Below are 42,938 nucleotides of genomic sequence, written 5' to 3'. Positions count from 1 at the left end.
ATCCCTGTACTGGGCGTACCGGGATGATCCCGACAACGCGGCGAGAGTGCGTGCCAGGCGTCGCGGAGCAGGCGGGATTTTGACGACAGGGCCTAAGGGGTGAGAGGGGTGAGCCGTACCGGCAGGGTCTGCGTGCTGTTGCCGATGAAGCTCGGCAGCGGCGCCAGCTCCGCGTCCGGGACGGCCTGCGTCAGCGCGGGGTAGCGGGCGAAGAGCCGGTCGAGGGCGATGGCGGCCTCCAGCCGTGCCAGCGGCGCGCCCAGGCAGAAGTGCGGGCCGTGGCCGAAGGAGAGGTGGCGGCCCGCGAGGCGGGTCACGTCGAAGCGGTCCGCGTCCGGCCCGTGCGTACGCGGGTCGCGCCCGGCGGCGGAGTAGGAGGCGAGTACGGGCGTGCCCTCGGGGATGACCGCGCCGCCGACCTCCAGGTCGGTGGTGGGGTAGCGGAACGGGAAGTGGCTGACGGGGCTGTCGTAGCGGAGGGTCTCCTCGACGACGGCGGACCAGGACGCCGCCCCGGTCCGTACGAGCTCCAGTTGGTCGGGGTGCGCGCACAGCGCCCGTACCGCGTTGTTGATCAGGTTCAGGGTCGTCTCGTGACCCGCGATGATCATCAGCAACAGGGTGCCGATCAGCTCCCGCTCGCTGAGCCGGTCGCCGTCCTCCTCGCGGGCCGCGATCAGCGCGCTGGTCAGGTCGTCGCCCGGAGCGGCGCGGCGGACCTCGGCGACATGGGTGAGGATCGCGACGATCTCGCGGTTGGCGGACAGTACCTGGGCGGGCTCGACGACGGTGCTGACGACCAGGTTGGACAGGGCGTGCAGCCGGTCGTGCAGCTCGGCGTCCACGCCGAGGAGTTCGCAGATGACGCCCATCGGCAGCGGATAGGCGAAGTGCCGCCGCAGGTCCACCACGCCGTCCGCGTCCGCCGCGCCGGGCAGCCGGTCGAGGAGGTCCTCGGTCAGCTTCTCGATCCGGGGGCGCAGCGCCTCGACGCGGCGCGCCGTGAACGCCTTGGTGACCAGGGAGCGCAGCCGCCGGTGGTCGGCCCCGTCGGCGGTGGTCATCCCGTCGACGGTGGCGAAGGTGGCGAGCGGCCAGCCCGGCGGTATCTCGCCCGCCCGCATCGCCGCGAAGTGGCAGGCGTTCTTGGCGACGTCGGGGTGGCCGAGGAACTCCTTCAGTTCCTCGTGGCCGGTGACGGCGAAGGCGGTCACGTCGCCGGGGAGCGTCACGGGCACCGCCGTGCCATGGGCGCGCAGCCGTTCGTTGACGGTGTGCTGGCCCGCTTCGGTGTCGAGGAGGTGCGGAGCGGGTGCGGCGGGAGGAACAGTCATGTCGGGTCTCCAAGGGCCGTGGCGGCGAGGGCGGGCCGGCTGAACCGTACGGGCAGGGCCGCCAGTTCCTTCGTCCAGGGTGACGCGGCCCAGGTCAACGCGGACTCTTCGACGGCGAGTTCGAGGTCGGGCAGCCGGTGCCGCAGGGTGTCCACGGCGGTACGGGCGATCAGCCGGGCCGGGTCCTGGGCCGGGCAGGTGTGCGGGCCCGCGCCGAAGGCGAGGTGCGAGCGGTTGCCGACGACGGGCCGGCCGTCGGCGGGCAGCACCTCGGGGTCGGCGTTGGCGCCCGCGAGCCCGAGAACGAGCATGTCGCCGGCGCGCACGTCCTGGCCGCCGAAGGACAGGTCGCGGGTGGCGTAGCGGGCCGGGAAATTCTGGGTGGGCGGGAACCGCCACAGCACCAGGTCGAGCGCGTCGTCGACGGTGAGGTGGCCGCGGGAGAGGGAGGAGCGGAAGGCCGGGTCGGTGAGGAGGATCAGCAGGGTGGTGGCGATCCAGTTCCCGGTGGTCCGGTTGCCCGCGACGATGGTCACCACGATGTTGTGCAGCAGCTCCTCGTCGTCGAGCCCGGCGTCGTGCCCGAGCAGCCAGGAGACCAGGTCGTCGCCGGGCGCGCGGCGCTTCTCCTCGATCAGGTCGCGCAGCATGGCGGACATCCGGCCGCTGGCCTCGGCGGATTCGGCGGTGGCGGCGACGGTGGTGGTGATCGCCTCGACCAGCGGCGGCCCGGCCTCCGCGCCGATGCCCAGCAGCCCGGTGACCACGTGCAGCGGCAGCGCGCGGGCGTACTGGCCGACCAGTTCGGCTTCCGTGCCGTGCGCGGCGAACTCCCCGATCAGCCGCTCGGCGGTGGCCCGTACGGAGCGGATCAGCTCGTGCCCGTTGACGCGGGCCAGCGCGTCGGCGACGGCCCCGCGCATCCGCCGGTGCTGCTGCCCGTCCGCGTACAGCAGGGCGGGCCGCCAGCCGACCATCGGCAGTACGGGCGAGTCGCGCGGCACCCGGCCCTCGCGCAGCGGGGTCCAGCGGCGCGGGTCGTGCGAGAAGTACTGCTCGTCGCGGGTGAGATGAAGCAGCTCGCGGTGGCCGAGCACCAGCCAGGCGTCCAGCCCGGGGGCGAGGGAGACGGGCACGACCGGGCCGTGCTCCGCGCGCATCCGCTCGTACAGGGCCGCCGCGTCGCCGTCCATCGTCGGCCCGTACAGCGGTATGCGGACGGTGCTGGTCATGACGGCTCCGGGGCGAGCGGCGCCGCGGTCGCGGCGGGGGCGGTGTTGAGCGCGATGAGGTGCGTGACCAGCGAGATCAGGGCCTTGAGCGAGGACTTGTGCTCGCGGGCGTCGCAGATCACCAGCGGGGTGCGGGGGAGCAGGTCGAGGGCGGTGCGCAGCTCGCCCTCGTCGTGCAGGGCGCTGTCCGGGAAGGCGTTGACGGCGACCGTGAAGGGCACGTCGAGGTCCTCCAGATGGCCGATGGCGTCGAAGGAGGCCGACAGGTCGCGGGTGTCGACGAGGGCGAGCGCGCCGAGCGCGCCGCGCGCCAGGTCCTTCCAGGCGGGCAGGAAGCGGTGCTGTCCGGGCGTGCCGAAGAGGTAGAGCACCAGCTCGCCGCCGAGGGTGATGCGGCCGAAGTCGAGGGCGACGGTCGTGGTGGTCTTGGCGGAGGGCGGCGCGGTGTCCACGCGGGCGCCCGCCTGGGTCATGGTGGCCTCGGTGGAGAGCGGTTTGATCTCCGAGACGGTGCTGATGAGCGTGGTCTTGCCGACGCCCATCGGGCCGACGACCAGGATCTTGGCGGCGCCGGAGACGCTGGGGCTGACGTAGACGTCGGAGTCGCCGACCGCGTCCGGCTGCGTGCCGTCGGCCGCCGCGTCGCTGCTCACTGCCGCCCCGCCTGTCGTCTCGCCTGCCGCCCCGCCAGCCGTTACGCCTGTCGTCCCGTCTGTCGTCCCGCCTGCCGTTACGCCTGTCGTCCCATCTGTCGTCTCGCCGGCCATCTCGCCTGTCGTTCCGCATGCCGACACGTCCGCCGCCCCTGCCGCCACAGCCGTCGTCCCTGCCGCCACACCCATCGTCCCTGCCGTACCGCCCGTCGTCCCTGCCGTCACACCTGCCACGCTCACCACGTCAGAGTTTCGCTTCGAGCCCATCAAGCACCTTTCTCAGCAGGTCCATATCGGCGCGCTCGGCGACCGGTACGGGCGGCCTCGCCCTGATATGGCCCCAGTCGATGAGGTCCGCGAGCAACACCCGCACCACGGCCGGGGACTGGCCCAGATGGGCGGCGACCTCCGCCACCGACAGCAGCCCCTGGCAGCGTTCCACGATCCGCCGGTACTCGGGTTGGAGCGACGGATCGGGGGCGCTCCCCGAGGCCCGTACGAGCGTCTCCAGCGCCAGCTCCTCCCGCGAGGAACCCACCCGTCCGCCCGTGATCACATAGGGCCGCACCGCGTCCGTGGTCCGCTCCTCCCCGGGCCCCGTCATGACTCGGGGTTCACCGGTTCCCGTGGCTGGCTGCTCAGGTGCGCCCCGATCCTGGCCACCAGCAGCTGCATCTGCTGGGCGACCAGACCGACGTCGGCGTCCGCCTCGGTGGCCACCCCGAGGGACGCGCTCACCCCGGCCGAGGTGAAGAGGATGAACCCGCTCTCCGACTCGACCATCAACTGCCGTACGCCCGCGCTCTCCCCGAACAGCAGGGCCGCCGCGCTCCGGCTGGTCACCGTCATCGCCGCACAGGCGGCGGCCAGCGACTCGGCCTCGTCCAGCCCCAGCCGCGGCACGTCGCCGGAGAGCCCCTCGGCCGATTCGTGGCCCATCCGCAGGCCGTCCTCGGAGACGACGACGGCGTGCCGCACGCCCGGTATCCGCGTCAACGGGCGGAGCATCCAGCCCACATCGGGGAGTTTGGAAATGGTGCCGGCCATCAGCGGCCTCCTTCTTCCTCGTCGGTGGGGGAGCCGGCGCCGGGTGGAGCGGCGTCGGCCTCGCCGAGCTGTGCGCGGCCGAGCCGGGTGCCCTGGACCACGCTGGCCACGGACGCGCCGGCCGCCTCGGGGGTCCACGGCCGTTCGCCGGCCGGCGGTGCGGGCGGCGCCGGTGGGGCGGCCGGGACGGGGGCCGAGCCGGGGGGCCGGCGGCGGCTGCGGCGCTGTGGCAGGGCGCCCGGCGCCGGTTGGGGAGCGGCGCCGCCGCCGGACGGCGCCCCGGCCTCGTTCCGTACGGGCTGTTCGTCCCGTACGGCCCCGTCTCGTACGGTCTGTTCGCGTCCGGCCGCCCCCTCTCGTACGGGCGCCTCCTCGCGTACGGGCGCCTCCGCTCGTACGGGCGCCTCCTCGCGTACGGGGGCCGGGGCCTGGGCCGGGATCATCGCGGGGCGCGGCGGGGCGACGACCGGAATCGGCTCGTCCAGCGTGGGTTCGGTCAGCAGCCGGTGCGGTACGAACACGACCACGCGCGTCCCGCCGTACGCGGAAGCCGTCGACAGCTCCACCCCGAACCCCAGCTCCCGCGACCAGCGGCCCACGCACGCGAGCCCCAGCCGCGGCACCGCGCCGAGCTGCGCGAGGTCGAGTTCGTCGCGGAGCTGGGCGGTGGCCTGGCGCAGCACGTCCGGCGGCATGCCGAGCCCCGCGTCGTCGATCTCGATGACGGCCCCGGCGGCGACCTCCCGCACGGAGACGGCGACCTGGGTGCGGGAGGGCGAGAAGACCGTGGCGTTCTCCAGGAGTTCGGCCACGGCGTGCATCAGCCCCTCGACGGCGGGCGCCATCGCGTACAGCGACTGCCCGCCGTGCACGTCCACCCGCCCGAACTCCACGATCCGCGACTGCGCGCCGCGCACGCAGTCGAAGAGCGTCACGGGCCGGGTCTCGCGCCGGGCCGGCCAGATCCCGCACATCACGAGGAGCGTCTGGGCCTTGCGGGTCATCTGGGCGGCGGCGTGGTCGGCGGCCATGACCTGGGCCATCAGCGGGGCCTCGGAGACCTCGCGGCCGAGCCCGTCCAGGACCTGCTGCTGGACCGTCGCCATCGCGTGCACGTTCCTGGCCACCGACTCGAACGACGCCTGGACCGAGTCGCGCAGCGAACGCTCCCTGCGGGCCGCCTCGTCGAAGTCGGCCCGTACGGCCGCGAGCCGGGCGGCCTCGGCGGCGTGCCCGGCCGCCAGCTCCGTCAGCCGCTCGACGTCGGCGGTGAGGTGCGCGGAGTCCGCTGCCAGGCGCGCGGTGTCGGAGGTCAGGCGCGCGGCGTCGGCGCGGGCCGCCCGGAGCGCACCGCGCAGCCGCAGCGCCCAGACCGCCAGGAACGCCGCGCAGACCAGCAGCAGGGCCGCGACGGCGACGACGGTCACGGCGGCGGCGCCGGTTACCGAGAACGCTTGGGTCATGGGTTTCCTCGAACGGTGTACGGCAGAGGCAGCCAGGAACCCGTGGGGCGCGACCGGGATCAGGGGATGAGAGGGATCAAGGCCGGCAAAATACTACTGATCAAGTGGGCGAAATCGAGGGGCTGTCGGACATTCATCGGTGAAAACCAGCCATAAATCTTCCACTTGGCATCGGCTCGCGTCGGCTCGGCGTCGGCTCGGCGGCGGCGCGGCGGCAGCGCGGCGGGCGAGGCCGGTGTCGGGGCCGATCGGTCCGGGGGGCGGGACTGCTCGATATTGATCGGTATTGACTTATATCGACCGGTATCAGAGCCAACGTCGCATTCGACGGCGGCCCGTACGATCACGCCGGTGATCCATGACATATCCGTGACAACGCTGCTCCTGCTCTGCCTGGCCGCCGCGGCGGCCGGCTGGATCGACGCCGTCGTGGGCGGCGGGGGCCTCCTCCAACTCCCGGCGCTGCTCGTGGGCCTCCCGCACGTCGCCCCCGCCTACGTACTGGGCACCAACAAGGCCGTGGCGATCGTCGGCACCTCCGCCGCCGCCATCACCTACACCCGCAAGGCCCCGCTGGACGTACGGACGGCGGTGCGCATCGGGCTCGCCGCGGCGGGCGGCTCACTGGCCGGGGCCTTCTTCGCGGCCGGCATCGACAGCGCGGTGCTGCGGCCGCTGATCATGGTCATCCTGCTGGCCGTCCTCGCGTTCGTCCTGCTGCGGCCGGCCTTCGGCACGGCGGCGCCGACGGGCCCGGTGACCCGCCGCCGGGCGGTGGCCGCCGTCCTCGTCGCGGGCCTGGGCATCGGCTTCTACGACGGGCTGATCGGCCCCGGCACCGGCACCTTCCTGGTCCTGGCGCTCGTCGCGATCCTGCACATGGATCTGGTCACGGCCTCCGCGACCTCCAAGGTCGTCAACGTCTGCACCAATATGGGCGCGTTGGTCACCTTCTCCGTGCAGGGCACGGTGCTCTGGCAGCTCGCCGCGCCCATGGCCCTGTTCAACCTCATCGGCGGCGCGACGGGCGCGCGGATGGCGCTGAAGCGGGGGAGCGGGTTCGTCCGAGTGGTGCTGGTCGTGGTCGTCGTCGGGCTGGTCGCCAAGCTCGGCTACGACCAGTGGGGCGGGTGAGGCCCCGGGAGCCCGCGCGGGAGGACTGTTCCGCAGTCGTTCGCCGATTGTTGGGACGCAATCCGCCGGACGGGGCATGTACGAAAAGACGGTGAGGAAATCGTTTTGGTACGGGAGTGAACCAGGTGCGTACGGCTAGCCTGTCGGTGACCTTCCAGAAGCGGCGGGGGTGTACGTGCGTCTTTCCCGATGGAGCCGGGCCCGGTGGGGCCGGGCCGTGCTCGCGGGACTCTATGTCGTCACACTCGCCGCGGCCGTGCCCCGACCGGACGGCGACGACCGGGACGCCGACTGGACGAGCGCGAAGGCCCAGCGGTTCTGGGGGCCCTCGCGGATGTCGGCCGCCACGCCGCCGCAGGAGGAGCCGGACGACGCCAAGAGCGACAGCGGCGCGAACGCCGACAGAGCCGCGAAGGCCGACGACCAAGGGGCCGACGACCCGGCCCAGCGCATCACGGGCAGCGCCCGGCACTTCGACGGGATCCCCACGGTCGGCGTCCTCTTCTATGTCGGCGACGACATGAAGAACCACCACTGCACGGCCAGCGTCGTGCACAGCCCCAAGGGCAACCTGCTGGTCACCGCCGGACACTGCTCGCTGGGCGACCAGGCCGCGTTCGCACCCGACTACCAGAAGGGCGCGGAGCGCCAGCCGTACGGGGTGTGGGCCGTGGACCGCACGTTCACCGACCCGCGCCGGGACGACTACGGCGACGGCTCCGACCTCGACTTCGCCTTCGCCACCGTCAAGCGCAACGCCGACGGCAAGCAGATCGAGTCCGTCACCGGCGCCAACGTCCTCTCCCGCACGCCCGGCTACGACAACCGCGTCACCGTCATCGGCTACCCCGACTCCGACGACGACCCGGCCGACCGAGCCATCCGCTGCACCGCCATGACCAGCCGCCTCAAGGACTACCGGCAGCTCCGCATGGAGTGCGACGGCTTCTATTCGGGGACCTCGGGCAGCCCGTGGCTGGCACACTTCAACGAGAAGACGAAGACCGGCGAGCTGATCGGCGTGCTCGGCGGCCTCAACGGCGGCGGCCCGGACGGCGACGACGCCTCCAAGGTCTCCTACAGCCCGATCGACGACGACGAGATCTTCAAGCTCTACGACGACGCGGTGCACGACCGCGACCCCGACCGGGAGAGCGACTGATGGTGTCCGACTTCGACCGCGACCATGCCCCCGGCCATGGACCCGCCCCCGTACCCGGCGACCGGTTCCTGGCCGTCCTGACCACCACCGACAGCGAGGCCGCGGCGCAGTCCCTGGCCCGCGGCGCCGTCGAGGCCAGGCTCGCGGCCTGCGCGCAGATCAGCTCGCCCATCGCCTCCGTGTACCGCTGGGAGGGCCGGGTCGAGACCGCCCGCGAATGGCAGGTCCTGCTGAAGACGACGGCCGCGCGGTACGAGGCCCTCGCGGCCCACATCCGCACCGCGCACGGCTACGACACCCCGGAGATCATCGCGACGCCGATCACGCACGGCGACGAGGAGTACCTGGCGTGGGTGGCGGCCGAGGTGGAGCCGTCCGGGGAGCCGGGGGCTTAACCCCGGGGGCCGGGCGGCGGCGGGGCTCTGGTTACCCTGAGGGATTCCCCTCAGCAGCGGCGGCTGACCGCACGCTGCCGCGCAGACCAGCAGAACAGGTGTGATCCTCCCCGTGCCCCCGATACCCAAAGCAGAGCTGCACCTCCACATCGAGGGCACGCTGGAACCGGAACTGGCCTTCGCGCTGGCCGCGCGCAACGGCGTCGAGCTGCCCTACCTCTCCGAGGACGAGCTGCGCGCCGCGTACTCCTTCAGCGACCTCCAGTCCTTCCTAGACCTCTATTACGCGCTGATGGCCGTGCTCCGCACCGAGGACGACTTCGCGGACCTCGCCGACGCCTATCTGGCCCGCGCCAGTGCGCAGGGCGTCCGGCACGCGGAGATCTTCTTCGACCCGCAGGCGCACACCGCGCGCGGCCTGGAGATCGGCGCCGTCATCGAGGGCCTGGCCCGCGCGCTCGACGCCGCCGAGGCGAAGCACGGCGTCTCCACCCGCCTGATCATGTGCTTCCTGCGCGACGAGAGCGCCGAGTCGGCGCTGGCGACGTTCGAGGCCGCCCGCCCGTATCTGCACCGGATAGCCGCCGTCGGCCTCGACTCCGCCGAGGTCGGCAACCCGCCCTCGAAGTTCCGAGAGGTGTACGCGCGCGCCCGCGAGGCCGGCCTCAAGTGCGTCGCGCACGCGGGGGAGGAGGGCCCGCCCGCGTACGTATGGGAGGCCCTGGACGTTCTCGGCGTGGACCGCGTCGACCACGGGGTGCGCTGCATGGAGGACGACGCGCTCGTCGCCCGGCTCGCCGCCGACCAGACGCCGCTGACGCTGTGCCCGCTGTCGAACGTACGGCTGCGCGTCATCGACAAGCTGGCCGACCACCCGCTGCCCGCGATGCTCGACGCCGGGCTGCTGGTCACGGTCAACTCCGACGACCCCGCCTATTTCGGGGGCTACGCCGACGACAACTTCACCGGCGTACGGGACGCGCTCGGCCTCGACGACGAGACGCTGCGCACCCTGGCGCGCAACTCCTTCCGCGCGTCGTTCCTGGACGAGGAGACCCGCGCCAAGTACTTGGCGGAGGTCGACGCGCACTGAGGGGCCGGGCGGTACGGGCTGAGGCGGCGCGGGGGTGCGGTGCGGGGGCCGTACGTACCGGGGTGCGGGGCGGCGGCTCGGGCGCACCGTCCGCCCGTGGCGGCCACCGGCACCGGCCGTCCGCCGCCTGTGGCCGCTGTCCGCTGCCCGTGGCCGTCGTCCGTCGTCCGTGGCCGCCGTCCGCCCGCGCCCCGGCGACCGGCGGGGACGGAATCCGGTCGTCATCGCCGCGCCGCCGGACCGCGGCGCGGGGAGGACGGCCCGGTGACGGCCCGGTGGCGGACCGGTCCCCGGCGCCGGGAGGCGCACCGGCACCGCCGTGAACCGGACACCGCGCCGTGCACGCCGTCGCTCGTGTCACAGGGGGCGGTTACCGTCGGGGGTATGAACGGCACAGCGCGTACCGCGTCCGAGAATCCCGGAATCGGCGGATACGAACCGTCGGACCTGGAGCGGCGGGCCGCCGAGCCCGACAAGCGGCCGGGCCGCACGGCGTTCCAGCGGGACCGCGCGCGTGTGCTGCACTCCGCCGCGCTGCGCCGCCTCGCCGGGAAGACCCAGGTGGTCACGCCCGGCATCAGCGACCAGGTGTGGGACGCCAGCCCGCGGACGCGTTTGACGCACTCCCTGGAGTGCGCCCAGGTGGGCCGCGAACTGGGCGCGGCCCTCGGCTGCGACCCCGACCTGGTGGAGGTGGCCTGCCTCGCGCACGACCTCGGCCACCCGCCGTTCGGCCACAACGGGGAGCAGGCGCTCAACGAGGTCGCGGAGGGCTGCGGCGGCTTCGAGGGCAACGCGCAGTCGCTGCGGTTGCTGGCCCGCCTCGAACCGAAACGATTCACCACCGACCCGGAGAGCGGCGAGCCGGTCAGCGTCGGCCTCAACCTCACCCGCGCCGCCCTGGACGCCGCGACCAAGTACCCCTGGGCGCGCGGGGGCCACCCCTCGGACCCGGCGTCGCCGAAGTTCGGGGTCTACGCCGACGACGTGCCGGTGTTCGAGTGGCTGCGCGAGGGCGCGCCCAAGAACGGCAAGAGCTTCGAGGCGCACGTCATGGACTGGTCCGACGATGTCGCGTACTCCGTGCACGACGTCGAGGACGGCCTGCACGCCGGCCATATCGACCCCAACTGCCTGCTCGCCGAGCCCGAGCGGCGCGAGATCTTCGCCGTCGCCGCCGCCCGGTACGCGCCCGGCGCCGACCCCGAGGAACTGGCCGCCGCCCTCGACCGCCTCCTCGGCCAGGAGTGGTGGCCGCACGGCTACGACGGGACGGCCGTCGCCCAGGCCCGCCTCAAGGACGCCGCCAGCCAGCTCATCGGCCGCTTCTGCCTCGCCGCCGAGGGCGCGACCCGCGCCGCGTACGGGCCCGGCCGCCTCACCCGCTACCGCGCCGAGCTGGTCGTACCGCACGGGACCCGCCTCGAATGCGCCGTGCTGAAGGCCGTCGCCGACCGGTACGTCATGCAGCGCCCCGCCCAGCAGAAGCTCCGCGCCGACCAGCGCGTCGTCATCGCCGAACTCGCCGAGGCGCTGATCGCCCGCGCCCCCGACGGCCTCGACCCGCAGTTCCACTCCCTGTTCACGGCCGCGCCCGACGACACGGCCCGGCTGCGCGCCGTCATCGACCAGATCGCGGCCCTCACCGACTCCTCCGCCCGCTCCCTGCGCACCCGCCTCACGGGTTCCACCCGCTCCACGCCACGGCGCTGAGCCCTGTCGGTCAGTCCCGCGGTCAGTCCCTCAGTCAGTCCCGCGGTCAGTCCCGCGGTCACATTTCCCCGGCGCGCTCCGTCAGCCTCACGGCACCGGCACCGGCATCGGCATCGGCACCGGCACCGGCACCGGAAACGACGTGACGAGGAGGGCGACGCCCGATGGACCCGCACACCCCCAGTACCGATGTCCAACCGCTGCTGCGGCCGATGAGCATCGGCGGTCTCCGGCTCCCCAACCGGGTGGTCATGGCACCCCTCACCCGCGCCCGCGTGACCAACACGGACCTGGCGCCGACGGACCTGCACGCCGCGTACTACGGCCAGCGGGCCACCGCCGGGCTGATCGTCAGCGAGGGCGTCTGGGTCGGCGAGCAGGCCATCGGCTTCGGCGGCGTCCCCGGCCTGTACACCGAAGGGCAGGCCGCCGCGTGGAGCCGCGTCACCGGCCTCGTCCACGCCCTCGGCGGCCGCATCGTGGCGCAGCTCTGGCATACGGGCGCCGTCTCGCACCCCGCCCACCTAGGCGGCGCGCTGCCCGCGGGGCCCTCGGCGGTCAATCCGTACGAGACGGTCCACACGCCGTACGGGCGCGAGGAGACCGCCACCCCCAGGGCGATGACCTCCGCGGACATCGACCGCACGATCGCGGCGTACGGGGCCGCGGCCGGGCACGCGCGCCGCGCCGGGTTCGACGGCGTGGAGATCGCGGCCAACGGGGTCTATCTGATCGCGCAGTTCCTCAACCGGCGGCTGAACCGCCGCACCGACGGCTACGGCACGGACCCCGGCCGCCTGCTGCTCGACATCACCGACGCGGTGAGCGCCGCGTGGAGCGCGCACCGCGTCGGCGTGCGGCTGTCCCCGTACTGGACCGCCGCCGACCGGCCGCCCTCCGCCCCCTCGCACGGCGCGTACCCCTACACCGCGGACGCCCGCACCCTCGCCGACTACGACGCCGTCGTGGCCGGACTCAGCCGGCGCCGGGTGGGCTACCTCCACCTGCGCGGCCGCGCGCCGGACGGCCCGGGAGCCCGCCCCGACGCCTCCGCGTTCGCCGAGTTCGCCCGCTACCAGCGGCTCTTCGACGGGCCGCTGATCGCCAACCACGGCTTCGACCGGGAGAGCGGCAACGCGATCGTCGAGGCGGGCGCCGCCGACGCCGTCTCCTTCGGCCGCCCCTTCATCGCCAACCCCGACCTGGTCAGCCGGTTCGCCCTGGGCCTCGGACTCGCCGCCGGGGACCGCTCCACCCACTACAGCGGTGCGGAGCGCGGCTACGTGGACTATCCGATCTGGGCGGGAGCAGGAGCGGGAGGAGGAGCGGGAGCAGGAGCAGGAGTAGGAGGAGGAGCGGGAGGAGGGGCAGGGGCGGGGGCAGAGGGGGCGCGATCCACCTGTTACCGCCGTTCAGGCGGGCCGGGCGCTCCGCTGTCACAGGGACCTGACACCCTGTAACCAGCAAGGGCCGGCGCATCGCCGTCCACCGTGTGTCATCGCTCTGAGCCGTCCGGCGCAGTCCCTCTTCCGGCATCACGCTCCGTGCGGGACGCTCGGCTTTGGCGATTGGGACCGGGGGGCGGAAAGCGCAGACGTACTGCGCGAGCTAGGAGGCACGAAGTGGTGGATGCACACCGGACGTTCGTCATCGTCGGAGGGGGCCTGGCCGGGGCCAAGGCCGCCGAAACCCTCCGATCGGAGGGTTTCACCGGCCGGGTGATACTGATCTGCGACGAACGCGAGCACCCTTATGAGCGCCCGCCGCTCTCCAAGGGCTACCTCATCGGCAACGAGGAGCGCGACAGCGTCTTCGTCCACGAGCCGTCCTGGTACGCGCAGGCCGATATCGAACTCCACCTCGGCCAGCCCGCAGTCCACCTCGACCGCGCCGCCAAGTCCGTACGGCTCGGCGACGGCACCAGCGTCCACTACGACCGGCTGCTGCTGGCCACCGGCGCCGAGCCCCGCCGCCTCGACGTCCCCGGCACCGACCTGGCCGGCGTCCACCACCTGCGCCGCCTCGCCCACGCCGAGCGGCTGCGCGGCGTGCTCGCCTCCCTCGGCCGCGACAACGGCCACCTCGTCATCGCCGGCGCCGGCTGGATCGGGCTCGAAGTCGCCGCGGCCGCCCGCTCGTACGGCGCCGAGGTGACCGTCGTCGAGTCCGAGCCGACGCCGCTGCACACCGTCCTCGGCCCCGAGCTCGGCGCGCTCTTCACCGACCTGCACCGCGAGCACGGGGTGCGCTTCCACTTCGGTTCCCGGCTCACCGAGATCGTCGGCCAGGACGGACTGGTGCTCGCCGTCCGCACCGACGACGGCGAGGAGCACCCCGCCCACGACGTCCTCGCCGCCATCGGCGCCGCCCCGCGCACCGCCCTCGCCGAGGCCGCGGGCCTGGAGCTGGCCGACCGCACGGGCGGCGGCGGCATCGCCGTGGACGCCGCGCTGCGCACCAGCGACCCGGACATCTTCGCCGCGGGCGACGTCGCCGCCGCCGAGCACCCGCTGATCGACTCCCGGTTCCGCGTCGAGCACTGGGCCAACGCGCTCAACGGCGGCCCCGCCGCCGCCCGCGCCATGCTCGGCCAGGAAGTCTCGTACGACCGGGTGCCGTATTTCTTCTCCGACCAGTACGACGTCGGCCTGGAGTACTCCGGCTACGCGCCGCCCGGCTCGTACGACCAGGTGGTCTGCCGCGGCGACGTCTCCAAGCGCGAGTTCATCGCCTTCTGGCTCAAGGAAGGCCGGCTGCTCGCCGGTATGAACGTCAACGTCTGGGACGTCACCGACCCCATCCAGCAGCTCATCCGCGCGGGCGCCCGCCCCGACCCGGAGGCCCTCGCCGACCCGGGGGTCCCGCTGACCTCGCTGCTGGAATAGCTTGGGGCGCATGACCATCCGTACAGCAGTGGTGCCGGTCGCGGAGATCTTCGAGCTGCGCCGGTCGGTGCTGCGGCCGGGGCTGCCGCCCGAGGCCGCCGTCTTCCCCGAGGACGGCGACCCGGACGGCCGCACCTTTCATGTCGCCGCGTACGACGAGGATGGCGCGGTGCGGGGCTGCGCCACGTTCTTCGCGGAGCCGCTGCCGGACGCGGCCGGTCCCGCCCACGCGACGGAAGGCCCCGTCCACGCGACCGACGGGACCGCCCCCGCGGCCGACGGGGCCGGGCGTGCGTACCGCTTCCGCGGCATGGCCAGCGATCCGGCCGTCCGCGGCCTCGGCTACGGCGTCGCCGTGCTGCGGGCGGGCCTCGACGAGGCCGCGGCCCGCGGCGCGCGGACCGTGTGGTGCAACGGCCGCACCTCGGCCCGCGGCTTCTACGAGCACCATGGCTTCACCGCAGTCGGAGAGGAATTCGTCATCGAGTCCGTCGGCCCGCACCGCGTGTTCACGATCAAGGTCGGGTGAACCGGGCTGGGCCGGGCCGGGGCGGGGCGGAGGGACCAGGCGGAGGGTCCGGTGGAGGGACCCGGCAGAGCGGCCCGGCGGAGGGCCCGGCAGAGCGGCCCGGCGGAGGGTCCGGCGGAGCGGCCCGGCGGAGGGGCCGGCGGTTCGGGAGTGTCGGACCCCGGCCGTAGACTTCACACGTGGCAGGCAGGATCAACGATGACGATGTGAAGGCGGTCCGGGACGCGGTCCCGATCGACGCCGTGGTCTCCGAGTACCTCCAGCTGCGCAACGCGGGCGGCGGCAATCTGAAGGGCCTCTGCCCCTTCCACGACGAGAAGTCGCCGTCGTTCCAGGTCAGCCCGTCCAAGGGGCTCTTCTACTGCTTCGGCTGCCAGGAGGGCGGGGACACTGTCGACTTCGTCATGAAGATCGACCACCTCTCCTTCGCCGAGACCATCGAGCGGCTCGCCGGCCTGGCCGGCATCACCCTGCGCTACGAGGAGGGCGGCTACACCCCCGGCCGCCAGCAGGGCGAGCGCATCCGCCTGGTCGAGGCGCACCGGGCGGCGGCCCTCTACTACGTCGAGCAGCTCGACAGCCCCGAGGCCGAGATCGGCCGCAAGTTCCTCGCGAGCCGCGGCTTCGACCAGGCCGCCGCCCAGCACTTCGGCGTCGGCTACAGCCCCGCCGGCTGGGACCACCTCACGCGCTTCCTGCGCGGCAAGGGCTTCAGCGACAAGGAGCTGATCCTCTCCGGGCTCGCCCAGGAGAGCCGCGGCGGCCGCCCCATCGACCGCTTCCGCGGCCGGCTGATGTGGCCCATCCGCGACATCACCGGCGAGTGCATCGGCTTCGGCGCCCGCAAGCTCCGCGACGACGACAACGGCCCCAAGTACCTCAACACCCCCGAGACCCCTCTCTACAAGAAGTCGCATGTGCTCTACGGCATCGACCTCGCCAAGAAGGAGATCGCCAAGACCAGCCGCGCCGTCGTCGTCGAGGGCTATACGGACGTCATGGCCTGCCACCTCGCGGGCGTCACCACCGCCATCGCCACCTGCGGCACCGCCTTCGCGGGCGACCACATCAAGATCCTCCGCCGGCTTCTGATGGACAACGCGTCGGCCGAGGTCGTCTTCACCTTCGACGGCGACGCGGCCGGGCAGAAGGCCGCCCTGCGGGCCTTCGAGGACGACCAGAAGTTCGCCGCCGAGACGTCCATCGCCATCACGCCGGGCGGCATGGACCCCTGCGAGCTGCGCCTCGCCGAGGGCGACGAATCCGTGCAGCGGCTGGTGGAGTCCCGTACGCCGCTCTTCGCCTTCGCGATCCGGCAGGTCGTCGGCCGCCACAACCTCGATACCGCCGAGGGCCGGGCCGCCGCCCTCGAAGCAGCCGCGCCCATCGTCGCGGGCATCAAGAACAGTTCCATCCAGCACGAGTACGCGGTGGCTCTCGCCGGCATGCTCGGCATCCTCGACACCCAGTTCGTGGTCCGCCGGGTCGGCCAGCTCGCCCGCTGGGCCCGCGAGCGCGGCCAGCGCCCCGGCGCCGACCAGGGCCGCCGTACGCACCGCGGCGCCCCGCCCGCACCGCAGGCCGCCTCCGCACCGTCGGCCCAGCCCACCCAGCGCGGCCCGGCCCTGAACCTGCGCAGCCCCGCCCACCGCACCGAGCGCGAGCTGCTCAAGCTGGCCCTCCAGCGCCCCGAACTGGTCGCCCCCGCCTTCGACGCGTACGGCGAGGACGAGTTCACCGCCGATCCGTACGTGGCCGTGCGCCGCACCATCGAGGAGGCCGGGGGAGTGACCCAGGCCGCCGACGACTACCTCGCGCGGGTGCGCGACGCGGCCCCCGACAACACCGTGCGCGCCATGGTCACCGAACTGGCCGTCGAGGCGATCCACAGCCGCACCGTCGACGAGGCGTACGCGGGCGTCCAACTGGTCCAGGTCCGGCTGCGGGCCGTGGAGCGCCGCGTCGCGGACGTGACGGCGAGCATGGTGCGCCTCGGCGCCCAGGCCGCCCCGGACCACCTAGCCGCCGTGCAGAACGAGCTGTGGGTCCTCCAGCAGTACGGCCAGGCACTGCGAGAGCGCGGCGCGGACGCGCTCTAGGGTCGACGCTGTCGGCCGTTCCCCTGTCGGCGGGGCGTAATCGAGCGCGACGGCGAGGGACGGCGCTGGTTCGCGTCCTACGCGACCAATCCCGGCAAGCCCGGACCGCCCGAGGAGCTGTGCCGCCCGGACCGCCCGAGGAGCTGTACCGCCCGGACCGCCCTGAGACGCGGCTCACCCGCGTCCACCGCGACCGCCTGCGCGAATTCGTCGCCAAGGACCGCTACCCCGGCCTCGCCCCGGCACTCGACGGCTCCATGTCCGTAGACTTCGCGGGCCGTTTCCGCCTCGGCGTCGAACAGATCATCCGCTCCGCGGCGACCATGGCAGCCCCCGAGGACTGACATCCGCACGGCGTGCTCAGAGCTCATTCAGATCCACGGCGGAAGCCACAGCATGGGCCCCGGCCTCATTGGGATGCAGCCCGTCCCGAAACACGAAGCCGGGCCGCGGCAGAGCAGAGTCATGAGCATCCGCGAGGGCACGGGCGGCATCGAGCACGGAGTCGTACGCGCCACTGGTACGAATCCAATGGTTGACGGCGTCGCGGACCTTCTCGCCCTGCTCGCTGTAGAGGGGGAAGAGGGCGCCCTTCATCGGCAGGATGGTCGCGCCGACGGCCTTCACGCCCCGGGCGTGGGCGGCACGGATCAGCTTCTTGTGCGCCTCGATGATCTGCCGCGCGCTCACGCGGGGCGCGGCGCCCATGCAGGGGTCGCCCATCTCGGGCGCGCCGATGTCGTTGGCCCCCAGGTGAATGACTACTGAACGCACGCCGGGTCGATCGAGTACGTCCCGCCGGAAGCGATCGCCGGCCTTGTCCCCGTAGCAGGGCGAACCACTCAGGATCCGGTTCCCGGCGATGCCGGCGTTGACGACATCCAGCGGCCGCCGATCGGCGATGAGGCGCTCGGCGAGCTTGTCCGTGAAACGGCCGTCGGCCCCGACCGCGGCCCCGGTCCCGTCCACGAGCGAGTCTCCGAACACGACCACGGTGCCCCGCCGCGTGGAGGTCCCGCCGCTCGCTTCCACACCGCTCAGGAAGTACCAGGCATTCGTGGACTCCTTGAAAGCGCCGGCGTCGGAGTCGTCCAGGTGACGCCCCGAGGCGCGGTACGAGGTGGTGGTCGTGTACCGGTGAAAGGTGGCGGGCCCCGTACGGTCGGCGAAGTAGAGAGTGATGGTCAGCTTCTCCAGCGGGGACGTACTGAGAGCCACAGCGTCACTGACCATGTCACGCCCGGCTGCGACCGTTGCCCCTGCTCTGCCCCCGAAGCTCAAAGGCCGAACCGTCCCGGGCCACACCTGCGCCTCCCCGGCGGACCGCCCGACGCTGGCGCCGGTGATCCGCAGCGGCCCGGCACCGTAGGCGTTGGACAGCCGAATCCGCACCCGAGATCCGCCCCCGGCGACCCGCACCACCTGCCGCACGGACTGATCGGCGAACCCTTCCCGCGACCAGTTGTCGCCCCAGTCCTCGTTCCCCCCGACGGGCCGCTGCACAGCGGTCTCCCGCACCCCGGTCCCCCTCGCGCCCCTATCAACCGCCCCCTCGTCCCCCACAGCCCCCGCCGCCCCAGCACAACCGACAAGCACCGCCCCAACCCCGAAAAACACACCCAGCCTCGCCTTCACCGAACGCACCGGGGACCCCCTTCATCTCCTCCACAAACCCGACGAGAAGATCCCACCGCCTCCACCGCCCGACCTCAGCAGAGCTGCCCCCCGAATCACCTTTCGGCTTTCCCCTACCAAGGGCCGCTCACTGGGACTCGAACACCCACCGGAAGGCAAGCGGGGGAGGACTCTTCCGCCCTCAGGCCGCCCTCATGGCCACTGGGCGGCCCCCGCTGTGACGTTCATGCAGGTCAGAACGTTTCTGTACCGCGTACGAACGGTGGGGCGGGTGGGACTCGAACCCACGGCCCACGGATTATGAGCCCCTTTCGGATCTTCCGATCCGTCCCGGCTCTTACCTCGTCTTTCCTATAACCGCAGGTCAGAGACGCTTTCGTCCAGGCCCTGGAGGACCCGGGCCAGGGCCGAGCGTACCCAGTGCTCCCCGGCCGGCGGGATCGTGTTCGCCAGGTGCACGACCGGCACGAAATCGATCATCACGTCGAGTTGGTCCAGCTCCGTGCCGTCCGTCCGGACCCGGAACGCGGCGCTGCTCGTACTCGTGCTCGTCAGGCCAGGCGCCGACCGGATCCCACGGTGGAGTCCTTTCGCTGCTGGCCGGCGGCTTCCGCCTCCTGGGGTAGTCGCGGCGAGTGCGGCCGGGGTGGTCGTGCTGGGCTTCCTGCGCGTGATGTCCATCCTCAATTGGTCACAGGCCAACCCCTTCGCAGGCAGGGAAATGACTGGGGTCGAGGAACATTCAGATTCGACCGTTTCGCCGATCAGAGCGTCCGGAACCTCTGACATTTCGCCTGCCGGGGCGGGCGCGTCGGTGAACGTGGCGGGCACCGGGGAGCGGGACGCGACCAGCGCGTCGACTGCATCGGACATCTCGGACATGGAACACCTCCTGACCCACGCCCCACCCCATAAACCGTAAAGATCGCGCACATTCACCGTATAAAGACCGTACGAATGGGTGGGTGTTCTTTCGGGGGACGTCCGGCCGACCCTCAAAAGCGCCGAGCTGGTCAACGGCCCATGACGCCCGGACTCAGACGGCTCGGCATCAGCCGAGAGCGTCAGCCGAGACCATCGGACGCGGCCGAGCAGAATCCTTGGTTGACCTTCACCTTGGGGGAGGCCACAGCATCGGTTGGGCCGGGCGACTGCTCGGCATGAGGAGGAGCGAGCATGGGGTTGCTGACTATCGGGGCGTTCGCGAAGGCGTCCCGGCTGTCGCCGAAGGCGCTGCGTCTTTACGACGAGCTCGGCCTGCTGCCCCCCGCACGCGTCGACCCGGTGACCGGCTACCGCCTCTACGCACCGGAACAACTGGACCAAGCCCGCCTGGTCGCCTGGCTCCGGCGCCTGGGGATGCCCCTGACCCGCATCCAGCACGTCTGCGCGCTGGATGCAGACGCGGCAGCCCAGGAGATCCGCGCGTTCTGGGCCCAGGTCGAAGCCGACGCCGCCGCACGGCGGGACCTGGCCGCCTTCCTCATCGACCACCTGTCACGCAAGGACCCTGTCATGTCCCCGACCGTCAAGCCCTTGGGCATCCACGCCGCTCTTTCCGATATCGGCCTCATCCGCGAGAGCAACCAGGACACCGCCTACGCCGGGTCCCGCCTGCTCGCCGTCGCCGACGGCTACGGCAGTCAAGGAGCCTCCGCAAGCAGCGCCGCCGTCGACGCGCTCAAGCACCTCGAAACCGACAGCATCCCGGCGGGCAATCTCCTCAATGTCCTCGAAGACGCGGTCGAACAGGCCAAACAAGCCGTGAACGGCCTCGCCGGGACCGGCTCTTCCTCCGAAGAGGCCGGGACCACACTGACCGCGATGCTCTGGACCGGATCGCAACTCGCCCTCGTCCACATCGGCGACTCCCGCGTCTACCTCCTGCGTGACGGAGAGCTGTTTCAGATCACCCACGACCACACCATGGTCCAGTCGATGGTCGACGAAGGACGCCTCAGCCCGGAAGAAGCCGCCTCCCACCCCCAGCGGTCACTGCTGGCCCGGGCCCTGGGCCAAGGCACCGATACCACCCCGGACATGCGCCTGCACGACGCCCGGCGGGGAGACCGGTATCTGCTCTGCCCCGACGACCTGCCGACCGTCGTGCCGACCGAAGAGATCCACCGGGTGCTCTCCGAGATCAGTGAGCCCGAGCAGGCGGTCCGCGCACTCATCACCCTCGCCAACGGCTCCGGCGACCCCGACAACGTCAGCTGCGTGGTCGCCGACGTCTTGGAACTCCAGCAGTAGGAGCGAGGGCATGCACTTCGAGTGGCACCAGATCCGCTCTCATGAGCTCATCCGCGAGGCGGACGCATACCGACTCGCCCAACAAGCCAAGAGAGCCGAACCGGCCCCCCGGCGCCTGCCGGCCAGCACATCGCGACCGACTCCACGACGCCTGCTGGCCTGGCTCCGCGGCTGAAACACCACGCTGCCTACGGTTGGAAGCCCCTCGATGACTGCGATCTGTGAACCGACCGCAGGACCTCAAGCATCACCCTGGGGCGGGCCGTCCCACGGCAGCGGCTTGCGGGGGCGCTGGCCGGAGCTGACCGACCGGTGATGTGCTCCGGCTACAACGGATTACCCGTACGCGTAAGGACCGGAGACCCACGATCCGCGGTTGCGCGCCGCCGGCAGCGGGTCACCCGTACGCGCGTGGAACGAAGGTCTGCGACCTTCGGCCGCCTTGAGGTCTCCGGCGACGGCGCGGTGGAAGGTCCGCAGGACCGACGCGAGGGCTTCCACCTCCCATGCGGGCAGCGACAGCAGATACATCGAAGACGCTGAGGCCTCGCGCATGCCCGCGATGAGACGGCCGATGGCACCGGCCGCTATCTCGTAGGTGACGGATACCAGCACGTACCGATCGCCGCCGGCCCGCGCGGCATCGACCCGCGCGGCGTCATACGACACTCTCAGGTCCGCATGAGCCCCCGGTGAGCACCCACAACTGCCATACGCCGGCGGACCGGCACTCGTACCGCTGCACGTTCCCGCCGTTCGCGAGATACCACTGGCCGCGCGCCTGGCAGGCGCCCAGATCACCGAAGTCCCCCACGTGCGCCGCAGCTGCCGCACTCCCTCCGACCACCACTCCTGACACTGCACACTGCCAACACCGCGCCCGCCATCGCGGTGGCCATGAGCATGGCCCCTCGTTCAGGACAGCCACCAGCTCGCCGTCCACGACCAGGTCCTCCTGCGGCGCGGCGGCGGCCTTGGCCAGGTCCGGGAAGGCGCCGGTCACATCCGCGCCCCGGCGAGACTGCACCCGGACCAGGTCGGCGCGGGCGAAGAGGACCGCCCGGAAGCCGTCGTACTTTCTGCTTGGCGACGATCCCGCCCGGCAGCGCGGTCTCGGGCGGCAGCCGGCGCCGCGACTCGGCGAGCATGGGCGCGAAGGGAGGACGCAGGACCATACCGCCACCCCTACGCCGGTGCCGTCCGGCCCGAGCTGGAGCGGTTCTTCTTCCTGGACGACGTTGACCGCGACCTGATCGCGCTGCGGCGCTCTGCGCACCACCAGCTCGGCTTCGCGGAGATCCCCGAGACGGCCTGGCAGGGCGACATCGCCGTCTTCTTCGCCCACGGCGCACGGCAGCCGGACGGTACCTGGCTCGCCGGAGCCCAGATCCAACCGGGCTCCGGCCTCCTCGGCATTATCGCTCTCGCCGCCCGCGGCCAGGACGACGCCGCCAACGGAACTGTGAAGTGGATACGCGACTACTGCACCTCGCACGACCTGGAGCTGGTCCAGGTCGAGAACTTCAACGATCAGTACCCGGAGGAACAGCGGATGGACTTCTCGCTCACGCGCTTCACCATCGCCCGCTCCGAGTCTCCGGACCTGGGCGGTTGGACGCTGCCGCGGGGCCTGCCACCGGCAACGGGGAGGTCCGCCCGCCGAAGCTCGCACAGGCGTCGGAAGGAGGCGTGAGGGCCTCTCCGCCCCCTGGATCGCCCCCGTGTCCCCTGTGTGTCCCCTGGATCTTGGTTTGAGGCAGAAGGAAGGGCCGCCACGGTTTCCGTGGCGGCCCTCGCTGTGACGTTTCCGCAGGTCAGAACGTTTCTGCACCGCGTACGAACGGTGGGGCGGGTGGGACTCGAACCCACGGCCGACGGATTATGAGTCCGCTGCTCTAACCGGCTGAGCTACCGCCCCGTAACGGCGCGTCGCGTACATCTGTGCGCGCCGTCTGCCGCAGCATAGCCGGTCATACGATCTGCTGCCCCTGAGGGTCCGCATCGCGTGACCAGCCTGTCCTTGAGGATGCCGATCAGCCCCGCGGCGGTTCCACGGCACACGAAAAAGGACCCCTGAGGGGTCCTCTTCGCTCTGCTCCCCCGACTGGACTCGAACCAGTAACCCTCCGGTTAACAGCCGAATGCTCTGCCAATTGAGCTACAGGGGACCGCGCTCCCCCGACTGGACTCGAACCAGTAACCTGCCGGTTAACAGCCGGCTGCTCTGCCAATTGAGCTACAGGGGATTGCGCTGTGTGCCTCGAATGCACCCGGCTCCGGGGTCCCGGACGGCGTGCGCTCGCTGCGACACATACATTAGCGCAAGCAGGGGGGTGCTCCGCCAATCGGTATCCCGTGAGTGACCTACGGGTGCGACGGGTAGGCGCGCAGCACCGCCGACGCGGGTCGTCGTGGTCCGGAACATGCGACGAGGCGTACGGGAAGAGCCCGGAGCGGGGTCCCGGACATGATCGAATGCGGTTCGACGCGAAGAACGCGAAGAAGGGTGGAGCGATGCGCTACCGGCTGACGTTCATCACCGGAGCAATCGTCGGGTACGTGCTCGGCACGCGGGCCGGACGCGAACGGTACGAGCAGCTGCGCAAGGCCGCGCAGCGGGTCGCGCAGAACCCGGCGGTGCGCAATACCGCCGAGTCCGCCGCGCAGAACGGCAGGGCCGCCGCCTCCAAGGCGTTCGGCGCGGTCGGCGCGAAGGTCGGCGACCGGCTGCCGGGCTCGGTGACCGAGCGGGTGCGCTCGCTGCGGGAGCAGCGGACCCCGGCGGACGACGACTGGGGCACCAGCAACACGTGACGCTCGCGCCATAGGGCAAAATCGTGCCCCATGGGCATAGTCGCCGGATTGGACAGTTCTTCCGAGAGCACGCGCATCGTCGTCTGCGATACGGACACGGGCGCCGTGCTGAAGCAGGGGTACGCGCCGCATCCCGCCGACTCCGACGGGGACCCGCAGGCGTGGCTGATGTCACTGGGCGAGGCCGCCGCCGGCGGCCTGCTGGAGGGCGTGCAGGCCATCGGGGTCTCCGCGCAGCAGCACGGGCTGCTCGCGCTGGACGCCGGCGGGGTGCTCGTACGCCCTGCCATGCTCGGCAACGACAAGCGGGTGCAGTCGGCCGCCGCCGACCTGACCGACGCGCTCGGCGGGCGCGCGGCGTGGGCGCAGGCCGTCGGGTCGGTGCCGCAGGCCGGGCAGCCGGTCGCCAAGCTGCGCTGGCTGGCGCGCAACGAGCCGGAGGCCGCGAAGCGCGCCGCGATGCTGCTGCAGCCGCACGACTGGCTGGTGTGGCAGTTGCTGGGGCGGCCCGTGCGGCGGACCACGGACCGGGGCGCCGCCTCCGGCACCGGCTACTGGTCCGCGGCGTCCGGGCAGTGGCGGCCGGACCTGGTGGAGCTGGCGCTCGGGCACTCCGCGGCCCTCCCGGAGGTACTCGGCCCCTGCGAGCCCGCCGGGCACACGCCCGAGGGGCTGCTGATCTCCGCGGGCACCGGCGAGACCATGGCCGCCGCCTTCGGGCTCGGCGTCGGGCCCGGCGACGCGGTGATCTCGCTGGGCGCCTCCGGCTCGGTCTTCTCCGTGCACCACGAGGCCCTGGTGGACTCCACCGGCACCATCACCTCCTTCGCCGACGCGACCGGCATGCACCTGCCCGTGGTGCACACGCTCAACGCCGTACGGGCGCTGCGCGGCACCGCCGAACTGCTCGGCACCGACCTCGACGGGCTCTCCGAACTGGCCCTCACCTCCACCCCCGGCTCGTCCGGCCTCGTCCTGCTCCCCTACCTCGAAGGTGAGCGCACGCCCCATCTGCCGCACACCGCGGGCACGTTGGCGGGGTTGCGGCGCGAGAGCATGAAGCGGGAGCACCTGGCGCGGGCCGCCTTCGAGGGGATGCTGTGCGGGCTGACGGACGCGCTGGACGTACTGCGCGACCGGGGCGTCGAGGTGCGGCGGGTGTTCCTGCTGGGCGCGGCGGCCGGGCTGCCGGCCGTACGGGCCATAGCTCCCGCGCTCTTCGGCGCGCAGGTCGTCGTCCCGCAGCCGGCGGACTACACGGCGATCGGCGCGGCCCGGCAGGCGGCGTGGGCGCTGGGCGCGCAGCAGGGCACGCTCTCGCCGCACGAGCCGCCGCGCTGGCCGGCCGCCGCCAGTGAAGTCTTCGAGCCTGGGGAGGAGCTGGCGGTGGGGCAGGCCGTGCACCAGCAGTACGCGGCGGTCCGCGAGCAGATCCATCCGGGCGCGTTCGGGGACGGTCAGCAGACCGCGGCCGGCCCGGCGTAGTCTCCACACGCCTCACACCTCGCGTTCGCACGTCCCGTACATCTCAAGGTGGACGGCGGCCCGCCGTCCTCCACCTCAGACGGACCCGATGACCAGCACAGGGAGGGATTCGCCCGCCCCCGCGCGCCGATAACTTCTTGATCGTCAATCGCGGCGACCAGGAAGACGGGCCCTATGTACGGCAAGGCGTTCGCCCCCGAGTACCAAGGAGCCCTCGGCTCCCGACTGTCCGTCAACTCCTCCTACGAGGAGGTGCTCGCCCTCGCCGACGAGGAGCTGCGGCGGGCCGGGACCGATCTCGAACGGGCGCGGGCCCGCCTCGCGGCGGCCGAGGCCAACCGGCGGCTGGGGCGGGTCGAGGACGCCGGACGCGCCTGGCGGGAGAGCTACCGCCGGGCGCGCGGCGCCGAGGACCCGGCGGCGATGGCGTGGGCGCTGTGGAGCGGCGGGACGCTGGCCCGGCAGTGCGGCTCGCTCCGGCTCGCCCGCCGGCTGCTGGCCGCCTCCGCCGAGCTCGCCGCCCGGGGCGGGGACCGCACCGCGCGCGGCTACGCGCTCGCCGGGCTCGCGGAGACCGGCCGCATACAGGGCGACTACGCGGCCGTCACGGAGCTGCACGAGCGGTTACTGGCCGAGGCGCGTGCGCACGGCGAGGCGCGGCACACGGTGTGGGCCCTGGAGGGCATCGCGCAGATGAACCGCAACACCGGCGCGTACGACACGGCGCTCGCCCAGTTCGAGGAGGCGGCGCTGATAGCCGAGGCCGCGCACGACGCGCGCGGCCACGCCTGGGCGCTGCGCGGTGTCGCGGACGTGCTGTCGGTGCGCGGCGAGACCCGGCGCGCGCTCGCGCTGCTGTCGCGGGCCGCGGGGATCTGCGCGGAGCTGGATCTGGCGGGCGCGCTCGCCTACAACATCAAGATGCGCGGGAACGTGCTCTTCCGCGCCGGGCGGTACGCCGAGGCCGAGGAGGCGTACGCGGACGCCGGGCGCCGCTTCCACGCCATGCGCGAGCCGCGCGGCGAGTCGCTGGCCCGGCTGGGGCTGGTCAAGTCGCGGTCCCGGCTGGGGCGTCGCGCGGAGCTGACCCGGCGGGACCTCGACGAGCTGCACCGGACGTTCGACCGTATCGGGCTGCATCACGCTCGGGAGATGGTGGAGAAGTTCCGGGCCGAGGTGTCGAGCGGCGAAGGTCACGATGACCACGAAGGCCACGATGACCACGAAGGCCACGAAGGTCTCGTGACCGTGCGGAGCGTTCATGGCATCGCAGGCGGTACGGCCGGTGGCGGGGTCGTCGACGGGCCCGTCGCAGTGGGCTGGCCGGCGGTCAGTCCAGATAGCCGCGGAGCTGGTCCGCGAAAGCGTGGTCGCGGAGTTTGTTGAGGGTCTTGGACTCGATCTGGCGGATGCGCTCGCGCGTGACGCCGAAGATCCGGCCGATCTCCTCCAGCGTGCGCGGGCGGCCGTCCGCCAGTCCGTAGCGGAGCTGCACAACCTTGCGCTCGCGCTCGCCGAGCGTGGAGAGGACCGCTTCGAGGTGCTCGCGCAGCAGCAGGAACGCCGCCGACTCGACGGGGGACGCGGCGTCGCCGTCCTCTATGAGGTCGCCGAGCGCGACGTCGTCCTCCTCGCCCACGGGCGCGTGCAGCGATACGGGCTCCTGGGCGAGGCGCAGCACCTCACTGACCCGCTCCTCGGTGAGGTCCAGGTGGGCGGCGACCTCGTCGGGCGAGGGTTCGTAGCCGCGCTCCTGGAGCATGCGGCGCTGGACGCGCACGACGCGGTTGATCAGCTCGACGACATGGACCGGGACCCGGATCGTACGGGCCTGGTCGGCCAGCGCGCGGGACATGGCCTGGCGGATCCACCAGGTCGCGTAGGTCGAGAACTTGTAGCCGCGCGCGTAGTCGAACTTCTCGACGGCGCGGATCAGGCCGAGGTTGCCCTCCTGCACCAGGTCGAGCATGGTCAGCCCGCGGCCGACGTAGCGCTTGGCGACGGAGACGACGAGGCGGAGGTTGGCCTCGATGAGGCGGCGCTTCGCCATCCGGCCCAGGACCACCAACTTGTCGAGATCCAGGGCGAGTTGGGAGTCCAGGTCGGGCGCCGTGCTCAGCCGCTCCTCGGCGAACAGCCCCGCCTCGACGCGGCGGGCCAGCTCCACCTCCTCGGCGGCGGTGAGCAGGGTGATGCGGCCGATCTCGCGGAGGTACTGGCGGAACAGATCGGAGGAGGGTCCGCTGGTGTCGGGCCGTGCGGGCGGGTCGGGGAGCACTTCCTCACCGAACATCTCGGACGCGGGCGGGTCGGCCTGTCGCACGACGGCCGGTGCCGCGTCGGTCAGGGTCTGGGTCTGCACGGGGGCGACCTCCAGGGTGATCGCTGCACGGGCGGCAGAAGGATCGGGCACGGTTGCGGCCGAGCCGCCGTCCGTCCCGGACATCAAGAGCGGCTCCGCGGGGGACTCCGGATTCGATTGACCGGACCCGCGCTCCGAGGACTCAGGCACCACAAGCCAGTGTGGGGCACGACACACCGCCGCCACGAGGGGCGTGCGCGCACTTTCTGGGGCCGTTCCGTGACCGGTCGGCTACAGCGCGGGGGCGATCCTCCCGCTGAGCGGAACAGGACGCGGACGGCGACGTCGAAGCGGGGCGCCGGACCCGTTGCGCTGCCCCCGTCGCCCTGCCCCGTCGCCTTGCCCCCGTTGCCCTGCCCCCGTTGCCCTGCCCCGCTGTCAGCGGAGCAGGGCAGCCTCCCTGCCCGCCCATCCGTCCGCGAGCGTGTCAGGGTCACCGCGCGGGGCGCCCCGTCCGTTCCGGCCGGTGATCAGGTGACGCTTTTCTGGGCGGGGCGTTGCGGGAGCGTCACCGTGGGGGCGGCCGGCGGGAGGCGCCGGGCGGTGGTGACTAGGGTGAGCAGGACGATGGCGGCGCCGCAGGCTGTGATGATCCAGTAGGCGGGGCGTACCGCCTGCACGTATCCGGCGCCGCGGTGGTGCAGGCCGGTGGTGAGCACGGCGCCCAGTACGGCTACGCCCAGCGCCTGCCCGAACTGGCGGCCGGTGGAGATGATCGCGGCGGCAACCCCCGCGCGTTCCTTGGGAATCCCGGCCATCGCGGCGTTGGTGACGGGGGTGTTGGCGAGGCCCACTCCGGCCCCGATCAAGCAGTAGGCGGGGAACAGCAATCCGTTGCTGGTCTCGGCGTCCGCCACCGCGAACAGCGCCCCGCCCAGGGTGGTGGCGGCCCCCGCGAGCAGCAGCGGCAGCCTCGGCCCGAGATTGGCGGTCAGGCGACCGGAGAGCTGGGAGGTGACGATGTTCAGGATGGCCATGGGGAGCAGATACAGGCCGGCGTCCAGTGCTCCGAGCCCGCGTTCGTTCTGCAGGTACAGGGTGTTGAGGAAGAGGAAGCCGCCCAGTACGAAGAAGGAGAGCACGGCCATGGCCCCGGCGCCGCTGAACCCCGCGTCGCGGAAGACCTCCAGGTCCACCAGCGGTTCGGTGCGCTGCCGCTCGTACCGGATCAGGGCGACCAGTGCGACCGGTGCGGCCACCAGGCAGCCGAGGGTGAGGGGGGACGTCCAGCCGGTGCTGGGCCCCTCGATGACGGCATAGGTCAACGTTCCCAGCAGCGCGATGACGAGGAGCTGTCCGACCGGGTCGGCCCGCCGGGGGTGCGGGGCGCGGGACTCCGGGATGAAACGGGCGGCGCAGATCAGGGCCGCCACCCCGATCGGCAGGTTGAGCCAGAAGATCGAGCGCCAGCCGGCGGCCTGCACCAGCACTCCGCCCACCAAGGGCCCCACCGCCATGGCCACGCCCATCACCGCGCCCCAGACGCCGATCGCCCGGGCGCGTTCGCGCGGTTCGGTGAAGGTGTTGGTGATGATGGACATGGCCACCGGATTGAGCATCGACGCACCCACCGCCTGGAGGACGCGGCAGGCGATCAGCCAGCTGAGCCCGGGGGCCAGCCCGCACAGCAGCGAGCCGAGCGTGAAGAGCGCCAGGCCCGTCTGGAAGACCCGGCGGCGCCCCAGCCGGTCGCCGGCGGACCCGGCCAGCATCAGCAGCGCGGCCAGCGCGATGAGGTAGGCGTCGGTGGTCCATTGCAGACCGGAGAGCGGACTGTGCAGGTCCCGCTGCATGGCCGGGAGCGCCACGTTGAGCACGGTGTTGTTGAGGTTGCCGAGGAAGACGCTCGTGCAGCAGACCGCGAGGACGAGCCTCGCTCCCCGCTTCGTAGCCGAGGGCTCGGGCACCCGCCCCGCAACCGTCACCGTGTTCTCCACTCGCCATGTCATCGACCGGTATCCGCGCTCAGCCTCGGGTGCGGGCCGCCTCTCAGGGAGCCTCTGTCTGGGGGGCCCTGCCAGGGCCTCCCAGACGGTGACCGGCTCCCCGCATACTGCACAGGTGGGAAGCGTGACGGAGTTGGGGGAGTTCCTGCGGAGCCGGCGCAGCCGGATCACGCCGCAGCAGGTCGGCCTGCCCCCGTCCGCAGGACATCGCCGTACAGCGGGACTGCGCCGTGAGGAGGTCGCCATCCTGGCGGGGGTCAGCGTCGAGTACTACCGGCGTCTGGAGCAGGGGAAGCAGTGCAGGCCGAGCCCGTCGGTGCTGGACGCCATCGCCACGGTGCTCAAGCTGACCGACGACGAGCACCGCCACCTGACCGAGCTGTCCCAGGACTCCACGCCGCCGCTGTCCGGCCAGAATCCGCCCCGCCGCGCCTCGCGTCAGGTGCGGCCCGAGGTGCGCCGGGTCCTGGACATGGTGTTCCCGTACCCCGCCTGTGTGCTCAGCCGCTCCAGCGACCTCCTGGCGGCCAATGTCCCCGGGCTGAGGCTGCTGCCGGGAATCGAGGACTGGCCGGAGGAACAGCGCAACACGGCTCGTTACACGTTTCTGCACCCCGCGGCCCCACTCCTGTACGCGGACTGGGACGGGGTGGCCCGCGGGGTGGTCGCGCATCTGCGCGCCGCGGACGCCGTCCACCCGGAGGCTCCGGAACTGCGCGAGCTCATCGAGGAACTCGCGCGGCACAGCGACGCGTTCGTGGATCTCTGGCAGCACTATGACGTGCGTACCCGCACCAACGGCCGCAAGGTCTACCGGCACCCGGACGCCGGCCGGCTGGAGCTGACCTACGAGGCATTCGACGTAGCCCGCAGCGAAGGGCAGCGGCTGGTGGTTTATCAGGCCCCGCCCGGCAGCCCGCACCACGACGCCCTGCTCCGCCTGGCGACCCCGCCGGCGACTGAACCGGCGCCGGTGCGTGAATCGGCCTCGGTGTTTGAAGCGGCGCCGGCGACTGAACCGGCCTCGGCGCGTGAACCGGACCCGGCGCCGCACTCGGCTCCGGCGAGGTCCGCGGAGCGCCACGTCACGTCTCGTTAGACGTCGCCCGGCCCCGTCGCGCACGGCCGACCATGCGGCACGCTCCCGTTTACGGCCCGCAGCACTCTTGATGCTGCCCTTCCCCGGGCGCAAGCGGATGTCCTGATTTCTGGTTCGAGCTATTTCGACAGCCCTGCGAATGGGCTTCGTCGGCCAGGTGGAAAATTATTCGACATAACGGCCTTAGGCTGTTCTGTGAATTCTTGTGTCCGATAAGTGGATTCAATGGAAAAGCCGGATTTCCGGTATGTTTCGGTGGCGGCCGAGTGTACCGAACGGATCGATCGTAGGGTACTGGGTACCGCTCTGACCTGCGTCAATTATTATTGATGCCTAAACCGAACTGCTCTGGATCGAGTTTTACCTATCCGTTTATTGCGATAATTTTACTATGCTCTACGTCACTGTGGACCTCGTGTGTTGCCGGTGGTAAATTCATTCGCATGGCGTATACAGTTGCTAAATCTGCAGAACGCTTCAGTAAATTCGCGGAATTCTACGACCGGGTGCGCCCCCGGCCTCCCGAGGAATTGGCGGAACTGCTCAGGCAATGGGTGGGAAAGGCAGAGCCGGCCGTAGTGGACCTCGGCTGCGGCACCGGACTGTCCGCCATGCTCTGGGAAGACGTGATCGGGGTGGAGCCCTCGGCGGAGATGCGCGCGGTCGCCGCCCGCCGCGGCATCCGGGTGGTTGAGGGCACCGGGGAGGAGACGGGGCTGCCCGACGGGTGCGCGGACATCGTCACGGTGAGCCATGCGCTGCACTGGTTCGACGCCACCCGCGCCTTTCCGGAGATCGTCCGCATCCTGCGGCCAGGAGGCGTCCTCGCCGCGTTCGACTTCGACTGGCCTCCGGCCGTCGACCCCGAGGTCGACGCGGCCTACCGCGAGTTCGAGTCGGCGCACACCGCGCTGGAGGCCGAGCGCGGCCTCCGCCCTGCTTTCGCCCGCAAGGAGGGGCACCTGGGGCGCTTGCGGGACAGCGGCCTGTTCCGGCACGTCAACGAGGTGTGCCTGCATATGAAGGAGACGGGGGCCGCCGACCGGTTCGTGGACTTCGCGGCGAGCCAAGGGGGGATTCCGGCGCTGCGGGAACAGGGAGTCAGCGAGGACGCCCTCGGCCTGACCAGGCTGCGGGAGGTCGCCGCGGCCCGCATGGACGAGCGGACCACGTGGTGGTGGACCTGCCGGATCCGGCTCGCCGTTCGCTGACCGGATCGCTCGGCGGCCAGTAGGGGGAGGAAAGCTTGTCAGGGGGACGCATTGTCATGCCCGATTTCCGGGGCTACCCGGGGCTGTGCGGGATCGTCCGCGGGTGCCCCGGCGGCACGGCGGTGCGACTCGGCACCGAGCCGTGCACGAACTCCGTACAGCTCGCCGAGCGCATCCGCGGTGCCGACACGGTGCTGCAGTTCTTCGCGGCACCACCGCTGGACACCGGCGCGCTGCTCGCGGAACGGCCCCGCCGGGTCGTGGTGGCCGGGCCGCTCGGCGCCGCCGCGGACCCGGCCGCCTTGGGCCGGGCCGGGATCGAGGTGTATGACACCCCGGGCCTCGCGGCCGATTCGGTGGCCGAGTTCACCCTGACCCTGCTGCTCATGCTCTCCCGCCGCGTACCCGCCGCGGTCGGCGCCGCCCTGGACTGGCGGCCGTCGGCCGGGCGGGAGACAGCCGGAAAGCTCCTGGGACTCGTCGGGTGGGGGCGCATCGGTAGCAGGGTGGCCGCGCTGGCCCGCGGTATCGGCATGCGGGTAGCTGCCTGGTCACCGCACCTGGACGAGGAGGCGGCGCACGCCGCGGGCGTCCGTGCGATGCCGCTGGACGCACTGCTGGCCGAAGCGGACGTGGTCAGCCTGCACCTGCGTGCCGTTCCCGGGACCGCGCCGGTTCTCGACGCCCGGCGGCTCGCCCTGCTCGGCCCGCACACCCTCCTGATCAACACCGCGCGGGCTGCCCTGATCGACATGGGGGAGCTGCGCCGGCGGCTCGCCGCGGACCTGCTGGGCGGGGTGGCCCTCGATGTCCTCGACGCCGAACCGCTGCCCGCGGCGGATCCGTTGCGTCACCACCCGCGTGCGCTGGTGACCCCGCACATGGCCTGGATGACCGACGAAGCCGTCACCCGGTTCGTCTCGGACGCCCTCGCCTTCGCCACGGCTCCCAAGACCGCGGCCGGCCTCGTCAGGCGGATCGCCTGAGGCCGGCGGCCGCTCCACGGTGACGCGGGCGGGGCCACGGCCACAACACACCGCGCCGGTACCCGCCCATCCCAGCACGTCAACAGAGCACCGCGCGGGAGCATCGCGGCCCCCGTGCGGCATACCGCACCGTAGTAAAGGGGAATACGGATGCTCTTTCCCACCGGCGTGTCTGCCGCGCCGCAGGACCGTCGCGCCCGGGGTTTCGCGGGGCGCGTTCTCGAAGCTCTGGCACGACAGCGCGAACTGTGCAACGACCCCGGGCCGACCAGCGCCCGCGTCCTCCGGGACCTGCTGGACCAGGCGCGGCCCACATCGTTCGGGAGCGGCCACCGGCTCGGCTCCGTCGGCACTCTCGAGGAGTGGAAGCGAGCGGTGCCGATCCGCTGCTACGAGGAGTTGCGCCCCTACGTGGAGCGGCAGTTGTCCGGCGAACCCCGGGTGCTGACCCGCAGCGCACCGTACGCCTTCCTGAAGACTTCCGGATCCAGCGGCCGCCCGAAGTACATCCCCACCACCCGGCACTGGCGGGACCACTACCGGGGGCGGGGCCTCTACGCGCAGTGGGGCCTCTACGCCGAGCAGATCGGCGCGGAATACCTCACCGCCGGAAACCTGCTGGACCTCTCCTGGGAGCGCACGCCCGCCTCGCGGAACCTGCACGGATTCCCCGTCTACAGCATCTCCCGACGCCCCGCCGCCGTCGGCGCCGAGGACTGGGTACCGCCCTGGTACGACGCCCCCTGGCTGAACGGGGACGACGACGAGGAGTACGCGGACAGCCTCTACCGCAAGCTGCGGCTGCTCGCCGGCTGCGACGTCCGGATGATAGTGACCCTCAACCCGTCCAAGATCGTGGGGCTGGCGGAACAACTCGCTCTGCGCGCCGGTGAGTTGGTGGACGAAGTGGGCCGCGGGACGCTCTGCGGGGCTCCGGCCGACGGCATGGCGCCGGACCCGCGGCTCGCCCGGTCGCTGAGCCGCCGCTTGGAGCGCGCATCCGGCTCACCCCGGCTGACCGGCCTGTGGCCGCAGCTCTCCCTGGTGGTCTGCTGGAACTCCGCGTCCGCCGGGCTCTACCGGGACTGGCTGGAGGAGGTCACCCCGGGGATCCGCAAGCTGCCCTTCAGCACCACCGGTACCGAAGGGATCGTCACCATCCCGGTGGACGGGCACCCTTCGGCCGGCCCGCTCGCTCCCGACCAGGGCATCTTCGAGTTCGTGCCCTGCGCGGAGGACGACGACGGCGGTCCGCTGGCCGCCGATGCCGAGACCCTGGCGCCGCACGAGGTGGAGACCGGGCGCAGCTACCGGCTGGTCATGAGCCAGGCCAACGGGCTCTACCGGTACGACGTCTCGGACGTGTACACCGTGCTGGGGCGGGTCGGCGGCTCGCCTCGGCTGGAGTTCGCCGGCCGCGCCGGATTCGGCAGTTCCTTCACGGGCGAGAAGCTGACCGAGAGCCAGGTGTACCAGGCGGTCAAGGAGTCCTACGACGACGCGTGGGGCAGCCTGCCCATGTTCACCTGCATCCCTTCCTGGGGCACCCCGCCGGGTTACGCGCTGGCCGTCGAGTGGCGTCCGGGCCTCGGTCCGGCGGCGAGCGAGCACTTCGCGGCCGCCACGGAGTCCGCCCTGCAACAGTGCAACCCGGAGTACGCGGAGAAACGGCGCTCCGACCGACTGCGCCCGCTCCGGGTGCTCCCACTCGCGCCGGGCGGCTTCCTGGCCCTCGCCGAGGCACAGCGGCGGAACGGCGCGGCTGCCATGCAGATCAAACATCACTGGCTCCAGCGTGACGACACGCTGCTGGGCCTCATCGACGAACTCAGCCTTCTGCTGCCCGGCTGACGCGCCACCCCATACCCCCCACCGTGTCGAAAGGCCAGAACCATCGTGATCACCGAAGCACAATCCGCCCTGCACCGTACCGAAACGCACCTGGCGGCGGACGGTGTGCCGCTCGTACTACACCAGTGGATCCCGGAGCAGCCGCGCGCCGCCGTCGTCTACGTGCACGGGCTGCAGAGCCACGGCGGCTGGCTCTTCGAGAGCGGCCCGGAACTGGCCGGCCGAGGAGTCGCGGTGTTCGCACCGGACCGTCGTGGAGCGGGCGCCAGCGGCGGCCCCCGCGGCCATCTGCCCTCCGCGGCGACCGTGCTGGACGACTACGCGGCCCAGTTCGCGGCCGTCCGGGCCCGGCTCCCGGAGGCCGTTCCGATCACCGCGGTGGGCCAGAGCTTCGGCGGCAGCGTGCTGGCCGCTCTGCTCGCCACCGGCCGGACGACACCGGACGCCGTCGTGTTCTGCGCCCCCGCGCTGGGCCAGCAGCACGCCAGGCACGGTCGGGACGGGGTGGCCGCACTGCGCGCTCTGCACGGCCAGCGCCGTTCGCCGGTCACCCTGCGGGACGAGGACTACACCGGGGACCAGCGCTACCTCTCCTTCATGGCCAATGACCATGCCATGCTGCGGCAGATCACCGACGGTTTCCGTTCCGTCATGGCCGAGTTGGAGCTGCTCTACACCGAGGGGCCGGAGCTCTGGCAGCGGGGCACGCCACCGTTCCCGGTGCACTTGGCACGGCCCGAGCGGGACGCCGTCATCGATCTGGACACCGCGCAGTCGGAGCTCGTCCGACACTGCCCCGACACCGTGACGGCGCACTTCGACGCCGACTCCCACTACCTGGAGTTCTCGCCGGCGCGGCGGCAGGTATGGAACTGGCTCGCGGATATCGCGGTCCACCGGGCGCCCGTCGCCCAGCGTTCCGGAGGTACGCGGGGTGCTTGAGATCCTGCGGGTGCACATCGCGCGCGTGCCGATGGAGCGCCCCTTCGCGCACACCGCGCACGCACGGGCCCGTACGGAGTCGGTCCTGCTCTCCCTGAGATGGCAGGGCTTCGAGGGATGGGGAGAAGGCGCCCCCCGGCCCTATGTGACGGACGAGACGGCCGAGAGCGCCGTCGCCGCACTCCAGGCCCTGGACACCGCGCTGCTCGAACCGCTCCTGGCCGCAGACGGCTTCAGCGGGGCGGTCGCCGCGCTCGCCTCTCTCGACCTGCCCAGGCTCCTCGGCGGGCTGCACCGGGCTCCGGCCGCGGCAGCGGCATTGGAGACGGCGCTGCTGGACGCGGTCTGCCGACGCCATCGCCGCCCGCTCGCCGACGTGCTGGACGCCTGCCCCTGGGCGGCCGACGCGCTGGCGGCGCCGGGCGGAGCGCCGCCGGTCAGCCAGGTCGTGGATCTCAGCCGCACGCCGGAGGAGCTGTTGGGCGCGATGCCGGACGCGGTACGGGCGCGGCTGACCCACGTGAAACTCAAGGCGCTGCCCTCGCCGGAGGAGACGGCCGAGCGGGCCCGCAGTGCGCGTGCCCTGCTGGGGCCCGGCGTGCGGCTCTCGGTCGACGCGAACTGCGGCTGGGAGCCCGAACACGCCGAGGCGGGTGCGCGGCTGCTTCGCGAGGCGGCCGCCGTGGACTGGATCGAGGAGCCTACGACGCCGCGTCAGTGGACGGTGCTGCACCGCATCCAGCAAGCCGGAATGCCGGTCATGCTGGACGAGTCGGCGGTGGACCCCGCAGACGTGACGTGGGCGGCCGCGGCGGGGGCGGCCGCCCTGGTCAACATCCGGGTCTCGAAGTGCGGCGGACTGTTGCCGGCACTGCGCACCGCGGTGCGTGCCCGGGAGTGCGGCATGCGGGTTCAACTGGGCGTTCAGGTGGGCGAGATAGGGCCGCTCTGGTCGGCCGGACGCACCTTGGCCGCGCGGCTGGCCGATCTCGCCGCCGTCGAGTGCGGCAGGCAGGACGAATGGTTTCCCGAACCGCTCACCGTTCCTCCGTACCGCGCCGACCGCGAGCGGCACGCCGCGCCCCCGCCGCCCGGCATGGGACACGGGCTGCGGCCCTCACCGGCGCTGGCCCCGCACCTCACCGTCCGATCCGCCCCCGGCGCCGACATCGGCCGCCCTGCCCGGCAACCGGCGTCCAGTGAGACGAACGCCAGTGAGACGCACGAAGGAGACCTGTGGACATCGCACGGCTCATGACCGTAGAGGGACCGCGCTACGGGATCGTCGACCGGGACGCGGGCACGGTGACGCTGCTGGCGGACCGCGCCCACCTGCCGTCGCTGCCCCTGGTACCGGACCTCGGGGACGAGACCGTTCCGCTGGCGGAGGCCGAGCTGCTGGCGCCGGTGGACCCGGGCAAGATCGTGGTCATCGGGCGCAACTACGGGGGGAGCCCCGACGACCCGGGCACCCTGATGATCCACCTCAAGCCGCCCACCGCGGTGATCGGGCCGGGGGAGTCGATCGTGCTTCCCGGCCAGTCGCAGGACGTGCGGTACGAAGGCGAGCTGGCCGTCGTCATCGGCCGCACCTGCCGCTCGGTGGACTCCGAGAGCGCCGCCGCCCACGTCCTCGGCTACACCTGTGCGAACGACCTCACCGCCTGGGACATCGGCACCGACGGCGGCCAGTGGACCAAGGCCAAGGGCATGGACACGTTCTGCCCCCTCGGCCCGTGGATCAGCACCGGCATCGATCCCGCGGCGGCTCGCATCACCACCCGGATAAACGGCGAAGTGCGACAGGACGGCAGCACCGCGCGACTCACCCGCAGTACGGCCGTCCTGGTCTCCGAGGTGAGCCGGCTGATGACGCTGCTGCCCGGCGATGTGCTGCTGACCGGTACCCCCGAGGGCGGCGCGGCGTTGGCTCCGGGGGATCGCGTGGAGATCGGGATCGACGGCATCGGCACCCTGGTCAACCCTGTCGTCGCGTCCGGTGCCGAGCCGGACCGGGACGAGGAGACGCGTCGACGCCGGTAGCGCCGGTAGGGGCCGCGGCAGAGGGAAGTTTCGGCCGGGGGTCAGTCCTCGGGGGCTGCCATGATGGCTGCGGAGCGGATGATCTGCTCGACGCCGAAGCGGAAGCGGGCCGCGAAGTCTACGGACATGAAGTCGTCGAGTGCCGGGGCGAGGCCGGGGTAGCGGTCCTTGTCGACGAATTCGCGCAGGCGGTCGCGGTCCTGGATGAGGGCGGCCTGTTCTTCTTGGACGAGGCCGAGGGTGAAGTAGAAGACGTTCCAGGCTGTCCAGGCGGCCGTTCGGGGGGTGGGGCAGCCCTGGCGTAGGGCGCCGACCATGCGGTCGGTGAAGGTGATGGTCCCCGACGCCATGGGGAACGTGCCCGCGACGAGTGAGGCGCCGTCGCGGTGGCCGAGCATCGCCTGCCGCAGCCGCTCCAGGAGTTCGATCACCTGGTCGTCCCAGGGCTCGGGCAGATCCTCCAGGTCGATCCCCGCGAGTACGGCGTCGGCCATCGCGTCCAGGAGCCGGTCCTTGGTGCGGATGTGCCACATGACGGTGTTCATGCTGACCCCCAGCTCGCCCGCGATCGCGCGGGTGGAGAGCTTGGCGAGGCCGCTCTTGGCGAGTACGTCGAACGCCGCGCCGATCACGTCGTCGAGGGTGATCCCGACCTTGGCGCGGTCGGCGCCGGCTTGCTTCTTGGTCACTGAACAAGTATACCTGCGTCATGACCTTCTTGGTCAGCGATAGAGAAGCAGGGTGGGTGCGGACGACTGCCTGTTGGGCCGGGACCGATGCGGTTGGGGCCTATGCGGCTGGGGGCGATGCGGCCAGGGCCTATGCGGCCGGGGCCTATGCGGCCAGGGCCGATGTGGCCAGGGGCGGGGCACGCACCATCGCGGCCGTCCACGACCCACGGTTCAAACAGTTCGAAAGGCACCACGCATGACCATGACCATCAACCCCGTCGGTCGGGCATTCGCCCCCGCCGGTCGTCTCGCCTGGTCCGGCGGCGGGTCTCGGCTCGGCCGACCCGGTGGCGGGCAGCCGCTCGATGAAGGACAGCGGCTCGGGCCGTCCGTCAGCGGCTGGGCGCTCGTACGGGCCGGCAGCGGGCCGGTGCCCGTCGGGTCGGGCGGCAACGGCCGGACGCTCGTAGGGCCGGGCAACGACGGCCGGACGCTCGTCGGGTCGGGCGATGACGGCCGGACCCTCGTAGGGCCGGGCGGCAACAGCCGGGCGCTCGTACGGGCCGGAATAGGGCAGGAGGTCGTCCGATGACCGGCACCCGGGGTCGTACGGTCCGGCCCGGACTCGCGCTGTTCGCGCTCACGCTCGCGGTCTCGGCCGTGCTGCTGGGCAGCACCATCCTCAACGTGGCGCTCCCGACGATGCAGCGCGAACTCGGCGCCGGCAACACCGAGCAGCAGTGGTTCCTTAACTCCTACACCCTCACCTTCGCCGGCTTCCTGCTCGTCGGAGGCAGCGCGGGCGACCGGTTCGGGCTGCGGCGCCTGCTGGTCTGGGGGACGACGGCCTTCACCGTCACGACGGCGGTGACCGGATTCCTCGACTCGCCCGTCGCGATCATCATCGTCCGCGCGCTCATGGGCGTGGCCGCCGCCATGATCATGCCCACCACCCTCGCGGTGATCCTGCGGATCTTCCCGGCGGGCAAGCGCGCCCAGGCCATCGCCACATGGGCGGCCGCCTCCGGGCTGTCCATCTCGCTCGGCCCCCTGCTCGGCGGCGCACTGCTCAGCGGGGGCATGTGGTGGGGTTCCGTGCTGGAACTCGTCGCCCTGTTCGCCCTCGTCGCCCTCGCCGCCACACTGGCCTGGGTCCCCGCGATCCCCGCCAGCGGGGCCGGGGAACTGCGCATGATGCCCGTAGCCGGGTCCCTCGGCGGCATCGGCCTGCTCGTCTTCGGCGTCGTGCACGCCACCGACAAGGGCTGGACCTACCTGGGCACCTGGCTGCCCGCCCTGATCGGCCTGCTCATACTCGCCGGGCTCGTCCTGGTCGAAGCGCGGCACCGCGAACCGCTCGTGGACGTCGGCCTCTTCAAACACGCCTCGTTCACCGTCGCCGCGGTGGCGCTGACGCTCGGCTCGTTCGTCGTCTTCGGCTACCTGTACTTCATCACCTTCTACCTGCAAATCCTGCGCGGCTACACGCCGTTGCAGACCGGACTGCTGCTCATCCCGCTGTCGGTCGGGCTCGTCGTCGGAGCGCCGCTGTCGCGCGTGGCGAGCGAACGGTTCGGGCCGCGCGCCACGATCGCCGCCGGTATCGCGCTCATGACCGTCGGGTTCGTCTGCGTGGTGTGGTTGGGAGCCCGTACGGGTGTCGCCTGGTTCGTGGCGGACGCGTTCGTGCTGCAGCTCGGCTTCGCGCTCGTCCTCGCCCCCGGCATGACGCTGGCCTCCTCCTCGGTGCCCACCGAGCGGGCCGGCGCCGGATCGGCGCTGCTCAACACCTTGCGCCAGCTCGGCAGCGCGCTCGGCGTCGCCGTGCTCGGGTCGGTCCTCTGGTCGCGGTACTCGGGCCTCGTATCCGACCGGCTCGCCGGGGCCCCGGACGGCGTCCGCCGTGCCGCCTCGGAATCGCTCGCCTCGGCGCTGGCCACGGGCGACTCCGCGGCGATCAAGGCCGCCGGGCCCGCGTTCCTCAGCTCGATGCATACAGCCGCGCTGGTCGCGGCGGGGGTGAGCGGGGTCGCCCTGCTCATCACGCTGGTTGTGCGTACGTCCGGGCGCTCGTCCGGGGAGACGTCCGGGCGTTCGTCCTCGCGTCTGTCCTCGCGTGCGTCTCGGGGGAGTGGGGTTGTTGCTTCTGCTGCCGATTCTGGGTCTGGGTCTGGGGCTGGCTCCGGCTCCGGCTCTGGAGTGTCGGCTTCGGTTGTGCGGTCTCGCTGATCGCCGCTGTTTGCGGCGGTTCGGGGGCGGCGGTTCGCGACCGTTCGCGACTGGGCTCGGCTGGGTGCTCTGCGGCACCCGGTCGAGCCGTCGTCGGTTCAGCTCTTCGGCTGCGCGAAGCGGGGGAAGAGGGCTTCGGCGTTGCCGCGGTTGATCGCCTCCGCCTGGCCGGGAGCGAAGTCCGGGTACGTCTCCAGGAAGCGGTTGTAGTACGTGCCCGCCTCCTGCGGCGCGAAGGGCCAGTCGCTCCCGTACAGGACGTGGCCCGGTTCGGCGAACGCCAGGAGGGAGGGGAGGGAACTGGGGCTCGCCGCCAGCGCGGTGTCGAAGTAGAAGCGCTTGAGGTCGCCGATGACGTCTTCGGCCGTGCGTCCGGTGTCGAGCGCGGTGGAGGTCAGGCCGGAGAAGCGGTAGGCCGCGTACGGCAGGAAGCCGCCGCCGTGCGACAGGATCACCTTCACCTTGCGGTACCGGCTCAGTACGCCGTTGAGCGCCATGTCCACGGCGGTACGGGTGGTGTCGAAGACGTAGTCGGCGAGGGGGGCCGGGGTGCCGCGGAGCAGCGGCATCGGGGGCTGCGCCGGGTGTACGAACACGACTGCCGCGCGCCGGTCCAGCTCGGCCCACAGCGGTTCGTACGCGGGGTCGCCGAGGTAGCGGCCGCCGGTGTTGGAGATCAGCACGACTCCGTCGGCGCCGAGGGTGTCCAGCGCGTAGGCGGCCTCTTCCAGGGCGGCGTCGACGTCGGGGAGGGGGAGGGAGGCGAAGGAGCCGAAGCGGGCAGGGTGGTCCTTGGCCGTTTCCGCGCCGAATTCATTGACGGCGCGGGCCAGGGCCTGGGCTCGGGAGGCGGCGTTGCGGCTCCCGTCGGCGTCGAGGCGGACGCCGGGGGATGTGACCGACAGGACGCCGGTGGCGATGCCCTGTTCGTCCATCATCGCGATGGCGTCGGCCGCGCTCCAGGCCGGGATCGCCCAGCCGCCGGAGTCGAGGCCGAGGTCGTCCAGGGCCTTGGCCCATACCGGCGGAACGATGTGCTGGTGGACGTCGATGCGCCGTGCGGCGTTCATTTGCTTGCCCTCCTAAAGGTTAGCTTGCTAACTGATTCATTTAGTAAGCTAACAGGTGTGGAGGGTGCAGGCGACGGCGGAGGGTGTGTGATGTCCGACTCGGCGGCGGGTGGGGATGGGGATAAGGGTGAGGGCGCGGATGCGGATGCGGGGGCGGGTGGCGGTTTGGGTGACGGCCTGGATGGCGGGTCGAGTGTGGAAGAGCTGGCGCAGGCCGCCGACGCGCTCTTCTACGCGATGCGTCGCGCCCGCTCGGTCGCCGGGCAGCAGGGCTCCGGCCTGACCCTCGCCCAGTTGGCGCTGCTCAACCCGTTGGCGGGTGAGCGGGAGCTGCCGGTTGGGCGGTTGGCCGCTGCGGCGGACGTCAGCGTTCCCACCGCCACGCGGATGCTTCAGCAGTTGGAAGGTAAAGGCAGCGTGGCGCGGCGGCGCTCGCCCGCCGACGAGCGCCGGGTTCTGGTCAGCCTCACCGCGAAGGGCGTCGAGCAACTCGCGGCCGTACGGGCTCAGCTCCGCGAACAGCAGGCGCGCCTCGCGCGGTTCCCGCCGGCTGAGCGTGCCCAACTTGCTGGTCAGTTGCGTCGGTTGACTGAAATGATCGCTGAGGGGGCTGACTGAACGTTGGTGGCGGGGCGGGTGCGCCCGGGGGCGGGGGTATCTTCGGGCGCTTAAGATCCGAGCTGAAGTTGAGAGTCGCAAGTTGAGAGTTGAGGGGGACATTGGGTATGCCGATCACGCTGAACCACACCATCGTTCCGGCCGTCGATCATGAAGCGGCGGCGCGGTTCTTCGCTTCTGTCATGGGGCTGGAGTACGGGGGGTTGGACCGACATTTCGCACCGGTGCGGGTCAACGACTCGCTGACGCTGGACTTCATGCGGGTCGAGAACCCTGTCGGCCACCACCTGGCGTTCGACGTCGACTCTTCGACCTTCGACGGGATTCTCGCTCGAATCCGTGCCGCCGGTGTGCCGTACGGCAGCGACCCCAATGAGCCGGACAACGGGCGGATCGACCACCCGCTATGCCCGCGCGGGCTGTACTTCGTCGATGACGCCCGCAATCTCTACGAGGTCATGTCGTCTGGGTGACGTGCTCCTTGGGGGAGACGTGTCCTCGGTGGGGGAGACGGCTTGACGGGTGGGTGCGGGGTCCGTGGTGGTTGCTGCCGGGTGGGGCGGTATTGGGGGTGGGCTGGTGCGGGTCATGGGCCGCTGCCGGGTGGGGCGGTATTCGGCGTGGGTGGGTGCGGGTTTCGTCTCGGACCCTGCGGGTCCAGGACGCCGGCAGCGGCAGGGAGGGGGGCGGGCCGGGGTTGGTTTGTTGTCTGCGGCGTGGGGTGTGGCTGGGGTGAGAGAGGGCTCGCTGCGCTTTGCCGCTGGCCGCTGCCGCGAAGTGGTCGCGGTGGGGGCTTTGGGCGCGGGGGTCGGTGTGGTTACGGCCCAAGGATTCAAGGACGGCGAGGTGGGGGCTGAGGCCGGTTCGTTGCCGGTCGGCCGGTTCGCCGCTGGGGTCAGGGAGAGCTCGCTGCGCTTTGCCGCTGGTCGCTGCCGCGAAGTAGTTGAGGCGGGGGCTTCGGGTGCGGGCCGGGGTGGGTCTCGG

Annotated in this window: 40 protein-coding genes and 3 tRNA genes; 26 read left to right on the top strand and 17 right to left on the bottom strand. The window is 71.9% G+C overall.

The genetic code is table 11. The features are described from left to right. Window positions 1–92: 92 nt before the first annotated feature. From AB0I49_RS26890 to AB0I49_RS26865, 6 genes are all read right to left on the bottom strand, one after another. Window positions 93–1,334 carry a cytochrome P450 gene (locus AB0I49_RS26890; protein ID WP_363229660.1) on the bottom strand — a complete coding sequence of 414 codons (1,242 nt, stop codon included), beginning with the start codon at window positions 1,332–1,334 and terminating at the stop codon, window positions 93–95. Further along, entirely contained in the window at window positions 1,331–2,566 is a 1,236-nt protein-coding gene (locus AB0I49_RS26885; RefSeq protein WP_363229659.1) for a cytochrome P450, read from the bottom strand. Before AB0I49_RS26885 ends, AB0I49_RS26890 begins: the two co-directional genes overlap by 4 nt. Next, complete coding sequence (locus AB0I49_RS26880; RefSeq protein WP_363229658.1) at window positions 2,563–3,219, bottom strand: ATP/GTP-binding protein; 657 nt, start codon at window positions 3,217–3,219, stop codon at window positions 2,563–2,565. The genes AB0I49_RS26885 and AB0I49_RS26880 overlap by 4 nt, the downstream gene beginning before the upstream one ends. Window positions 3,220–3,463: 244 nt before the next feature. After that, complete coding sequence (locus AB0I49_RS26875) at window positions 3,464–3,823, bottom strand: DUF742 domain-containing protein (RefSeq protein ID WP_363229657.1); 360 nt, start codon at window positions 3,821–3,823, stop codon at window positions 3,464–3,466. Continuing rightward, window positions 3,820–4,266 carry a roadblock/LC7 domain-containing protein gene (locus AB0I49_RS26870; RefSeq protein ID WP_362163007.1) on the bottom strand — a complete coding sequence of 149 codons (447 nt, stop codon included), beginning with the start codon at window positions 4,264–4,266 and terminating at the stop codon, window positions 3,820–3,822. The genes AB0I49_RS26875 and AB0I49_RS26870 overlap by 4 nt, the downstream gene beginning before the upstream one ends. Further along, entirely contained in the window at window positions 4,266–5,729 is a 1,464-nt protein-coding gene (locus AB0I49_RS26865; protein WP_363229656.1) for an ATP-binding protein, read from the bottom strand. The genes AB0I49_RS26870 and AB0I49_RS26865 overlap by 1 nt, the downstream gene beginning before the upstream one ends. Window positions 5,730–6,080: 351 nt before the next feature. On the opposite strand from AB0I49_RS26865, the gene AB0I49_RS26860 reads away from it, so the two are divergent. The 10 genes from AB0I49_RS26860 to AB0I49_RS26815 all read left to right on the top strand — a co-directional run bounded on the left by AB0I49_RS26860 (window position 6,081) and on the right by AB0I49_RS26815 (window position 17,083). Further along, window positions 6,081–6,863 (top strand): TSUP family transporter, encoded by a 783-nt coding sequence (locus AB0I49_RS26860; protein WP_363229655.1) that lies wholly within the window; start codon window positions 6,081–6,083, stop codon window positions 6,861–6,863. Window positions 6,864–7,080: 217 nt separating this feature from the next. Continuing rightward, entirely contained in the window at window positions 7,081–8,025 is a 945-nt protein-coding gene (locus AB0I49_RS26855; protein ID WP_363229654.1) for a hypothetical protein, read from the top strand. Continuing rightward, window positions 8,025–8,420, top strand: a complete 396-nt coding sequence (gene cutA / locus AB0I49_RS26850) for a divalent-cation tolerance protein CutA (protein WP_363229653.1) — start codon at window positions 8,025–8,027, stop codon at window positions 8,418–8,420. Before AB0I49_RS26855 ends, cutA begins: the two co-directional genes overlap by 1 nt. Before the next feature lie 112 nt (window positions 8,421–8,532). Further along, window positions 8,533–9,513 carry an adenosine deaminase gene (locus AB0I49_RS26845; RefSeq protein WP_363229652.1) on the top strand — a complete coding sequence of 327 codons (981 nt, stop codon included), beginning with the start codon at window positions 8,533–8,535 and terminating at the stop codon, window positions 9,511–9,513. 384 nt (window positions 9,514–9,897) lie between these two features. Beyond that, window positions 9,898–11,226 carry a deoxyguanosinetriphosphate triphosphohydrolase gene (locus AB0I49_RS26840; RefSeq protein ID WP_363229651.1) on the top strand — a complete coding sequence of 443 codons (1,329 nt, stop codon included), beginning with the start codon at window positions 9,898–9,900 and terminating at the stop codon, window positions 11,224–11,226. A gap of 164 nt (window positions 11,227–11,390) precedes the next feature. Continuing rightward, window positions 11,391–12,686 (top strand): alkene reductase, encoded by a 1,296-nt coding sequence (locus AB0I49_RS26835; protein ID WP_363229650.1) that lies wholly within the window; start codon window positions 11,391–11,393, stop codon window positions 12,684–12,686. Between the two features lie 162 nt (window positions 12,687–12,848). After that, the gene (locus AB0I49_RS26830; RefSeq protein ID WP_363229649.1) at window positions 12,849–14,111 is read left to right on the top strand and encodes an FAD-dependent oxidoreductase; all 1,263 of its coding nucleotides are present in this window, start codon (window positions 12,849–12,851) and stop codon (window positions 14,109–14,111) included. A gap of 10 nt (window positions 14,112–14,121) precedes the next feature. Further along, window positions 14,122–14,640, top strand: a complete 519-nt coding sequence (locus AB0I49_RS26825) for a GNAT family N-acetyltransferase (protein ID WP_363229648.1) — start codon at window positions 14,122–14,124, stop codon at window positions 14,638–14,640. Window positions 14,641–14,819: 179 nt separating this feature from the next. Further along, on the top strand, window positions 14,820–16,739 hold the full coding sequence (gene dnaG / locus AB0I49_RS26820) for a DNA primase (protein ID WP_363229647.1): 1,920 nt from the start codon (window positions 14,820–14,822) through the stop codon (window positions 16,737–16,739). A 119-nt stretch (window positions 16,740–16,858) separates the two neighbouring features. Beyond that, the gene (locus tag AB0I49_RS26815) at window positions 16,859–17,083 is read left to right on the top strand and encodes a hypothetical protein (RefSeq protein WP_363229646.1); all 225 of its coding nucleotides are present in this window, start codon (window positions 16,859–16,861) and stop codon (window positions 17,081–17,083) included. Between the two features lie 16 nt (window positions 17,084–17,099). Here the strand turns inward: AB0I49_RS26815 and AB0I49_RS26810 are convergent, their stop codons facing one another. After that, the gene (locus AB0I49_RS26810; protein WP_363229645.1) at window positions 17,100–18,161 is read right to left on the bottom strand and encodes a GDSL-type esterase/lipase family protein; all 1,062 of its coding nucleotides are present in this window, start codon (window positions 18,159–18,161) and stop codon (window positions 17,100–17,102) included. A 564-nt stretch (window positions 18,162–18,725) separates the two neighbouring features. Continuing rightward, the gene (locus AB0I49_RS26805; RefSeq protein WP_363229644.1) at window positions 18,726–19,256 is read right to left on the bottom strand and encodes a hypothetical protein; all 531 of its coding nucleotides are present in this window, start codon (window positions 19,254–19,256) and stop codon (window positions 18,726–18,728) included. A 294-nt stretch (window positions 19,257–19,550) separates the two neighbouring features. Here AB0I49_RS26805 and AB0I49_RS26800 point away from each other — a divergent pair, with 294 nt between their 5' ends. Then, window positions 19,551–20,627: a MerR family transcriptional regulator gene (locus AB0I49_RS26800; protein ID WP_363229643.1), complete on the top strand. Its 1,077-nt coding sequence runs from the start codon at window positions 19,551–19,553 to the stop codon at window positions 20,625–20,627. A 336-nt stretch (window positions 20,628–20,963) separates the two neighbouring features. Here the strand turns inward: AB0I49_RS26800 and AB0I49_RS26795 are convergent, their stop codons facing one another. Beyond that, window positions 20,964–21,296 (bottom strand): hypothetical protein, encoded by a 333-nt coding sequence (locus tag AB0I49_RS26795; RefSeq protein ID WP_363229642.1) that lies wholly within the window; start codon window positions 21,294–21,296, stop codon window positions 20,964–20,966. Continuing rightward, window positions 21,286–21,654, bottom strand: coding sequence for a hypothetical protein (locus AB0I49_RS26790; protein ID WP_363229671.1), 369 nt, complete (start codon window positions 21,652–21,654; stop codon window positions 21,286–21,288). Before AB0I49_RS26790 ends, AB0I49_RS26795 begins: the two co-directional genes overlap by 11 nt. 435 nt (window positions 21,655–22,089) lie before the next feature. Here AB0I49_RS26790 and AB0I49_RS26785 point away from each other — a divergent pair, with 435 nt between their 5' ends. Continuing rightward, a complete protein-coding gene (locus AB0I49_RS26785; RefSeq protein ID WP_363229641.1) occupies window positions 22,090–22,320 on the top strand; it encodes a hypothetical protein in 231 nt (76 codons plus the stop codon). Between the two features lie 151 nt (window positions 22,321–22,471). Here AB0I49_RS26785 and AB0I49_RS26780 read toward each other — a convergent pair. The 3 genes from AB0I49_RS26780 to AB0I49_RS26770 form a co-directional block, all read right to left on the bottom strand. Continuing rightward, window positions 22,472–22,545, bottom strand: a tRNA-Ile gene (locus AB0I49_RS26780). A 177-nt stretch (window positions 22,546–22,722) separates the two neighbouring features. Next, a tRNA-Asn gene (locus tag AB0I49_RS26775) sits at window positions 22,723–22,795 on the bottom strand. A 5-nt stretch (window positions 22,796–22,800) separates the two neighbouring features. Next, window positions 22,801–22,873: transfer RNA gene (locus tag AB0I49_RS26770), tRNA-Asn, on the bottom strand. A 268-nt stretch (window positions 22,874–23,141) separates the two neighbouring features. On the opposite strand from AB0I49_RS26770, the gene AB0I49_RS26765 reads away from it, so the two are divergent. From AB0I49_RS26765 to AB0I49_RS26755, 3 genes are all read left to right on the top strand, one after another. After that, the gene (locus tag AB0I49_RS26765; RefSeq protein WP_363229670.1) at window positions 23,142–23,441 is read left to right on the top strand and encodes a YtxH domain-containing protein; all 300 of its coding nucleotides are present in this window, start codon (window positions 23,142–23,144) and stop codon (window positions 23,439–23,441) included. Between the two features lie 30 nt (window positions 23,442–23,471). Then, on the top strand, window positions 23,472–24,926 hold the full coding sequence (locus AB0I49_RS26760; RefSeq protein ID WP_363229640.1) for an FGGY family carbohydrate kinase: 1,455 nt from the start codon (window positions 23,472–23,474) through the stop codon (window positions 24,924–24,926). A gap of 174 nt (window positions 24,927–25,100) precedes the next feature. After that, window positions 25,101–26,312, top strand: coding sequence for a hypothetical protein (locus AB0I49_RS26755; protein WP_363229639.1), 1,212 nt, complete (start codon window positions 25,101–25,103; stop codon window positions 26,310–26,312). Here the strand turns inward: AB0I49_RS26755 and AB0I49_RS26750 are convergent. Together AB0I49_RS26750 and AB0I49_RS26745 are read right to left on the bottom strand one after the other, a co-directional pair. After that, window positions 26,257–27,438 carry a sigma-70 family RNA polymerase sigma factor gene (locus tag AB0I49_RS26750; RefSeq protein WP_363229638.1) on the bottom strand — a complete coding sequence of 394 codons (1,182 nt, stop codon included), beginning with the start codon at window positions 27,436–27,438 and terminating at the stop codon, window positions 26,257–26,259. The two genes, AB0I49_RS26755 and AB0I49_RS26750, sit on opposite strands and share 56 nt — an antisense overlap. Before the next feature lie 320 nt (window positions 27,439–27,758). Beyond that, window positions 27,759–29,237 carry an MFS transporter gene (locus AB0I49_RS26745; RefSeq protein ID WP_363229637.1) on the bottom strand — a complete coding sequence of 493 codons (1,479 nt, stop codon included), beginning with the start codon at window positions 29,235–29,237 and terminating at the stop codon, window positions 27,759–27,761. Window positions 29,238–29,349: 112 nt separating this feature from the next. Between AB0I49_RS26745 and AB0I49_RS26740 the strand changes: the two genes are divergently transcribed. From AB0I49_RS26740 to AB0I49_RS26710, 7 genes are all read left to right on the top strand, one after another. Then, window positions 29,350–30,333 carry a helix-turn-helix domain-containing protein gene (locus AB0I49_RS26740; RefSeq protein WP_363229636.1) on the top strand — a complete coding sequence of 328 codons (984 nt, stop codon included), beginning with the start codon at window positions 29,350–29,352 and terminating at the stop codon, window positions 30,331–30,333. Between the two features lie 443 nt (window positions 30,334–30,776). Next, entirely contained in the window at window positions 30,777–31,544 is a 768-nt protein-coding gene (locus AB0I49_RS26735; RefSeq protein WP_363229635.1) for a class I SAM-dependent methyltransferase, read from the top strand. A gap of 56 nt (window positions 31,545–31,600) precedes the next feature. Continuing rightward, window positions 31,601–32,530, top strand: coding sequence for an NAD(P)-dependent oxidoreductase (locus tag AB0I49_RS26730; RefSeq protein WP_363229634.1), 930 nt, complete (start codon window positions 31,601–31,603; stop codon window positions 32,528–32,530). A gap of 150 nt (window positions 32,531–32,680) precedes the next feature. Continuing rightward, the gene (locus AB0I49_RS26725; protein WP_363229633.1) at window positions 32,681–34,381 is read left to right on the top strand and encodes a GH3 auxin-responsive promoter family protein; all 1,701 of its coding nucleotides are present in this window, start codon (window positions 32,681–32,683) and stop codon (window positions 34,379–34,381) included. A 45-nt stretch (window positions 34,382–34,426) separates the two neighbouring features. Next, entirely contained in the window at window positions 34,427–35,323 is an 897-nt protein-coding gene (locus AB0I49_RS26720) for an alpha/beta fold hydrolase (protein ID WP_363229632.1), read from the top strand. Further along, entirely contained in the window at window positions 35,316–36,581 is a 1,266-nt protein-coding gene (locus AB0I49_RS26715; RefSeq protein ID WP_363229631.1) for an enolase C-terminal domain-like protein, read from the top strand. The genes AB0I49_RS26720 and AB0I49_RS26715 overlap by 8 nt, the downstream gene beginning before the upstream one ends. Further along, window positions 36,578–37,366: a fumarylacetoacetate hydrolase family protein gene (locus AB0I49_RS26710; protein WP_363229630.1), complete on the top strand. Its 789-nt coding sequence runs from the start codon at window positions 36,578–36,580 to the stop codon at window positions 37,364–37,366. Before AB0I49_RS26715 ends, AB0I49_RS26710 begins: the two co-directional genes overlap by 4 nt. Before the next feature lie 41 nt (window positions 37,367–37,407). On the opposite strand, the gene AB0I49_RS26705 is transcribed toward AB0I49_RS26710, so the two are convergent. Next, window positions 37,408–38,055 carry a TetR/AcrR family transcriptional regulator C-terminal domain-containing protein gene (locus tag AB0I49_RS26705; protein ID WP_363229629.1) on the bottom strand — a complete coding sequence of 216 codons (648 nt, stop codon included), beginning with the start codon at window positions 38,053–38,055 and terminating at the stop codon, window positions 37,408–37,410. 238 nt (window positions 38,056–38,293) lie between these two features. Here AB0I49_RS26705 and AB0I49_RS26700 point away from each other — a divergent pair, with 238 nt between their 5' ends. Then, a complete protein-coding gene (locus tag AB0I49_RS26700) occupies window positions 38,294–38,629 on the top strand; it encodes a hypothetical protein (RefSeq protein WP_363229628.1) in 336 nt (111 codons plus the stop codon). Continuing rightward, a complete protein-coding gene (locus AB0I49_RS26695; RefSeq protein ID WP_363229627.1) occupies window positions 38,626–40,266 on the top strand; it encodes an MFS transporter in 1,641 nt (546 codons plus the stop codon). The genes AB0I49_RS26700 and AB0I49_RS26695 overlap by 4 nt, the downstream gene beginning before the upstream one ends. A gap of 98 nt (window positions 40,267–40,364) precedes the next feature. Here AB0I49_RS26695 and AB0I49_RS26690 read toward each other — a convergent pair whose 3' ends face one another. After that, entirely contained in the window at window positions 40,365–41,336 is a 972-nt protein-coding gene (locus tag AB0I49_RS26690; protein ID WP_363229626.1) for an amidohydrolase family protein, read from the bottom strand. 90 nt (window positions 41,337–41,426) lie between these two features. Here AB0I49_RS26690 and AB0I49_RS26685 point away from each other — a divergent pair, with 90 nt between their 5' ends. Both AB0I49_RS26685 and AB0I49_RS26680 read left to right on the top strand, forming a co-directional pair. Continuing rightward, the gene (locus AB0I49_RS26685; protein ID WP_363229625.1) at window positions 41,427–41,954 is read left to right on the top strand and encodes a MarR family transcriptional regulator; all 528 of its coding nucleotides are present in this window, start codon (window positions 41,427–41,429) and stop codon (window positions 41,952–41,954) included. Between the two features lie 107 nt (window positions 41,955–42,061). Further along, a complete protein-coding gene (locus tag AB0I49_RS26680) occupies window positions 42,062–42,427 on the top strand; it encodes a VOC family protein (protein ID WP_363229624.1) in 366 nt (121 codons plus the stop codon). The last annotated feature ends 511 nt before the right edge of the window (window positions 42,428–42,938 follow it).

The sequence above is a fragment of the Streptomyces sp. NPDC050617 genome (assembly GCF_040654795.1).
Classification (GTDB): domain Bacteria; phylum Actinomycetota; class Actinomycetes; order Streptomycetales; family Streptomycetaceae; genus Streptomyces.
This window is presented reverse-complemented; position numbering and strand designations above follow the sequence as displayed.

What these genes read in the sequence shown, in the direction of transcription:
- AB0I49_RS26745 (WP_363229637.1), bottom strand. Translation starts at nt 29,237, where the DNA reads ATGACATGGCGAGTGGAGAACACGGTGACGGTTGCGGGGCGGGTGCCC.
- AB0I49_RS26735 (WP_363229635.1), top strand. Translation starts at nt 30,777, where the DNA reads ATGGCGTATACAGTTGCTAAATCTGCAGAACGCTTCAGTAAATTCGCG.
- AB0I49_RS26725 (WP_363229633.1), top strand. Translation starts at nt 32,681, where the DNA reads ATGCTCTTTCCCACCGGCGTGTCTGCCGCGCCGCAGGACCGTCGCGCC.
- AB0I49_RS26680 (WP_363229624.1), top strand. Translation starts at nt 42,062, where the DNA reads ATGCCGATCACGCTGAACCACACCATCGTTCCGGCCGTCGATCATGAA.
- AB0I49_RS26835 (WP_363229650.1), top strand. Translation starts at nt 11,391, where the DNA reads ATGGACCCGCACACCCCCAGTACCGATGTCCAACCGCTGCTGCGGCCG.
- AB0I49_RS26870 (WP_362163007.1), bottom strand. Translation starts at nt 4,266, where the DNA reads ATGGCCGGCACCATTTCCAAACTCCCCGATGTGGGCTGGATGCTCCGC.
- AB0I49_RS26690 (WP_363229626.1), bottom strand. Translation starts at nt 41,336, where the DNA reads ATGAACGCCGCACGGCGCATCGACGTCCACCAGCACATCGTTCCGCCG.
- AB0I49_RS26865 (WP_363229656.1), bottom strand. Translation starts at nt 5,729, where the DNA reads ATGACCCAAGCGTTCTCGGTAACCGGCGCCGCCGCCGTGACCGTCGTC.
- AB0I49_RS26700 (WP_363229628.1), top strand. Translation starts at nt 38,294, where the DNA reads ATGACCATGACCATCAACCCCGTCGGTCGGGCATTCGCCCCCGCCGGT.
- AB0I49_RS26805 (WP_363229644.1), bottom strand. Translation starts at nt 19,256, where the DNA reads ATGTCCGAGATGTCCGATGCAGTCGACGCGCTGGTCGCGTCCCGCTCC.
- AB0I49_RS26840 (WP_363229651.1), top strand. Translation starts at nt 9,898, where the DNA reads ATGAACGGCACAGCGCGTACCGCGTCCGAGAATCCCGGAATCGGCGGA.
- AB0I49_RS26885 (WP_363229659.1), bottom strand. Translation starts at nt 2,566, where the DNA reads ATGACCAGCACCGTCCGCATACCGCTGTACGGGCCGACGATGGACGGC.
- AB0I49_RS26710 (WP_363229630.1), top strand. Translation starts at nt 36,578, where the DNA reads ATGACCGTAGAGGGACCGCGCTACGGGATCGTCGACCGGGACGCGGGC.
- AB0I49_RS26685 (WP_363229625.1), top strand. Translation starts at nt 41,427, where the DNA reads ATGTCCGACTCGGCGGCGGGTGGGGATGGGGATAAGGGTGAGGGCGCG.
- AB0I49_RS26760 (WP_363229640.1), top strand. Translation starts at nt 23,472, where the DNA reads ATGGGCATAGTCGCCGGATTGGACAGTTCTTCCGAGAGCACGCGCATC.
- AB0I49_RS26695 (WP_363229627.1), top strand. Translation starts at nt 38,626, where the DNA reads ATGACCGGCACCCGGGGTCGTACGGTCCGGCCCGGACTCGCGCTGTTC.
- cutA (WP_363229653.1), top strand. Translation starts at nt 8,025, where the DNA reads ATGGTGTCCGACTTCGACCGCGACCATGCCCCCGGCCATGGACCCGCC.
- AB0I49_RS26755 (WP_363229639.1), top strand. Translation starts at nt 25,101, where the DNA reads ATGTACGGCAAGGCGTTCGCCCCCGAGTACCAAGGAGCCCTCGGCTCC.
- AB0I49_RS26875 (WP_363229657.1), bottom strand. Translation starts at nt 3,823, where the DNA reads ATGACGGGGCCCGGGGAGGAGCGGACCACGGACGCGGTGCGGCCCTAT.
- AB0I49_RS26800 (WP_363229643.1), top strand. Translation starts at nt 19,551, where the DNA reads ATGGGGTTGCTGACTATCGGGGCGTTCGCGAAGGCGTCCCGGCTGTCG.
- AB0I49_RS26730 (WP_363229634.1), top strand. Translation starts at nt 31,601, where the DNA reads ATGCCCGATTTCCGGGGCTACCCGGGGCTGTGCGGGATCGTCCGCGGG.
- AB0I49_RS26765 (WP_363229670.1), top strand. Translation starts at nt 23,142, where the DNA reads ATGCGCTACCGGCTGACGTTCATCACCGGAGCAATCGTCGGGTACGTG.
- AB0I49_RS26825 (WP_363229648.1), top strand. Translation starts at nt 14,122, where the DNA reads ATGACCATCCGTACAGCAGTGGTGCCGGTCGCGGAGATCTTCGAGCTG.
- AB0I49_RS26890 (WP_363229660.1), bottom strand. Translation starts at nt 1,334, where the DNA reads ATGACTGTTCCTCCCGCCGCACCCGCTCCGCACCTCCTCGACACCGAA.